The 53,879-nt window shown below is 67.4% G+C and carries 56 protein-coding genes, 5 tRNA genes and 1 other RNA gene (1 of these 62 only partly in view); 21 read left to right on the top strand and 41 right to left on the bottom strand.

The window, feature by feature from the left end:
• Positions 1-621 carry the 5' portion of a PilT/PilU family type 4a pilus ATPase gene (locus ACX9OW_RS19715; protein WP_074900446.1) on the bottom strand. Its footprint begins 522 nt before the window's first position, so only the first 621 of its 1,143 coding nucleotides appear in the window; it begins with the start codon at positions 619-621; its stop codon lies off the left edge, out of view.
• Between the two features lie 99 nt (positions 622-720).
• Positions 721-1,758, bottom strand: coding sequence for a type IV pilus twitching motility protein PilT (locus tag ACX9OW_RS19710; RefSeq protein WP_053519259.1), 1,038 nt, complete (start codon positions 1,756-1,758; stop codon positions 721-723).
• A gap of 87 nt (positions 1,759-1,845) precedes the next feature.
• Between ACX9OW_RS19710 and ACX9OW_RS19705 the strand changes: the two genes are divergently transcribed.
• Positions 1,846-2,523: a YggS family pyridoxal phosphate-dependent enzyme gene (locus tag ACX9OW_RS19705; protein WP_459062720.1), complete on the top strand. Its 678-nt coding sequence runs from the start codon at positions 1,846-1,848 to the stop codon at positions 2,521-2,523.
• A gap of 18 nt (positions 2,524-2,541) precedes the next feature.
• The gene (gene proC, locus ACX9OW_RS19700; protein WP_340044522.1) at positions 2,542-3,363 is read left to right on the top strand and encodes a pyrroline-5-carboxylate reductase; all 822 of its coding nucleotides are present in this window, start codon (positions 2,542-2,544) and stop codon (positions 3,361-3,363) included.
• 60 nt (positions 3,364-3,423) lie between these two features.
• On the opposite strand, the gene ACX9OW_RS19695 is transcribed toward proC, so the two are convergent.
• Complete coding sequence (locus ACX9OW_RS19695; protein ID WP_111187135.1) at positions 3,424-4,299, bottom strand: LysR family transcriptional regulator; 876 nt, start codon at positions 4,297-4,299, stop codon at positions 3,424-3,426.
• Positions 4,300-4,308: 9 nt separating this feature from the next.
• On the opposite strand from ACX9OW_RS19695, the gene ACX9OW_RS19690 reads away from it, so the two are divergent.
• Positions 4,309-5,001 (top strand): short chain dehydrogenase, encoded by a 693-nt coding sequence (locus ACX9OW_RS19690; protein WP_459062765.1) that lies wholly within the window; start codon positions 4,309-4,311, stop codon positions 4,999-5,001.
• 41 nt (positions 5,002-5,042) lie between these two features.
• Here ACX9OW_RS19690 and soxR read toward each other — a convergent pair whose 3' ends face one another.
• Positions 5,043-5,477, bottom strand: a complete 435-nt coding sequence (gene soxR, locus ACX9OW_RS19685) for a redox-sensitive transcriptional activator SoxR (RefSeq protein WP_053519250.1) — start codon at positions 5,475-5,477, stop codon at positions 5,043-5,045.
• 81 nt (positions 5,478-5,558) lie between these two features.
• On the opposite strand from soxR, the gene ACX9OW_RS19680 reads away from it, so the two are divergent.
• On the top strand, positions 5,559-6,926 hold the full coding sequence (locus ACX9OW_RS19680) for an MFS transporter (RefSeq protein WP_459062719.1): 1,368 nt from the start codon (positions 5,559-5,561) through the stop codon (positions 6,924-6,926).
• A 45-nt stretch (positions 6,927-6,971) separates the two neighbouring features.
• Here ACX9OW_RS19680 and ACX9OW_RS19675 read toward each other — a convergent pair whose 3' ends face one another.
• Together ACX9OW_RS19675 and ACX9OW_RS19670 are read right to left on the bottom strand one after the other, a co-directional pair.
• Entirely contained in the window at positions 6,972-8,996 is a 2,025-nt protein-coding gene (locus ACX9OW_RS19675; RefSeq protein ID WP_346475771.1) for an esterase/lipase family protein, read from the bottom strand.
• Positions 8,996-9,970 (bottom strand): Lnb N-terminal periplasmic domain-containing protein, encoded by a 975-nt coding sequence (locus ACX9OW_RS19670; protein WP_053519243.1) that lies wholly within the window; start codon positions 9,968-9,970, stop codon positions 8,996-8,998. Before ACX9OW_RS19670 ends, ACX9OW_RS19675 begins: the two co-directional genes overlap by 1 nt.
• Positions 9,971-10,144: 174 nt before the next feature.
• Between ACX9OW_RS19670 and ACX9OW_RS19665 the strand changes: the two genes are divergently transcribed.
• From ACX9OW_RS19665 to ACX9OW_RS19650, 4 genes are all read left to right on the top strand, one after another.
• Positions 10,145-10,549 carry a GFA family protein gene (locus ACX9OW_RS19665; protein WP_053519241.1) on the top strand — a complete coding sequence of 135 codons (405 nt, stop codon included), beginning with the start codon at positions 10,145-10,147 and terminating at the stop codon, positions 10,547-10,549.
• Between the two features lie 367 nt (positions 10,550-10,916).
• Entirely contained in the window at positions 10,917-11,591 is a 675-nt protein-coding gene (locus tag ACX9OW_RS19660; RefSeq protein ID WP_459062718.1) for a methyltransferase domain-containing protein, read from the top strand.
• A gap of 140 nt (positions 11,592-11,731) precedes the next feature.
• Entirely contained in the window at positions 11,732-12,508 is a 777-nt protein-coding gene (locus tag ACX9OW_RS19655; protein ID WP_065175969.1) for a DeoR/GlpR family DNA-binding transcription regulator, read from the top strand.
• Positions 12,509-12,519: 11 nt separating this feature from the next.
• Complete coding sequence (locus ACX9OW_RS19650; RefSeq protein ID WP_197572159.1) at positions 12,520-13,653, top strand: MFS transporter; 1,134 nt, start codon at positions 12,520-12,522, stop codon at positions 13,651-13,653.
• A 9-nt stretch (positions 13,654-13,662) separates the two neighbouring features.
• On the opposite strand, the gene ACX9OW_RS19645 is transcribed toward ACX9OW_RS19650, so the two are convergent.
• From ACX9OW_RS19645 to ACX9OW_RS19630, 4 genes are all read right to left on the bottom strand, one after another.
• The gene (locus ACX9OW_RS19645) at positions 13,663-15,168 is read right to left on the bottom strand and encodes a PepSY domain-containing protein (protein WP_459062717.1); all 1,506 of its coding nucleotides are present in this window, start codon (positions 15,166-15,168) and stop codon (positions 13,663-13,665) included.
• A gap of 11 nt (positions 15,169-15,179) precedes the next feature.
• On the bottom strand, positions 15,180-17,315 hold the full coding sequence (locus ACX9OW_RS19640) for a TonB-dependent receptor (RefSeq protein WP_459062716.1): 2,136 nt from the start codon (positions 17,313-17,315) through the stop codon (positions 15,180-15,182).
• A gap of 120 nt (positions 17,316-17,435) precedes the next feature.
• Positions 17,436-17,822 (bottom strand): DUF2946 family protein, encoded by a 387-nt coding sequence (locus ACX9OW_RS19635; protein WP_459062764.1) that lies wholly within the window; start codon positions 17,820-17,822, stop codon positions 17,436-17,438.
• 130 nt (positions 17,823-17,952) lie between these two features.
• Positions 17,953-18,333: a tautomerase family protein gene (locus ACX9OW_RS19630; protein ID WP_053519221.1), complete on the bottom strand. Its 381-nt coding sequence runs from the start codon at positions 18,331-18,333 to the stop codon at positions 17,953-17,955.
• 561 nt (positions 18,334-18,894) lie between these two features.
• On the opposite strand from ACX9OW_RS19630, the gene ACX9OW_RS19625 reads away from it, so the two are divergent.
• Entirely contained in the window at positions 18,895-19,299 is a 405-nt protein-coding gene (locus ACX9OW_RS19625; RefSeq protein WP_065182452.1) for a hypothetical protein, read from the top strand.
• 52 nt (positions 19,300-19,351) lie between these two features.
• Positions 19,352-19,915 carry a hypothetical protein gene (locus tag ACX9OW_RS19620; RefSeq protein ID WP_459062715.1) on the top strand — a complete coding sequence of 188 codons (564 nt, stop codon included), beginning with the start codon at positions 19,352-19,354 and terminating at the stop codon, positions 19,913-19,915.
• An 84-nt stretch (positions 19,916-19,999) separates the two neighbouring features.
• On the opposite strand, the gene ACX9OW_RS19615 is transcribed toward ACX9OW_RS19620, so the two are convergent.
• From ACX9OW_RS19615 to ACX9OW_RS19550, 14 genes are all read right to left on the bottom strand, one after another.
• Positions 20,000-20,074: transfer RNA gene (locus tag ACX9OW_RS19615), tRNA-Val, on the bottom strand.
• Between the two features lie 113 nt (positions 20,075-20,187).
• On the bottom strand, positions 20,188-20,541 hold the full coding sequence (locus tag ACX9OW_RS19610; RefSeq protein ID WP_053520428.1) for a PilZ domain-containing protein: 354 nt from the start codon (positions 20,539-20,541) through the stop codon (positions 20,188-20,190).
• On the bottom strand, positions 20,538-21,494 hold the full coding sequence (locus ACX9OW_RS19605) for a DNA polymerase III subunit delta' (RefSeq protein ID WP_074900379.1): 957 nt from the start codon (positions 21,492-21,494) through the stop codon (positions 20,538-20,540). Before ACX9OW_RS19605 ends, ACX9OW_RS19610 begins: the two co-directional genes overlap by 4 nt.
• Positions 21,491-22,156 carry a dTMP kinase gene (gene tmk / locus ACX9OW_RS19600; protein ID WP_065182455.1) on the bottom strand — a complete coding sequence of 222 codons (666 nt, stop codon included), beginning with the start codon at positions 22,154-22,156 and terminating at the stop codon, positions 21,491-21,493. Before tmk ends, ACX9OW_RS19605 begins: the two co-directional genes overlap by 4 nt.
• Positions 22,153-23,214 carry an endolytic transglycosylase MltG gene (mltG, locus tag ACX9OW_RS19595; RefSeq protein WP_065175958.1) on the bottom strand — a complete coding sequence of 354 codons (1,062 nt, stop codon included), beginning with the start codon at positions 23,212-23,214 and terminating at the stop codon, positions 22,153-22,155. The genes tmk and mltG overlap by 4 nt, the downstream gene beginning before the upstream one ends.
• 154 nt (positions 23,215-23,368) lie before the next feature.
• Positions 23,369-24,733 carry an aminodeoxychorismate synthase component I gene (locus ACX9OW_RS19590; protein ID WP_459062714.1) on the bottom strand — a complete coding sequence of 455 codons (1,365 nt, stop codon included), beginning with the start codon at positions 24,731-24,733 and terminating at the stop codon, positions 23,369-23,371.
• 101 nt (positions 24,734-24,834) lie between these two features.
• The gene (gene fabF, locus ACX9OW_RS19585) at positions 24,835-26,097 is read right to left on the bottom strand and encodes a beta-ketoacyl-ACP synthase II (protein WP_053519103.1); all 1,263 of its coding nucleotides are present in this window, start codon (positions 26,095-26,097) and stop codon (positions 24,835-24,837) included.
• Between the two features lie 142 nt (positions 26,098-26,239).
• The gene (gene acpP, locus ACX9OW_RS19580) at positions 26,240-26,479 is read right to left on the bottom strand and encodes an acyl carrier protein (RefSeq protein ID WP_053519101.1); all 240 of its coding nucleotides are present in this window, start codon (positions 26,477-26,479) and stop codon (positions 26,240-26,242) included.
• 152 nt (positions 26,480-26,631) lie between these two features.
• Positions 26,632-27,375: a 3-oxoacyl-ACP reductase FabG gene (fabG, locus tag ACX9OW_RS19575; RefSeq protein WP_053519099.1), complete on the bottom strand. Its 744-nt coding sequence runs from the start codon at positions 27,373-27,375 to the stop codon at positions 26,632-26,634.
• A gap of 82 nt (positions 27,376-27,457) precedes the next feature.
• Entirely contained in the window at positions 27,458-28,402 is a 945-nt protein-coding gene (gene fabD, locus ACX9OW_RS19570) for an ACP S-malonyltransferase (RefSeq protein WP_459062713.1), read from the bottom strand.
• Positions 28,403-28,590: 188 nt separating this feature from the next.
• Positions 28,591-29,373 carry a BUD32 family EKC/KEOPS complex subunit gene (locus ACX9OW_RS19565; protein ID WP_053519095.1) on the bottom strand — a complete coding sequence of 261 codons (783 nt, stop codon included), beginning with the start codon at positions 29,371-29,373 and terminating at the stop codon, positions 28,591-28,593.
• 75 nt (positions 29,374-29,448) lie between these two features.
• Entirely contained in the window at positions 29,449-30,426 is a 978-nt protein-coding gene (locus ACX9OW_RS19560; protein WP_459062712.1) for a beta-ketoacyl-ACP synthase III, read from the bottom strand.
• A gap of 93 nt (positions 30,427-30,519) precedes the next feature.
• Complete coding sequence (gene rpmF / locus ACX9OW_RS19555) at positions 30,520-30,714, bottom strand: 50S ribosomal protein L32 (RefSeq protein ID WP_005408308.1); 195 nt, start codon at positions 30,712-30,714, stop codon at positions 30,520-30,522.
• A gap of 107 nt (positions 30,715-30,821) precedes the next feature.
• Positions 30,822-31,331, bottom strand: a complete 510-nt coding sequence (locus ACX9OW_RS19550; RefSeq protein WP_049404889.1) for a YceD family protein — start codon at positions 31,329-31,331, stop codon at positions 30,822-30,824.
• Between the two features lie 113 nt (positions 31,332-31,444).
• On the opposite strand from ACX9OW_RS19550, the gene ACX9OW_RS19545 reads away from it, so the two are divergent.
• Positions 31,445-32,014, top strand: a complete 570-nt coding sequence (locus ACX9OW_RS19545; protein ID WP_053519091.1) for a Maf family protein — start codon at positions 31,445-31,447, stop codon at positions 32,012-32,014.
• A 17-nt stretch (positions 32,015-32,031) separates the two neighbouring features.
• On the opposite strand, the gene ACX9OW_RS19540 is transcribed toward ACX9OW_RS19545, so the two are convergent.
• Complete coding sequence (locus tag ACX9OW_RS19540; protein WP_053519089.1) at positions 32,032-33,873, bottom strand: glycosyltransferase family 39 protein; 1,842 nt, start codon at positions 33,871-33,873, stop codon at positions 32,032-32,034.
• A 42-nt stretch (positions 33,874-33,915) separates the two neighbouring features.
• On the opposite strand from ACX9OW_RS19540, the gene ACX9OW_RS19535 reads away from it, so the two are divergent.
• From ACX9OW_RS19535 to ACX9OW_RS19520, 4 genes are read left to right on the top strand one after another with little or no spacing between them, the layout of a single operon-like run.
• On the top strand, positions 33,916-34,869 hold the full coding sequence (locus tag ACX9OW_RS19535; protein WP_459062711.1) for an AAA family ATPase: 954 nt from the start codon (positions 33,916-33,918) through the stop codon (positions 34,867-34,869).
• A gap of 2 nt (positions 34,870-34,871) precedes the next feature.
• Entirely contained in the window at positions 34,872-35,816 is a 945-nt protein-coding gene (locus ACX9OW_RS19530; protein WP_459062710.1) for a DUF58 domain-containing protein, read from the top strand.
• Positions 35,809-37,758 (top strand): transglutaminase family protein, encoded by a 1,950-nt coding sequence (locus ACX9OW_RS19525; RefSeq protein WP_459062709.1) that lies wholly within the window; start codon positions 35,809-35,811, stop codon positions 37,756-37,758. Before ACX9OW_RS19530 ends, ACX9OW_RS19525 begins: the two co-directional genes overlap by 8 nt.
• Entirely contained in the window at positions 37,755-38,279 is a 525-nt protein-coding gene (locus ACX9OW_RS19520) for a Slp family lipoprotein (RefSeq protein WP_065175952.1), read from the top strand. Before ACX9OW_RS19525 ends, ACX9OW_RS19520 begins: the two co-directional genes overlap by 4 nt.
• 78 nt (positions 38,280-38,357) lie before the next feature.
• Here ACX9OW_RS19520 and ACX9OW_RS19515 read toward each other — a convergent pair whose 3' ends face one another.
• The 4 genes from ACX9OW_RS19515 to dnaX form a co-directional block, all read right to left on the bottom strand.
• Entirely contained in the window at positions 38,358-38,717 is a 360-nt protein-coding gene (locus tag ACX9OW_RS19515) for a histidine triad nucleotide-binding protein (protein ID WP_128989833.1), read from the bottom strand.
• 64 nt (positions 38,718-38,781) lie between these two features.
• On the bottom strand, positions 38,782-39,381 hold the full coding sequence (recR, locus tag ACX9OW_RS19510; protein WP_053519077.1) for a recombination mediator RecR: 600 nt from the start codon (positions 39,379-39,381) through the stop codon (positions 38,782-38,784).
• Between the two features lie 60 nt (positions 39,382-39,441).
• The gene (locus ACX9OW_RS19505) at positions 39,442-39,762 is read right to left on the bottom strand and encodes a YbaB/EbfC family nucleoid-associated protein (RefSeq protein ID WP_010483846.1); all 321 of its coding nucleotides are present in this window, start codon (positions 39,760-39,762) and stop codon (positions 39,442-39,444) included.
• 6 nt (positions 39,763-39,768) lie between these two features.
• Positions 39,769-41,784, bottom strand: a complete 2,016-nt coding sequence (gene dnaX / locus ACX9OW_RS19500) for a DNA polymerase III subunit gamma/tau (protein ID WP_459062708.1) — start codon at positions 41,782-41,784, stop codon at positions 39,769-39,771.
• 132 nt (positions 41,785-41,916) lie between these two features.
• On the opposite strand from dnaX, the gene ACX9OW_RS19495 reads away from it, so the two are divergent.
• Positions 41,917-42,009 (top strand) — tRNA-Ser (locus ACX9OW_RS19495).
• A 272-nt stretch (positions 42,010-42,281) separates the two neighbouring features.
• Here ACX9OW_RS19495 and ACX9OW_RS19490 read toward each other — a convergent pair.
• Entirely contained in the window at positions 42,282-42,599 is a 318-nt protein-coding gene (locus ACX9OW_RS19490) for a DMT family transporter (protein WP_053519073.1), read from the bottom strand.
• A 300-nt stretch (positions 42,600-42,899) separates the two neighbouring features.
• On the opposite strand from ACX9OW_RS19490, the gene ffs reads away from it, so the two are divergent.
• Positions 42,900-42,996, top strand: an RNA gene (ffs, locus tag ACX9OW_RS19485) — signal recognition particle sRNA small type.
• 65 nt (positions 42,997-43,061) lie between these two features.
• Here the strand turns inward: ffs and ACX9OW_RS19480 are convergent.
• Genes ACX9OW_RS19480 through ACX9OW_RS19470 form a run of 3 tightly spaced genes read right to left on the bottom strand, consistent with a single transcriptional unit; the run spans position 43,062 to position 44,964 of the window.
• Entirely contained in the window at positions 43,062-43,451 is a 390-nt protein-coding gene (locus ACX9OW_RS19480) for a nuclear transport factor 2 family protein (protein WP_053519070.1), read from the bottom strand.
• The gene (locus ACX9OW_RS19475) at positions 43,448-44,215 is read right to left on the bottom strand and encodes an MBL fold metallo-hydrolase (RefSeq protein WP_459062707.1); all 768 of its coding nucleotides are present in this window, start codon (positions 44,213-44,215) and stop codon (positions 43,448-43,450) included. The genes ACX9OW_RS19480 and ACX9OW_RS19475 overlap by 4 nt, the downstream gene beginning before the upstream one ends.
• Complete coding sequence (locus ACX9OW_RS19470) at positions 44,215-44,964, bottom strand: 3-deoxy-D-manno-octulosonic acid kinase (protein ID WP_053519066.1); 750 nt, start codon at positions 44,962-44,964, stop codon at positions 44,215-44,217. The genes ACX9OW_RS19475 and ACX9OW_RS19470 overlap by 1 nt, the downstream gene beginning before the upstream one ends.
• A 20-nt stretch (positions 44,965-44,984) precedes the next feature.
• Between ACX9OW_RS19470 and ACX9OW_RS19465 the strand changes: the two genes are divergently transcribed.
• A complete protein-coding gene (locus ACX9OW_RS19465; protein ID WP_459062706.1) occupies positions 44,985-46,031 on the top strand; it encodes a glycosyltransferase family 9 protein in 1,047 nt (348 codons plus the stop codon).
• 44 nt (positions 46,032-46,075) lie between these two features.
• On the opposite strand, the gene ACX9OW_RS19460 is transcribed toward ACX9OW_RS19465, so the two are convergent.
• Together ACX9OW_RS19460 and ACX9OW_RS19455 are read right to left on the bottom strand one after the other, a co-directional pair.
• Positions 46,076-46,480: a DUF6165 family protein gene (locus ACX9OW_RS19460; RefSeq protein ID WP_053519062.1), complete on the bottom strand. Its 405-nt coding sequence runs from the start codon at positions 46,478-46,480 to the stop codon at positions 46,076-46,078.
• A gap of 132 nt (positions 46,481-46,612) precedes the next feature.
• A tRNA-Ser gene (locus ACX9OW_RS19455) sits at positions 46,613-46,703 on the bottom strand.
• A gap of 161 nt (positions 46,704-46,864) precedes the next feature.
• On the opposite strand from ACX9OW_RS19455, the gene ACX9OW_RS19450 reads away from it, so the two are divergent.
• The gene (locus tag ACX9OW_RS19450) at positions 46,865-47,569 is read left to right on the top strand and encodes a PP2C family protein-serine/threonine phosphatase (protein ID WP_053519060.1); all 705 of its coding nucleotides are present in this window, start codon (positions 46,865-46,867) and stop codon (positions 47,567-47,569) included.
• 35 nt (positions 47,570-47,604) lie between these two features.
• Here ACX9OW_RS19450 and dnaQ read toward each other — a convergent pair whose 3' ends face one another.
• The 3 genes from dnaQ to ACX9OW_RS19435 are packed head-to-tail and all read right to left on the bottom strand — an operon-like array spanning position 47,605 to position 49,451.
• Positions 47,605-48,336: a DNA polymerase III subunit epsilon gene (dnaQ, locus tag ACX9OW_RS19445; RefSeq protein ID WP_053519058.1), complete on the bottom strand. Its 732-nt coding sequence runs from the start codon at positions 48,334-48,336 to the stop codon at positions 47,605-47,607.
• A gap of 4 nt (positions 48,337-48,340) precedes the next feature.
• Positions 48,341-48,793 (bottom strand): ribonuclease HI, encoded by a 453-nt coding sequence (gene rnhA / locus ACX9OW_RS19440; protein WP_053519056.1) that lies wholly within the window; start codon positions 48,791-48,793, stop codon positions 48,341-48,343.
• Between the two features lie 13 nt (positions 48,794-48,806).
• Complete coding sequence (locus tag ACX9OW_RS19435; RefSeq protein ID WP_053519054.1) at positions 48,807-49,451, bottom strand: methyltransferase domain-containing protein; 645 nt, start codon at positions 49,449-49,451, stop codon at positions 48,807-48,809.
• 11 nt (positions 49,452-49,462) lie between these two features.
• Between ACX9OW_RS19435 and gloB the strand changes: the two genes are divergently transcribed.
• Together gloB and ACX9OW_RS19425 are read left to right on the top strand one after the other, a co-directional pair.
• Entirely contained in the window at positions 49,463-50,227 is a 765-nt protein-coding gene (gene gloB / locus ACX9OW_RS19430) for a hydroxyacylglutathione hydrolase (RefSeq protein WP_053519052.1), read from the top strand.
• Positions 50,224-51,429, top strand: a complete 1,206-nt coding sequence (locus ACX9OW_RS19425) for a lytic transglycosylase domain-containing protein (protein ID WP_459062705.1) — start codon at positions 50,224-50,226, stop codon at positions 51,427-51,429. Before gloB ends, ACX9OW_RS19425 begins: the two co-directional genes overlap by 4 nt.
• A gap of 99 nt (positions 51,430-51,528) precedes the next feature.
• Here ACX9OW_RS19425 and ACX9OW_RS19420 read toward each other — a convergent pair whose 3' ends face one another.
• From ACX9OW_RS19420 to ACX9OW_RS19410, 3 genes are all read right to left on the bottom strand, one after another.
• A complete protein-coding gene (locus ACX9OW_RS19420; RefSeq protein WP_263177705.1) occupies positions 51,529-53,484 on the bottom strand; it encodes a peptidyl-prolyl cis-trans isomerase in 1,956 nt (651 codons plus the stop codon).
• 130 nt (positions 53,485-53,614) lie between these two features.
• Positions 53,615-53,691, bottom strand: a tRNA-Asp gene (locus ACX9OW_RS19415).
• Between the two features lie 107 nt (positions 53,692-53,798).
• Positions 53,799-53,875, bottom strand: a tRNA-Asp gene (locus ACX9OW_RS19410).
• Positions 53,876-53,879 lie beyond the last annotated feature (4 nt).

Genomic DNA, 53,879 nt, shown 5'->3' with positions numbered 1-53,879 from the left:
GATCACGTCCGGCGCCTGGCGCAGCGTGTTCTTCAGCGCGGCCTCCCAGCTGTCGGTATCGATGCCCACTTCGCGCTGGGTGATGATGCAGCCCTCGTGCTTGTGCACGAACTCGATCGGATCCTCGATGGTGATGATGTGGCCGGTGGAATTCTGGTTGCGATAACCGATCATCGCTGCCAGCGACGTCGACTTGCCGGTGCCGGTCGCACCGACGAACAGGATGATGCCGCGCTTGGTCATCGCCAGCGTCTTGATGATCGGCGGCAGGCTCAGTTCTTCCACGGTCGGGATGCGCGTCTCGATGCGACGCAGCACCATGCCCACCTGGTTGCGCTGATAGAAGCAGCTCACGCGGAAACGGCCGACACCGGACAGGCCGATGGCGAAGTTGCATTCGTGGGTCTTCTCGAACTCTTCGCGCTGTGCCGGCGTCATCACGTTCAGCACCAGGTCGCGGCTCTGCTGCGGCGTCAGGGGTGTCTGCGTGATCGGCGCGATCTTGCCATTGACCTTCATCGCCGGCGGCATGCCCGCGGTGATGAACAGGTCCGAGGCGCGCTGGTGCGCCATCAGCTTGAGGAAGGAGGTGAAATCGATGGTGGTGGCGGTGGTGTTCACGGCAGGCTCCCAGGAGGCATGTGCCAGGCTTCAGTCGATGGTCGGAACATCGCGGAGTCGCCGGCGCGGTCGCGCGCCGGGGCCCGCTTCTGCCTTGCCTTACTCGAACAGTCGCTTGTCCTTGGCGTACTCGCGCGCCTGGTTGCGGGTGATCAGGCTGCGCTTGACCAGGTCCTGCAGGTGCTGGTCGAGCGTCATCATGCCCTGCTGCTGACCGGTCTGGATCGCCGAGTACATCTGCGCCACCTTGTCTTCGCGGATCAGATTGCGGATGGCCGGCGTGCCCACCATGATCTCCCACGCTGCGGTACGGCCGCCGCCCACCTTCTTCAACAGTGCCTGCGAGATCACCGCGCGCAGCGACTCGGACAGCATCGAGCGCACCATCGGCTTCTCGCCGGCCGGGAACACGTCGATGATGCGGTCGATGGTCTTGGCCGCCGAACTGGTGTGCAGGGTGCCGAACACCAGGTGGCCGGTCTCCGCGGCGGTCAGTGCCAGGCGGATGGTTTCCAGGTCGCGCAGTTCGCCGACCAGGATGATGTCCGGGTCTTCTCGCAGTGCCGAGCGCAGTGCCTCGTTGAAGCCATGCGTATCACGGTGTACTTCGCGCTGGTTGATCAGGCACTTCTGCGAGGTGTGCACGAACTCGATCGGATCCTCGACAGTGAGGATGTGGCCGTATTCGCTCTTGTTGATGTAGTCGATCATCGCGGCCAGCGTGGTCGACTTGCCCGAACCGGTCGGGCCGGTCACCAGGATCAGGCCCTGCGGCTGCTGGATCAGTTCGCGGAAGATCGGCGGGCAGGCCAGATCCTCCAGCGTCAGAACCTCCGACGGAATGGTACGGAACACCGCGCCCGCACCCCGGTTCTGGTTGAACGCATTCACGCGGAAACGTGCCAGCGACGGGATCTCGAACGAGAAGTCCACTTCGAGGAATTCCTCGTAGTCGCGGCGCTGCTTGTCGGACATGATGTCGTACACCAGCGCATGGACCTGCTTGTGGTCCAGTGCCGGGATGTTGATGCGGCGAACGTCGCCGTCCACGCGGATCATCGGCGGCAGGCCTGCGGACAGGTGCAGGTCGGACGCTTTGTTCTTTACGGAAAACGCCAACAGCTCGGCGATATCCATGAGCGGCTACTCCCCAATAACGGCTTCGACTGGAAGGATCTTTCCCCGGGCGGCAGTATAGCCTCCTGATCGATTGGAACGCGTTACGTGGCCACTGCCCTGCCCCAGATCCTGAGCACCCTGCACGCTGCGGCGGAGGCCGCCGGACGTGCGCCGCCGCGCCTGCTGGCGGTCTCCAAGACCCAACCGGCCGAGGCCGTGGCCGCCCTTGCTGCACAGGGCCAGCGCGCCTTCGGCGAAAACTACGTGCAGGAGGCGCTGGCCAAGATGCAGGCGCTGCAGCACCTGGACCTGGAATGGCACCTGATCGGCCATCTTCAGTCCAACAAGGCCGAAGCGGTGGCCACGCATTTCGACTGGGTGCAGAGCGTGGACCGTCCCAAGCTGGTGACTGCGCTGGCCCGCCATCGACCGGCGGCGCGCGGAGCGCTGAACGTGCTGATCCAGGTCAACATCGATGATGAATCGAGCAAGCACGGCTGCTCGCCAGAGGACGTCCAGGCCCTGGCCGAGGCCATCGCCGCCGAGCCTGGCCTGCGGTTGCGGGGTCTGATGGCGATCCCGGCGCCGTGGCCGGAGGCGGAACGCCGCCGCGACGCATTCGTGCGCATGCGCACACTTTTCCAGACACTGGCCGACCGCTTCCCGCAGGTCGATACCCTTTCGATGGGCATGAGCAGCGACTACACCGAGGCCATCGCCGAAGGCGCCACCCTGGTGCGCATCGGCACCGCCCTGTTCGGCGCCCGTCCGCGGCCGGCCTGACATTCCGAGGAGACTTCCATGGCAGCAGATTCCATCACCTTCATCGGCGGCGGCAACATGGCGCGCAGCCTGATCGCCGGCCTGATCCGCCAGGGCGTGCCTGCCACGCGCATCCACGTGGCCGAGCCGGTCGCCGCCGTGCGCGATGCGCTTGCCAGCGACTTCGGCGTGCATACCCACGACAGCGCCAGCGCGGCCGCCGCGCAGGGCCAGACCTGGCTGCTGGCGGTCAAGCCACAGGTACTGCGCGACGTCTGCCAGTCGCTGCAGCCGCTGGCGCAGGACAACCGACCGCTGGTGGTCTCGATCGCCGCCGGCATCACCAGCACGCAGCTGCAGCGCTGGCTGGGCGGCACGTTGCCGGTGGTGCGCGCGATGCCCAACACGCCCGCGCTGCTCGGTGCCGGCGTCACCGGCCTGTACGCAACACCGGCAGTGGATGCACCGCAGCGGGCCCAGGCCGAGCACCTGCTGGCCAGTGCCGGACGCACGGTATGGATCGACAGCGAGCCGTTGATGGATTCGGTCACCGCTGTCTCCGGCAGCGGTCCGGCCTATGTGTTCCTGCTCGCCGAAGCGATGGAAGCGGCAGGCATCGCCCAGGGTCTGCCCGCCGACGCCGCACGCACGCTGGTGGTGCAGACGCTGCTGGGCGCCTCGCGCATGCTCGATGAAGCGGGCGAAAGTCCCGCCGAGCTGCGCCGCCGCGTGACCTCGCCCAACGGCACCACCCAGGCTGCGATCGAAAGCTTCCAGGCCGGCGGCTTCGAGGCACTGGTGGATGCCGCGCTGCGCGCCGCACAGGTGCGCGGCCAGGCACTGTCAGCGGCAAACGACTGATTCCTTGGGGTCAGATCCCTCTGCCGGGGCAAAGGGATCTGACCCCATCTCCCCCGATGCTCATTGCCCCAACGTGGTCATGACGAAGTCGACGAAGCACTGCAGGCGCGGGCGCGGGCGACGGTCCGGCAGATAGATCAGGTGCATCGGCCGCGGCGCCGGCAGATGGTCGCGCAGCAGCGGTTTCAGCCGGCCCGCAGCGATCTCCGTGGCCAGCAGCGCCGTCGGTTGCAGAATCAATCCGGCACCCGCTACGGCGGCCTCGCGCAGCGCGAAGCCGTCATTGCTGGTGAGCCGTGCCTCCCAGTCCACATGCTCGCCACTGGCCAGCTGCCAACCGTGCCCGCCACGCCACGCCAGGTGGCTCAGGCAATCGTGCCCCTGCAGATCCGCGGGCGTCCGCGGCGTGCCTCGACGGCGAAGGTACGACGGCGCTGCGCACAGGCTCATCGCATAGGGAGGCAGCGGACGCGCCACGATGTCCGCCGAGGGCAGCGGACCGACCCGGATCGCCGCGTCGAAGCCGTCTTCGATCAGGTCCACCCGCCGATTGCTCAGATCCAGTTCGATGTTCAGCAGCGGCTGTGCACGCAGCAGTTCGGCCAACCGGGGCGCCAGCACGCAGCTGCCCCAGGTGGTGGGAGCACTGACCCGCAACACACCGCGCGGCTGCAGCTGCAGGCCGGCCACGTCCGCCTCGGCCTGCTGCACCTGTTCCAGCACCTGCCGGCAACCGGCCAGATAGGCGCTACCCGCTTCGGTCAGGCGCTGCCGCCGCGTGTTCCGCTGCAACAGCGCGGTGCCGAGGTGGCTTTCCAGCTGCTGGATGTACTTGCCCACCATCACCGCAGACACCTGCAGGTGCTCGGCGGCAGCGGCGAAACTCCCGCGCTCGGCCACGGCGACGAAGGCCTGCATGCAGCGCAGCATGTCCATTGCTAAGTCCTGATTAGTAATCAGCGAATCATACGCGGCTTACCAAACCGCGTCGTCACGGCGCAGACTGCGCTTCGTCTCCCCAAGCAAGGAACCGTCATGAAGATTCTTCTCGTGGGCGCCACCGGCACGCTCGGCCAGGCCGTAGCGCGCCAGCTCGGCCAGCAGCACCAGATCCTGGACGCAGGGCGCAGCAGCGGCACGCTGCGCGTCGATCTGACCGACGATGCCAGCGTCAACGAACTGTTTGCCCGCACCGGCGCGGTCGATGCGGTGATTTCCACAACAGGCAAACTGCATTTTGGTCCCCTGCGTGACATGACGCCCGAACGGTTCAACGTCGGCCTGCAGGACAAGCTGCTCGGGCAGGTACGGCTGGCACTGGCCGCCCAGCATCACCTCACCGCCGGTGGCTCGATCACCCTGACCAGCGGCATCGTCAGTGCCCAGCCGATCCGCGACGGCGTCAATGCAACCTCGGTGAACGCCGCGCTGGAAGGATTCGTGCGCGCAGCGGCCCTGGAGCTGCTGCCCCGCGGGCTGCGCATCAATGTCGTCAGCCCGAATGTGCTGGTCGAATCAATGGATGCCTACGCGCCCTACTTCCCCGGCTTTGAAGCGGTCACCGCCCAGCGCGCGGCACTGGCGTACCAGCGCGCGGTGGAAGGCATCCTGAGCGGTGAAACGATCACCGTCTGGTGATGCATGATCCAGCCTGGCGTGCCCTCCGATGTGCCGGGGCCTCAGCCCCAGCGCATCGGACCGTCACCCCGTTCCCCGAGGACATCCTCGGGGTTGGCCAGCCGGCAGCGCTTCAGTGACAGGCAGCCGCAACCGATGCACCCGGTCAGCTCGTCACGCAGCAGCTGCAACATGTGGATGCGCTCATCCAGCTCGGTCCGCCAGCGTGCAGACAGCGTGGCCCAGTCGGCCTTGGTCGGTGCCCTGCCCTGCGGCAGGCTTTCGAAAGCACGCGCCACCGCCTCCAGCGGCATGCCCACGCGCTGTGCAACGCGTATCACCGCCAGCCGGCGCAGCACGTCGCGGCTGAAGCGGCGCTGGTTTCCCGAGGTGCGCAGGCTGCTGATCAGGCCCTTGCGCTCATAGAAGTGCAGTGCGGATACGGCCACGCCGCTGCGCTGCGACACCTCACCCACACTCAGTTCCTGCGACACCATTGCTTGACCTCAACTATAGTTCAGGTGTCATGCTGCGGTCTTCGCCGCCGGATGACAAGCGCGGCCTCCCAGACTTTCCGCATGACCCCGACTCCATCCGCTGCCGACGCCGCCCCTCCTGCCGAAACCTCCATCCTTTCCGCGCGCTATCGTGCGACCACCCTGGGCATGGTCGCCCTGGTCTCGCTGCATGCCTTCGAGGCACTGGCGGTTGCCGCGGCCATGCCCACCGTCGCCGCCGCGCTCGACGGGCTTCGCCTGTACGCGTTGGCCTTCGGCGGCACCCTCGCCACCAGCGTCATCGGCATGACACTCGCTGGCCACTGGGCCGACCGGCACGGACCCGCGCGGCCGCTGTGGTGGGGCCTGGCGTGCTTCGTACTGGGCCTGCTGCTGGCCGGCCTGGCCACGCACATGGGGATACTGGTGGCCGGGCGGCTGCTGCAGGGCCTGGGCGCGGGCGCGATCTCGGTCTCGCTGTACGTGATGGTCGGCCGTACCTACCCCGAACCGCTGCGGCCGAAGGTGTTCGCAGCATTCTCCGCTGGCTGGGTGGTGCCGTCGATGATCGGCCCGGCTGCGAGCGGGCTCATCGTGCAGCACCTGGGCTGGCGGTGGGTGTTCCTGGCCGTGCCGCTGCTGGCGCTACCCGCTGCATTGCTGCTGCGACCTGCACTGTCACGCCTGCAGCCCTCGCCTGCGGGCGACAGCGGCAATCGCAGCCGGGTGGTGCGCTGGGCCAGCGGCGCGTCGCTGGCAGCGCTGCTGCTGTATCTCGGCGGGCAGCAGCAAGGGATGGCGGCAGTGCTGTGCATCGCTGTGGCGATGCTTGCGCTGCTGTTCTGCGTGCAGCGGCTGCTGCCCGCCGGCACCTTGCGCGTGCATCGCGGGCTGCCCAGTGTGATCGCCCTGCGCGGCATCGCCGCTGCGGCATTCTTCGCCTGCGAGGCCTACCTGCCACTGCTGCTGCAGCGCGAGCGCGGGCTGTCACCCAGCGGGGCCGGCGCGGTGTTGAGCCTGGGGGCATTGGGCTGGTTCGCCGGGTCGTGGCTGCAGGGCCACCAGCGCAATGGCTGGTCACGCCAGCAGCTGCTGCGCGCGGGAACGCCGCTGATGGCGATCGGTATCGCGGCCACGCTGGCGGTGCTGTTCCGCACGGTACCGCTGCCGGTGGCTCTGATCGGCTGGACGCTGACCGGCTTCGGCATGGGCATGATCTACGCCAGTCTTTCGGTACTGACCCTGTCCCTTTCGGCACCGCACGAACAGGGAGCCAACACCTCGGCGCTGCAGTTGAGCGAGGCGCTGGCGGTCACCACCGCACTGGCCGTCTCCGGCGCGCTGTTTGCCCTGTTCGTGGACGACAGGCCGCACACCGGCTACGTGCTGTGCCTGGCGATCACCCTGGGCCTGGCTCTGCTGTCCACGCTGATTGCACGCCGGGTGTAACGCCACCGGTTGATTCGGCCGTGCGTGGCCCGGCGATCAGTGCGGTCATGGCGTGGCCGCCGCGTCCACATCATCGATGTCCCGATGCAGGATGCGGCGCACCTCCAGCACGGCCTGCGGCGATTCCTGCACGCTGTGTCCGGAGATGATGACCTTCTCCGACAGCGCCCCCGGCAGGTGCGCGCTCCAATACGGCACCAGCCCATCGTCGGATTTCTCCAACGGCAGTTCCGGTTTGCGCTGGGCGATGATCGAGTGGTACTTCAGGCCCGCTTCGATCGGCAGCTGTGCGGCCGCCTTCACGAACGGATCGCTGGCCTTGAGGTTGTCGATGCTGTTGGGAATCTTCGGCTTGGCGGTGCCGTCAACCTGCTGCTCGGCCTGCGCCAGCGCCAGGAACACATCCTCGAACTTGCCCAGGATGGTCAGCGGCAGGCGCACCAGGCGGCCGATCAGGCGGCCGACCCTGTTGCCGGCGATGTCGGTGCCCTGATGCGGGGCGGCGATGAAGATCGCCCGTTCCACATTCGGCTGCGCCTTGAAGTGCAGCAGCGGGCCCAGCTTGTTCTGCACCCGCTTCAGTCGTTCACCCTTCAGGTCATAGTTGGCCAGCAGGTCGTTCCACAGCACATCGCCCGAGTCGCTCACCAGCAGGCGGGCCAGCACGCCGCCCATGCTGTGACCGATGTAGACCATGTCCTTCGATGCGCGCGTGCTGCCATCCGGGTCGAAATGCTTCAGCGTGTCGTTGAATGCAGTAGCGATCTCATAGCGGTTCAGCGCGATCGGCGCGTTGGTCGGGTAATACACCTGCCACACCTGGAACTGCCGGCGCAGCTCGGGATCGCCCATGATCTCGTTGGCCAGGTTCACCCACGCTTCCGGGCTGCTGGCCAGGCCATGCAGCATGAAGATGATGCGGCGGTTCGGATCCCACGGCTGCATCAGGTAGATGTGCGGCTCACCGATACCCTCGCTCATGCCGAACAGCGTGCGCAGCGATTGCCGGGCGAAGCCACTCTGCGCCAGCCACAGGCCGTAGGCGGCAGTGAAGTTGCCGGCCAGCGGCACCTGCTCGCCGTGCAGGGTGATGCGCTCGGTCGCTTCGGGCGAATAGGCGTCCAGCTCGACCCGGCGGGTACGCATCACGTCCTCCAGCGTGCTGCCCTCGAAGCGCAGCAGCGCGGTGACGTTGATCGAGGACATCTCGCTGAACTCCGGCACCGCATCATCATGGCGATGGCGGCGACCACGACGCGCATCGCTGTCGTCGTCCTGCCCGCCGTCCGCCTTCGGGCCATCTGCGGAGACCGCCGGAGCAACCAGCTTCGGCGGGTCCATCACCATCACCAGCTCCGCACCGAAACCGTCGCGTCGATAGGTACTGCGCAGGCCGACGAAGCTGACCGTGCCAGCGGGTACCAGCTGCGCCGGAATGCTCTTCAGGGCCAGCTGCTGGTAGTTGGAGGCCAGCGACCAGCTGCCGACCGTGATCGGCTTCGTATAGTCCTCGCCGGCGAGCGCGGCGGCGCGCGCCCGCACGAACAGAACCACCGCGGCCTTCTCGGCTGCATAGTTGTAGTAGTCGCGCACCTGCGTCTGCCGGTCCTCGAACGCCCGATCGGACGGCGAACGGCCGCTGTAGAACAGGTAGGCGTAGGCATAGCGCGCCGCTTCCAGCCATGCGTCCAGTGCGGCATCGCTCATCGGTGGATCGCCCGCCGCCGTCTTCTTCGGGGTCAGCGCCAGCGCTGCCTTCACCCACAGCTCCGACAACGCGGACAGCCGCTGTTCGACGTTGAGATCGTCGGTCATCAACAGCGTGCTGCGACAGACCACGAAGTCCTTCTCGCACTGCGACTCATCCAGCCCGGCTGCACTCAGCGTTTCCCGGGCCGCCGGGCTGAGCTTGCCGGTGTTGAGCACATCGGCACGCTTGTTGACCAGCGAGTCACTGGATTTCACCTGCTTGACGGTGACCATCGCGCAGCCGCTGCCGGCCAGCAGCATGAAGATCGCCAGCGACGCCGGCAGCACGCGCTGCCAGCGGGAAAGTATGGACATGAGCATCACTGCGGGTCCTGCTCGGTGCCGGGCACGCCCTGGCGGATCACGGTGGAAAAGTTGCCGCCGTCACCCAGGTCCAGCGCGCGCTGGGTGATCCGGCCCTTGGCATGCAGCACTGCGTACGGCACCCCCGGCGTCAATGCCCCGACCTCCTGCGCGTACTCGGCCAGATAGCCGGACAGCAGCAGGCGGTAGTCCAGCGGCAACCGCGGCGCGATATGCCTGGCCAGATCGAAGACGATGGTGGTGCAGTTGCTGGTCAGCGTGTTGTAGAAGCCGGGCTTTGCATCCAGTTCGCGTGCCTGCGCGATGTAGGCAGCGAACAGTTCCTTCAACTGTGCGCGGTCCATGCCATGCAGGCGGTACAGATAGACATCCTCGCCACGCGCGTTGGTACGCGTGCGGATGATGTCGGTCTCTTCGGAGGCCACCAGGGTCATCTCGAACTTGCGGAAGAATCCCCCCAGTGCCGAGAACGATTCCCCGCGTTCCTTGCGGATCTCCAGCGAGAACACGACATGGCGGCCATCGTCGAAGCCGAACGAGATCAGCGTGTGGGCGATCGCCGGCCCCATCCAGTACGAAAGCACCAGGTCGGCCGAACGCAGCTGGTCCAGGTCGTACGTGCGGCGCACCCAGCGCGCGTCATAGTCGGTTTCGCTGCGCCAGGTGAAATCGCGCACGTTGTCCAGCACCACATGCCGCCCATCGAAGGAGACCACGTGCAGGCGTTGCGCTACATCATCGGCCCAGACGCGATCCTGGCGCGGGGTCAGCAGCATCCACCACCCCAGCGCCAGGGCCAGCGCCACGCCGAAGGCCATGCCGAGCCGTCGCGTGCCATGGCCACGGGCAACCCGCCAGGACGCCCACAGGGCGGACAGCACCCACAGTACCGCCACGGCCGACGCCAGCCAGCCCGGCCCCGGCAGCTGATAGAGCAGCAGGCCAGCCACCCACAGTGCCAGCAGTGCCATCACACTTCCTGTCATCCAACGTCCTGCGGCTTTCACTGGCGTCCTGTCGTGGTCCCGGGGGCGCATAGTTAGCCACAAGCGGGTTCGCCCTGGCATCTACGGCCCGTTCAGGCTGCTGGGTGCACCGTCTGCAACGCGGTTTTCCACATACCGTTCCCTCTTCCAGGAGCATCGATGGGCATTACCTCCGTGGCCGGTGTTGCGGTCCAACCCCAGCACAGCGCCCGCTGTCATTGCGGTACGGTCGAACTGCTGCTGGACCTGCCGGACGGCATCGTCGACCCGCGCCGCTGCGACTGTTCGATGTGCCGCCGCCGCGGCGCCATCGCCGCCAGCGTCGCCCTCGCAGGGCTGCAGGTGGTACGAGGGCGGGACCATCTGCGGCTGTACCAGTTCAACACGCATGTGGCCGAGCACTACTTCTGCGATGTGTGCGGCATCTACACCCACCACCGTCGGCGTTCGAACCCCGACCAGTACGGCTACAACGTCGCCTGCCTGGAGGGCATCGATCCCTTCGCGCTGGGCGTGATTCCGGTCAGCGATGGCGTGAACCATCCGGCCGACCGCCCGGCCTAGTGCCGGGTACGGCGTGTCGGCGCAGTGACCTTCTGCCAGGGCGCCATGCCGCTGCGGCCGGCCCGCGCGGGGCGTTTGCGCCAGGGCCGGCGTGGCGCGGGCTCCGCTTGAACGGGGCGCGGCGGAGGCGCGGGCCGGCGTGCAGTCCAGAGATGATCAAGCAGCCACATGGTCGGTCTCCGTGGGGGCGGGGACGATCAAGCGTGGACGCTGGCCTGCATAGCCGGCGTGAGGCATCGACGACACCACGATGACAGGCGGCGAAGCCCTGCGCGCGCACCACGCCGCAGCCGCATCGCGGACTGGGCGGCACCTCTTGACGCCTGCGCTACAGTGATAATTCCCCTCCTGCTGCAGGTGCCCCCGGATGCCTTCGTTCTCCGATGCCCAGGCTGCGGCCCGCTATCACGAGGGACCGCTGCGGCAGGTACCTGGATTCCTCGGTCTGCAACAGATGGCCCACCTGCTGCTGGCCGAGCACGTGCCCGAGCACGGCCACGTGCTGGTGCTCGGCGCCGGTGGCGGCCTCGAGCTGAAGGCCTTCGCTGACGCCCACCCATACTGGCGCATGCTCGGAGTCGATCCGGCCGGCCCGATGCTGGCGCTGGCCCGCGAAACGCTCGGCACACGGATGAACCACGTGGAGCTGCTGGAGGGCTACATCGAGGATGCCCCGGCCACGATCTTCGATGGCGCCAGCTGCCTGCTGACCCTGCACTTCCTCGATATCGACCAGCGCCGGCATACCCTGCGCGAACTGCGCAGGCGGCTGCGTCCGGGCGCGCCATTGGTGGTGGCCCACCACAGCATCCCGCAGGAGCCGGAGGCGAAGCTGCGCTGGTTGAGGCGCTATGCGGCCTTCGGCGAGGCTTCCGGCATTGCCCGTGCGGATGCACAGCGCGCGATCACCGCCATCGCCGAGCGCCTGCCGCTGCTGTCACCGGAGCAGGAGGTGGAGGTGCTGCAGGAGGCAGGCTTCAAGGACATCGAGCTGTTCTACGCCGGATTCACCTTCAAGGGCTGGGTCGCCTACGCGGCCTGATGAACCTGCAGAGCCGGCGCTCGCCCGGCCAAGCCCCGCACCTCGCACTTTTCCAGGGCCGCCCGGGAGAAGGGGCTCCCGTGCGTCGACCCGGAATGCACGTTATTGCATGTTCATGCACGAATATGCACACTTATCCCATGAACGCCGATTCCAGCCCCCTCCCCGCCGAACGTACCCGGCAGATCCTCGAGGAACTGCGCCAGCAGGGCCGCGTGATCGCTGCGGAACTGGCGCGTCGTTATGCGGTTTCCGAAGATTCGATCCGCCGCGACCTGCGTGAACTGGCCGCCCAAGGCCTGTGCCAGCGCGTGTACGGCGGCGCCGTGCTGCCGCCGCCGAAGGAGCGCCCGCTGCGCGAGCGCCTGACCCGCGATCGTGGCGACAAGGCCGAACTGGCCGCGCGCGTCTGTGCCCTGCTGCAACCTGGGCAGGTGGTGCTGCTCGATGCCGGTTCGACCAACCTGGCCATCGCCCAGCAGTTGCCGCCCGAACTGGCACTGACGGTGATTACCAACGCGCCGCAGATCGCCACCGCCGCCAGTGTGCATGAAGGCACTTCCGTGCAGCTGATCGGCGGCCGCCTGGCCAGCGGCGGCGGCGCGGTCGGTGCCGAAGCACTGGCCCAGGTGCAGCGCCTGCGCGCCGACGTGTACCTGCCCGGCCCGTGCGCGGTGGATGGCGACACTGGTGTGTGGGCGATGGATGCCGAAGAAGCCACCTTGAAGCGCGCCATGGTGGCCTGCAGCAGCCGCGTCATTGTCGCCGCCACCACCGAAAAACTCGGTGCCCGTGGCCACTGGCAGATCGCCGGCCTCGACGAGATCGACGACCTGGTGCTGACCACATCAGCCCCGCCCGCACTGGCAGCGCGCTTCCTCGCTGCCGGTATTGCGGTGCACCCCACCCCGCCCTGACCGAACCGCCCATGTCCGTTGCCTACCGCGCGCGTGCCGAACAGCACGCGACCCGCGCTGCATTCTTCATTCCCGGTTTCGCCACGGCACTGTGGGCGACGCTGGTACCGTTCGCCAAGGCACGCGCGGACCTCAACGACGCCACGCTCGGCGTGGTGCTGCTCTGCCTGGGTGCCGGTTCGCTGCTGGCGATGCCAGTGGCGGGCGTTCTGGCCGCGCGGCTGGGCTGCCGCCGGGTGATGGTGGCCAGTACGCTGTTGATCTGCCTCACCGTGCCGGGCCTGGCCCTGGCCGGTTCAGCGTGGCTGCTGGGCCTGGTGCTGTTCGTGTTCGGTGCCGCGGTAGGCGCGATGGACTGCACGATGAACGTGCAGGCCGTGGTGGTCGAGCGCGAAGCGCGACGTGTAATGATGTCCGGCTTCCACGCCTTCTTCAGCATCGGCGGCTTCCTGGGCGCGGCAATGATGACCGTGCTGCTGTCCCTGCAGCTGCCACCGCTGGCATCGGTGCTGATCGGCGTGGCCGCGATGCTGCTGGCGATGCTGCTGTCGGCGTCGTACTGGCACCGCGAGCGCATGCCGCACGACACCCCGATGCTGGCCATGCCGCACGGCATCGTGCTGTTCATCGGCGTGCTGGCCTTCGTCGCGTTCCTCGGCGAAGGCGCGATGCTGGACTGGAGCGCGGTCTTTCTCAGTGACGTGCGCAGCGTCGATGCGCGCATGGCTGGCATCGGCTATGTGATCTTCACCCTGACCATGACCGTGGCCCGCCTGCTCGGCGATGCACTGGTGGCGCGGGTGGGACGCGAACGCGCCATCGTGTTCGGTGGCCTGCTCGCGGCCAGTGGCGTGCTGGTGCTGACGCTTGTCACGCCCTGGCAGGTCTCACTGGCCGGTTATGTGCTGGTCGGCCTCGGCTGCGCCAACATCGCGCCGGCGCTGTTCTCGCTGGCCGGCCACCAGACCCGCATGCCCGGCGCGCTGGCGATCACCGCCGTGTCCACGCTGGGCTTTGCCGGCATTCTTGCCGGCCCGGCACTCATCGGCTTCGCCGCCAATCATTTCGGCCTGATCGCTGCATTCATCGGTGTGGCCATCGCGCTGCTGCTGGTGGCGGTGTCCACGCGCTGGCTGCGGGTGTAGCGCGCGGGATCAACGGCGCCGACGCTGGACCTTCATCCGCAATCGTCGATAACCGATCACCGTAGCCGTCGCGCACAGCGCGGTGCCGGCGGTGCTCAACAGCAGCAGCACGCCCAGCCGGGCCGTCTCCTGCCGCAGCATTGCCGGCAGGTCCCAGCTGTGCAGGAAGTAGAACAGCCAGCGCCCGACGCGCTCACGATGCCCCAGGGTCAGCAGTGGATCGCCGCTGCCCAGATCGAAGTAGACGCGCGTCGCCTCGGCATCACCGAAGTCCGCCACCGCCACCGGGAAGCGGCGCACCGCCGCACCGTTCATCGCCTCCGGCGCACGTGGATAGAAATAGGCATCCGCTGCATGCAGTAGTGCGAACCGATGCATCGGCGCGGCAGACATCGCCTGCGCCTTCTGCTGCAGCCATGCCACCGGCAGCAGCTGCATCATCCGGAGATGCCCTTCGTCTGCGGATACGATGCGCGTATCGCCCTGCCCGTCCAGCAACAGCGCGAACAGCTCACCGCCGATGCGCCGCCACTGGATCTCCACCGGCATGAACAGCCCATCATGGGCCGCAGCCAGCAGCGCTGCTGGTTCGCCCAGTGCACCATTCACTGCCACCGCATCGCCGCGATACTGCGCCGTGTCGATCGCCGCGCGCGCACTGCTGAACACGCCCAACGGATTCATCGACATCAGCCCGCTGAAGATCCAGGTGAACACGAACGCCGCAGCCGCCAGACCGATCAGATGATGCCAGCGCATCCACGGCTCGACGTACGGCGTCTTCGCACCGGAACGATAGTGGCCAGCGAAGCGCCAGCGCCACACCCCCACCACGATGCCGCTCACCGCCGCCACCGTGCACAGTGCTGACAGCACGATCACCACCCACGTCCACACCGGGTCCACCGACTGCATGCGCAGGAAGTACAGCCAGTGCAGCCAAGCGCCCACATAGTTCCAGCGCTGCTGCACATGCGGTGCATCCAGCACCACCTCGCCAGTGCGCGAAGACACATACAGGTCACCCGGCCGCGCACCGCCCACCTCGACCCGGTACAGCGGCCGATGCGCATCCAGCGCACGCGAATGCGTCCAGCGGTCCTCATCCACGCGCATCGCACCCACGAATGCCGGGCCGCCGGCAAACTGCGCCGCCGAAGCTTCGGCGCGCTGTGCCGATACCGGCAGCAGGACCTGCCCGGTACGCGCCGACCAGGCTCCCACGTGGCTGCCACTACGCACCACATAGGCGGGCTCGCCGCGCAGCGTGGTCAGCGCCACGCTTTCCGGCTCAGCCTGCACGGCCGCTGGCAACGCCGACAGTCCCAGCAGCCCATGCGCGTCTCCCAGCACCGGCAACGCCGCCAGCCGCTCGCCGGGCGTCAGCTTCGGGTAGCCGACGAACAGCATCACCATGCCGCTGACAAACCACAGCAGCATCAGCAGGCATCCGCCGATGCCCAGCCAGCGGTGCACCAGGTAGGTCCAGCGCTTGGCGGTGGATCGCAGCGACATGGTGTGCGTCCTCAGAAGCGATGGTCGAGCGTGAACTCGACGCGGCGGTCCGCACCCAGCAGCCACTGCGTGCTGGTGTAATACGCCGTCGCGTAGTACGCCTTGTCGAACACGTTGAACACACGGGCTGTCACCCGCGTGCGCGGTGCCGCCTGCCAGGTCAGCGCCAGATCGGTGGTGCTGTAGCCCGGCAGCTCCAGGGTGCTGGCGTTGTCGGCGTAACGCTTGCCGACGTAACGCGCACCGCCGGCCACGGTCCAGTCCGGCAGGAACTGCCAGCTCAGCCACACATTGGCCAGCCGCTCTGCCACGTTCGGCGGCACATTGCCATCGCGCGAGACCAGCACAGCCGGCGAACCGGTGGCTTCCAGGAAGTCCTCGAACTCGGCCTTCAGCACCGTCGCGTTGGCATCGAGCGTCCATTGCGGCGCGAAATTCCAGTTCAAGGACGCCTCGATTCCGCGCGAAGTCTGCGCGCCCACCTGCACCCGACGATCCGGGAGCAGCGGATCACGGCTGAGCAGCCCGGTCTTGCGGATCCGGTACGCCGCCAGCGTCCACTCGCCACCGTCGAAGGCCTGCTTCAGGCCGACTTCGACCTGACGCCCCTTGGCCAGGTCGAAGGCACCGTTGGCCGGGCTGATCATCAACAGGCCGCTGACCGGGTCGGCCGCCTGCGAATACTGCGCGTACAGGCTCAGCGTCGGCTGCAGCGCGACTACCGTGCCTGCTCGCCAGCCGGTGCTGCTGTAGGTCTTCGAGAATGCCTTCTGGCCGCTGATCAGATCGGTACGATCGATGCGCGCGCGGTCGTGGCGCAGCCCGCCCAGTACCGACCAGCGCTCGCTCAGGGCCAGCCGGTCTTCCACGAACAGTGCGTACTGCTCGGCACCGTTGCGGTAGCGCGGCAGATTCGGCGCATCGCTGGCGAACTGGCCCGGCACCGGATGGAACGGATCGACCGGACCGGAACTGCCGGCATAGGTATTGTTGGTGTGCTTGAAATGCGCACGGTTGGCATCCATCCCCAGCGCGAAACTGTTGGCAAGACCGCCCACCTCACCCTGCACGCGCAGCGTCGAGGTCAGCCCGGTCTGGTCCTGGTTGTGGGTGATCTCGGTATTGCCCGAGCGATCAATCAAGCCGGTAGCGCGGTTGTAGACATAGGCCTCGGCATTGCGCCAATCGCGCTGGCTGTCGATCTGGTAGAGGCGCGTGCGCCATTCCACGTTCGCATTCGGTGTCCACAGCGCATCAAGCTGGGTCCAGCGGTCGCGGTAGCGGATCTCGCTGTCGTCCACGTTGTAGTTGCGGTGGCGCAGCGCTTCCAGCTGGCGGCCCTCGACCAGCGGCGTGCCGAAGTAGCGCATCGGCTGCTGGTAGCCCTGCGCATGGGTGAGCGTCAGCTGCAGGTCGGTACGCGGCTGCCACAGCAATGCCCCGGAGAAAGTCGCGTCACTGTTGCGACCACGGTCCACCCAGCCGCCGCTGTAGTTGCCGCTCACATCCAGCCGGTAGGCCAGCTCGGGCGTCAGCGCGCCACCGCTGCCGAAGCCCAGGCGCGCGGTGTCCTCGCTGCCCACCGTCACACTGATCTCGTTCTCGACGGCACCGCGCGAAGGCTTCTTCGGCACGATGTTGATCACACCGCCGATCGCACCGTCGCCGTGGATCACCGAGGCCGGCCCGCGCAGCACTTCGATGCGCTCGATGGACCAGGTATCGAACGGGAACGTGATGCCGACGCCCCCGTACTGGCGCAGCCCGTCGTACAGGCGCATCACCGACGCCCCATCGGTGAAACCCCGGCTGGACAGTGCGCTGAGGCCATTGCCCGGATGCGGCATCGCGCTGATCGCACCCGCGCGGCTGATCGCATCGTTGAGGTTGGAGTCACCGCGCTGCTCCAGCTGGTCGCGGTCGATCACAGTGAGCGCCGCAGGTGTCTGCAGCACGTTCAGGCCCAGCGCGGAACCTGCGCCGGGGGTGGCCGACAGCGCACCGTGCCGGGTATCGACTACGCGTACGGTGTCCAGGGTGGTCGGGCCCGCCGCTTCGGCACGGGCAGGTGCAACAGGCAGGGCGCAGGCGCACAGCGCCGGCAGCGTCGCCCAACGCAGGGCAACGCGCTTCGGATGTCTTTTCATTTTTTCACGGCATGCAATGCCACCCCGCACTGCGGGGCAGCAGGAAGGAAAGCGCACGCGGTAGCGCCAGGCCATGCCTGGCGGCTTCTATCAGATTGAATGCACGGCCGCGTGCGCGGCTCAGCCCGCCAATGCCGCCGGTGGTCCCCGCGCCCCGAGGGTTCCCGGCAGGCGCGCGGGCACTGCCAGCACAGCGCCCAGCCGCGCCCGGCAGATCGGCGCCAAGGGCACCAGCAGCAGGAACGCCGCCACCAGCAGGGTGATCAACCGCGCCGCGATCAGGCAGTAATCGCAATCCACGCCCATTTCATGATCGGCGTGCGGATCGGCGGGCGGATTCTTCGCGGCCTCACCGTGCGGCGTCGCCATCGCATGATGGTCGTGATGGCCTTCCATCGTGTGCTGCGCATGCAGCGAATGATCCAACGCCGCCACCGGCGCCGCCGCTGCCACGCGGCCATGCGCCACCCAGCGGCTCACCAGCGGGGCAAGCAGCACCAGCAGCAGGGCGAGCCATGCCAGGGCCTGGAACCGGCGGTGGAATCGGGGGCGGTGCACCCGGGCATTCTACGGCGCGGCGCCGCAACCTTGGACCACGTTCAGGGTTTTGCCCCTGCGACAGGGTGACGCAGGTGCCTCACGTCGCGTACTGGGCAACGCCATGCCCGAACGACCAGTTCTCCTTCTTCACTTCCACCAGATTGATGAACACGTCCTCGCGGCGGATGCCCACTGCCGCATGCAGGCCGTCAGCGATGCCCGCGTACAGCGCCTTCTTCTGCTCCAGGGTACGGCCCTCGTTCCAGGTGATCTGGATGCAGATGAAATCGTCGGAGCGCTGCACACCCAGGTAGCTGGGGTCGTAGACCAGGGTGGCGGCGTCGTGCTCCTGGAAGATCTGGAAGCGGTCGTTCTCCGGCACGCCGACAGCGCGCATGGCCTGGTAGATGGCCTCGCCGACGCGCTGCAGGTAGTCGGCGGATTGGCCTTTGCGGAGATCGATGCGGGCGAGCGGCATGGTGGGGCTCCCGGGTGGAGGGGTCATTGTGCTGAGACTACGCCTGCCCGGGGCGGTGGGACGGCGCAGGGATGTAACCCTCTGCCTTCATCCATGACATGGTCACTCGCCTACTGCGCGGGTTGACGTAATTGCCGTGGCGGCGCCTCGCCAGAGTCGTCATGTCCACGGTCGAAGGGGGCGGCGGATTGCGCCATTAGAGACGAGCTTCGCAGCGAGTGGGTGCTGCAGGGCACAGAACTGGAAACGCTTGGTGCGCCTGCGTGCAGTTGAGAACTTTCCTTACGGACCGCTGTGATTGTGGGCCGGATGATCTCCATGCCGAGGCGCGTTGCCCTGGCCGGGATTGGCGTCTCGAATAAACGAACGAACTTCCACCGCTGCGGTTCACGCCTCAGCAGAGAGAATCCACCGATTGCCTTCAATGGCGGCCGGTGCGTGGGGATCGACAGATCCGCCAGGCCTTCCTCTCGGTGGAAGTTCGTTTGCCTTGGTACGCCAACCCGCACCGTCCGCCACCTTCGCTTCGGAAGGTGGCCCCACGCCAGTGAGGGTTTCGCCATGACCAACCGCACCGCTGTCCATCCCCGCCTGCACGCCCTGATCGGCGACATCGCCGCCGACGTGCCCGAGGACCTCGCACGCGAGATCGAGTGCGCCTTGCACGAACAGAGTCTGCCCGTGCAGTCGCCTGCCTTCTTCACGTACCTCAATGCCATCAGCCGCGCCGACGGCGATGACGGGCAACCGTGCAGCAGCCTCACTCTGGGCGCCAGCAATCACGCCTCGCTGCGCCGCTCGCTGTCCGGACTCAGTGCATTGCTCGATCTGCTGCAGGCGGGCGATCGAGCGCGCGCCGAGGGTGGCCCGGACCAGCAGTTGGGTGCCTTCCACACTGATGGACTTATCGTGGCCGCACGACAGCTGGTGCGCGAGGCGAATCATTGCCTCTCCGGCGCTGACTGACCGGCCCGGATGCCCTCCCGCTACAATCGCGCAGGGAACGCAGGAGGCCGCAATGGACGCCGAACACTTGGAGTACTTCAAGGCCGCACTGGAAGGCCGCGCAACCGTGGGTTGGAACGTATGGTTTGCCGCCAACCAGCACGCGCTGGCCCAACAGCTGAGCCGCCCTGCACTGCTGCGGTTGAAGTTCAGAAAACTGGATGAAGCCGAGTGCCTGCTCGCCGACGCCGGCATCGTACCTCGCAGTACGGCGGGCAAACGCTACGAAATGTACTGCGCCCAGTTCTCGGCGGACGTGGTGGACGCGAACGGTCGCCCGCTGCCGGCCATCTGGCGCGCAGCGCACGGCGGTGCCATCGGCCTGCTGGCCGAGGGTGAGCAGGAGGCCGGCCAGGCGAAGTTGCTGGCGGAGTTTCGCCGCACCCGCAAGCGCGGGCTTCAACAGGCCCACGAATGGCTGGCCGATCTGTGCTTTGAAGGCGAGATGGAACTGACCAGCGGCAATGCCGAGGTCGGCCGCAATCTGCTGGCGGTTGTAGTGCAGGCCGGCAGCGGCCACGACCTGTTGGATGCGACGGCGATGATCGCGCGGGAGCTGCTGGACCAGCACGGCTGATGGCAGCCGCAGCAGCGACGCTAGCACGCATCATCAGACAACAAAAAAGCCCCCATTGCTGGAGGCTTTTTTCGTTCTGCAACATGGTGGGCGGTACAGGGATCGAACCTGTGACCCTTGCCGTGTGAAGGCAATGCTCTACCGCTGAGCTAACCGCCCGGTGTGTTGCTGAGCCGCTCATTATAGGAACTTTTCAGAGGCCGTCAACAGTTTTCACATCCGTCTTCACGTGCGTTTTCGAGGCGTGCCGCCGGGCGTGGCCCGGCGCTGCCTCACATCGTGTGGGTGGGCTTGTCCGAGCTGGTCAGGCCGGCCAGCTGGGTCTCGATCTTGTGCCGCACGCCCTCGCCTTCGGCGCCGTCGGCCAGCTGCACGCCGATGCCCGCGGTACGGTTGCCCTGCGCCCCTGCCGGGGTCACCCAGATCACCTTGCCGGCCACCGGCAGGCGCTCGCTGGAATCGGGCAGGGTCAGCAGCAGGAACACCTCGTCGCCGAGGAAGTAGCGCTTGGGCGTGGGCACGAAGATGCCGCCATTCTTCACGAACGGCATGTACGCGCTGTACAGCGCGGCTTTGTCCTTCACGGCCAGGGACAGGATGCCCTGGCGGGCGTTGCTGGCACTCATCGATTTCCCCTTGCGGCAGGCCGCTCGTTCACCTTGTTCCAGGCCAGCAGCAACTCGACCACCGCAAGGTCTGCACGCACCGTGGTGCGCAGCAGGTCGCGGGTGCGGTTGGCAGCGTCGAACCAGGCTGCCAGCTTGTGCAATCGCTCCGGCGCGGTCAAGGCGTCCGTGCTGGCCTGGGCCAGCGCCAGGTCGGCGGCGAAGCGCAGGCGCAGCGCCGCGTTGTCATCACCGCACCATTTCTGCGCCAGCTCCACCGCGCCGGTCCTGCCGGTGGCCAGCTGCTCCAGGTCGCGGGCCACCTCACGGCGCAGGCTCAGCCCGTCCTCGCGCAGCCAGTTGTCGGCCTGGCCGGGATGGCCGCGCGCGGCGTCCAGCGCTTCGCGTGCGGAGGCGTCGCTGTGGCCCTGCTGCTGCAACCAGGCCAGCGCTTCCTCGTGCGGCGGCAGCTTGAACTCCAGGCGCTGGCACCGGCTGCGGATGGTCTGCGGCAGGCGTGCCGGGTCGCTGCTGATCAGCCACAGGTAGCGGCCGGGCTGCGGTTCTTCCAGCGTCTTGAGCAGTGCATTGGCCGCGGAGCGGTTGATCGCATCGGCCGGATCGACGATCACCACCTGGGCCACACCGTACTGCGGGGTCAATGCCAGTTTGTCGGTGATCTCGCGCACCTGCTCGATGACGATCTCGGTACGCAGCTTGTCGCCGCTCTTGTTCGGAATGAAGCTCACCAGCTGCAGGTCCGGGTGGGTACCGGCAGCGATCAGGTGGCGGGTGCGCGTGGCGTGCGCGGCATCGCCCTGCGCCAGCACGTGGTCGGCCAGCGCCAGTGCAACATCGCGCTTGCCCAGCCCGGCCGGGCCGCAGATCAACAGGCCATGCCCCAGCCGGCCCGCGTCGAGCGCGGCCACGGTCTGATCGAATGCGCGCTGCTGCCAGGGCGAGAAGGTGCTCATGCGCCCTTTCCTTCCTGCAGCCAGCGCTCGACCTGCGCGATCACGTCGGCGGCCACGCGTTCCTGCACCTGGCCCGCGTCGATCACGGCGAAGCGCTGTGGGTCCTGCTGGGCGCGGCTGCGGAACACTTCACGCACGCGCTGGAAGAAATCGTCCTGCTCGCTCTCGATGCGGTCCGGCCACAGGTCGCGGCCATTGGCGCGCGCACGACCGACCGCCACGTCCACATCCAGCAGCAGGGTCAGGCCCGGCAACAAGCCAACGGCACGGCGCTCCAGCTCGGCAATCCACTGCGGGTCCAGGCCACGGCCCCCTCCCTGGTAGGCGTAGCTGGAATCGGTGAAGCGATCACTCAGCACGTAGGCACCGCGCTGCAGGGCCGGCTGGATCACCTCCCGCACGTGCTGCGCGCGGGCGGCGAACACCAGCAGCAGTTCGGCCTCGGCACTGAGCGGCTCGGCGGCGATCTCGGCATCGGGCTTCAGTATCAGGCTGCGGATGCGCTCGGCCAGCGGCGTGCCGCCCGGTTCACGCGTCAACACGACCTCATGGCCATGCTGGCGCAGGCACGCGCGGATGGCATTGATCGCAGTGGTCTTGCCGGCGCCTTCGCCGCCTTCCAGGCTGACGAAACGCGGGTGGCGTAGCAGCGCGGGACTCATTGCGCCGGGGTCTCCTGGGTGCGTTGCTGGCGCAGCTGCTGCAGGTAGCGCGCTACCGCAGCGTTGTGCTGGTCCAGGCTGGACGAGAACACGTGCGCGCCACTGCCATCGCCAACGGCGACGAAATACAGTGCATCCCCCGCTGCCGGCTGTGCCGCGGCCATCAGCGCGTCGCGGCTGGGCATGGCGATGGGGGTCGGGGTCAGGCCCGCACGGGTATAGGTGTTGTAAGGCGTATCGGTGGTCAGGTCGCGGCGGCGGATGTTGCCGTCATAGGCCGCGCCGATGCCATAGATCACGGTGGGATCGGTCTGCAGGCGCATGCCGATCTGCAGGCGGCGCATGAACACGCCGGCAATCTGCGGGCGCTCGCTGGCCAGCGCGGTTTCCTTCTCGATGATCGATGCCAGCGTCAGCAGCTCGTACGGCGTGTTGATCGGGAGGTCCGGTGCACGGCTCTGCCAGGCCTCGTCCAGCGCCTTTTCCATCGCCGCATGCGCACGCTTGAGCACATCCACGTCGCTGTCACCGCGCTGGTAGATGTAGGTCTCCGGCAGGAACCGGCCTTCCGGATGCTGGCCGCCGAAGCCCAGGCGCTGCATCAGTGCCGCATCATCAAGATCATCGGTGGTGTGCAGCAGTGGATCGGCACGCTTCAGCGCCGCGCGCAGCTGGCGGATGTTCCAGCCTTCGATGATGGTGACGCGGTGCTGCAGCACCTTGCCGGCGCGCATGCGCAGCAGCAGCTCGCGCGGGGTCAGCTGGCTGTCCAGCGCGTACTCACCCACCTTCAGCTTGCCGGCAGCGTCGAGCTGGCGTGCCAGCAGCTGCCACTGTGCGTCCTGGCCTTCGTCCACGCCCGCCTCGCGCAGCTTGCGCAGCACGGTGTTCAGGCCATCGCCGCTGGCGATCACCACGGTCTCTGCGGAGGGGGAGATCCGGGCATCGGCGAACTGGGTCTGCTTGTAGAAGAACCACGCACCCGCGCCGGCCACGACCGCGACCAGCACCACCAGCAGCGTTACCACGAACAGACACCCGCGCTTGGCTCCCGCCATGGATTACCTCAGAACTCGATTCCGTCGTGCAGGATACCGTGCCGGTGGTGTGGGGTCATGGCCGGGGTGGCACTCAACCCCGCTTCGCTCGCCGGGCATGGCCCGGCGGTGATGCATCGGTAGCGCCGGGCCATGCCCGGCGGGGGTCGATCGCCTACCCTTGCTGGCCCAGGGCGCGCAGCAGGCCACGCGCTTTGGCGCGGGTCTCGTCCAGCTCCTTGTCCGGGTCCGAATCGACCACGATGCCGGCACCGGTGCGGAAACTGACCTCGTGGCCGTCCACCTCGGCGGTACGGATCAGGATGTTCAGGTCCAGGTCGCCATCGCGGTTCAGCCAGCCGAACGCCCCGGTATAGGCACCGCGCGGCACCTGCTCCAGCTCGCTGATGATCTGCATGCAGCGCACCTTCGGGCAGCCGGTGATGGTGCCGCCGGGGAACGTTGCGGCGATCACTTCGCCGGGGGTGACCTCCGGGCGCAGATGGCCGCTGACGTTGCTGACGATGTGGTGCACATGGGCGTAGCTCTCCACCGTCATCAGTTCATCAACCACCACGGTGCCGGGCAGGCAGATGCGGCCCAGATCGTTGCGTTCGAGGTCGATCAGCATCACGTGCTCGGCGCGCTCCTTCGGGTGCCCGACCAGCTCCTGGATGCGCGCGGCATCATCGTCACCCTCGAAACGCGGGCGCGTGCCCGCGATCGGCCGGGTCTGCGCGTGGCCGGCATGCACCGATACCAGCCGCTCCGGCGAGGAGCTGACCACGTGCCGCCCAAACGCACTGAACAGGCCGGCAAACGGTGCGGGGTTGGCGCGGCGCAGCTGTGCGTACAGGGCCTGCGGGCTGACCGGCGTGGCGAACTGCGCGCTCCAGCGCCGCGACAGGTTCACCTGGAACACATCGCCGGCGCGCAGGTAGTCGATCACCCGGCGCACGCCGTCGGTGAAGCGCTGCGGCGCGTCTTCGCCGACCGACTGCGGCGGCTGCCAGCCCTGCCCCGCCTCCGGCAGCGCCTGCGCGGCCAGCGCCACCAGCGAGTCCAGCAGCGCCTGCTCGCCCGCTTCGGCGATGACGAAGCTGGCGTGGTTCTGGTGATCGTGCAGCACGGCCGCCGGGCAGCGCAGCGCCAGTGCCGTCGGCCGGCCATCATCGCGCGCACGCGCCGGCAGCACCGGCTCGATCTGGCTGGCCACTTCGTAGTCGAGCATCAAGGCCCAGCCGCCGCGGAACGGCAGGCTGTGACTGCCATCGTGCGGCAGCCGTGCCTGCTGCCAGGCGCGGTCCAGCGCCTGCAGGAAACTGCCGGGCTGCACCGCATCCTGCTGGTCGCGCACGCAACCATCGGCATCCAGGCGCAGCGTGTCGCCCTGTGCGGCCAACAGCAGGCTCCAGCGCCCCTGCGCGGTGCCGGAAGCGGTGGACTCCATCAGCAGCGGGAAACGTTCCGGCGCCTGCTGCTGCAGGGCCAGCAGATCGATCGGATGCGGCAGCGGGTGGATCAGCGGGGCGTGGGTCATGGTGGCCTGCAGGGGAATTCAGATACACGGAAGCCGCCTTGCGGCGGCTTCCTCGTGCGTGGAGCACGTCCGGTCGAGCACGGCCCGACGCGACAACCCGGTCAGACGCGCTTGAAGATCAGCGTGCCGTTGGTGCCGCCGAAGCCGAAGCCATTGGACATCACCACGTCGACCTTGGCCTGGCGCGCTTCATTGGGGACGTAGTCCAGGTCACAGCCTTCGCCCGGCTCCTGCAGGTTGATGGTCGGCGGGATGACGTTGTCCTGCAGCGCCATCACCGAGAAGATCGCCTCCACACCGCCGGCAGCGCCGAGCAGGTGGCCGGTCATCGACTTGGTGGAGCTGACCATCATCTTGTAGGCGTGGTCGCCGAAGGCCGTCTTCATCGCCATGGTTTCGCCCAGGTCGCCCAGCGGCGTGGAGGTGCCATGTGCGTTGAGGTAACCCACCTGTTCCGGATTCAGGCCAGCGTCCTTCAACGCCATGGTCATGCAGCGGGCAGCGCCTTCGCCGTTCTCGCTCGGCGCGGTCATGTGGTACGCGTCGGAGCTGGCGCCGAAGCCGGCCAGCTCGCAATAGATCTTCGCGCCACGGGCCTTGGCGTGCTCGTACTCTTCCAGGATCAGGATGCCGGCACCGTCGCCCAGCACGAAGCCGTCGCGATCCTTGTCCCAGGGGCGCGAGGCCTGTTCCGGTGCGTCGTTGCGGGTGGACATGGCCTTCATCGCGCAGAAGCCGCCCACGGCGGTCGGCGAGGAGCCGCGCTCGGCGCCGCCCACCACCATCACGTCCGCATCGCCGTACTGGATCATGCGCATGGCGGTGCCGATCGAGTGGTTCGAGGTGGCGCAGGCCGAAACCGCCGAGAACGACGGGCCCTTCAGGCCGGTGATGATGCTCAGCTGGCCCGGCAGCATGTTGATGATGGTCTTGGGCACGTAGAAGGGCGAGATCTTCTTGCCCTCGTGGAATTCGATGGTCTGCTCTTCGATGCCGAGCAGGCCGCCGATGCCGGCGCCGACGATGGCGCCGATGCGCTCGGCATTGGCGTCGGTGATCTCCAGGCCCGAATCATGCAGGGCCATGAACGAGGCACCGAGGCCGTAATGGATGAACGGGTCCATCTTCTTGGCATCCTTGCCGCTGACCCGGTACTTGCCGAACAGTGCATTGTCGGCGGTGATGTCGAAGCCCTTGACCTCACCTGCAATCTTGGTGGTGAACCGTTCCAGGTAGGAATCGGCGACGTTGGTCAGCGGACCGATGCCCGAACGACCATGGGTGATGCCTTCCCAGCTGCTGGCCAGATCATTGCCCAACGGCGAGACGATACCCAGGCCGGTTACGACGACGCGACGCTTCATTGCTGATTCTCCTGACCCGAAGATGCTTTCGGGCAACGCGGTTTGCTTCGGTGTGATGCGCAAACACACGGGGCCGCAACAGCGGCCCCATGGGGTGCGGTGCGCGCCGGGCGGATGCCCGCACGCGCACTGCCGTCTGACATCAGGCCTTGACGTGGGCCTTGATGTAGTCGATGGCGGCCTGCACGGTGCTGATCTTCTCGGCTTCTTCGTCCGGGATTTCGCACTCGAATTCTTCTTCCAGCGCCATCACCAGCTCGACGGTGTCCAGCGAGTCAGCGCCCAGGTCATCGACGAACGATGCGCTGGTGGTGACTTCTTCTTCCTTGACGCCAAGCTGTTCGACGACGATTTTCTTGACGCGTTCTTCGATGGTGCTCATGGGATCTCGCTCCAGATGGAGTTGTGGTTCAAAAGTGGTCGCCATCAAGGGCGATGGCCGTGGGATAGTGTAGTGGAAACCGGCGCGCCCTTGCATTGCAGCAAAAATCCACGCAGATCAACCACTTGCGGCGCAATCCGTGCGCCCCTTGCTTACGGCATGTACATGCCGCCGTTCACATGGAGGGTTTCGCCGGTGATGTAGCCGGCAGCCGGGCTGGCCAGGAAGGCCACCGCATGGGCGATGTCTTCCGGCGAACCCAGGCGTTCGAGGGCGATGTCGTTGATCAGCGCGGTGCGCGCTTCTTCCGGCAGTGCCTTGGTCATGTCGGTGTCGATGAAGCCCGGCGCGACCACGTTGACGGTGACGCCACGCGAGCCGATCTCCTTGGCCAACGACTTGCTGAAGCCGATGATGCCGGCCTTGGCGGCCGCGTAGTTGGCCTGGCCGGCATTGCCGGTCACGCCCACCACCGAGGCGATGTTGATGATGCGGCCCTTGCGTGCCTTCATCATGCCGCGCATGACCGCCTTGCTGGTGCGGAACACGCTGGTCAGGTTGGTGTCGATGATCGAGGCCCAGTCATCGTCCTTCATGCGCATCAGCAGATTGTCGCGGGTGATGCCGGCGTTGTTGACCAGGATCGAGATCGGGCCGAATTCCTTGGCGATGCCATCCAGCACGCTGTCCAGTGCGGCGGCATCGGTGACGTTCAGCGCGCGGCCGTGACCACCGTGGGCCGCCAGGCGCTCGCCGATCGCAGCAGCGCCGGACTCGGTGGTGGCGGTGCCGATGACGGTGGCGCCCTGGGCGGCCAGCAGATCGGCAATGGCGGCACCGATGCCACGGCTGGCGCCGGTGACCAGTGCGATTTCACCCTGCAGGGGCTTGCTCATGATGGTTTCCTCAGACGGGGGCAGCCGCCCCACCCGCGCCGCGTGCAGCGGCCACTGGCAGAGTCGGCAGGAACAGGGGCGATCAGGCCGACCATGCCTCGCGGGCGCTTTCAAAGTCGCCCGGGGTGGCCAGCGAACGGCCGTCGATGGCCTTGTCGATGCGCTTGACCAGGCCGGTCAGCACCTTGCCCGGGCCACATTCGGCAACCTGGGTGATGCCACGGGCGGCCAGGGCCTGCACGCAACCGGTCCACTGCACCGGCTGGTACAGCTGCTGGACCAGCGCGGTGCGGATGGCATCCACGCCCTCGTGCACCTGGGCATCGACGTTCTGTACCACCGGCAGCTGCGGAGCCTGCCAGGACAGCCCGGCCATCACTTCGGCCAGACGGTTGGCGGCCTCGCGCATCAACGGGGTATGCGAGGGCACGCTGACGGCCAGCTTCACTGCCTTGCGCACGCCCTTTTCGGCCAGCAACGCCAGCGCGCGGTCGACTGCTGCCGCATCGCCACCGATCACGATCTGGCCGGGCGAGTTGAAGTTGGCCGGTACCACCACCTGGCTGCCCGCTGCTTCGGCGCAGACGTCCAGCACCAGCTGGTCTTCGGCGCCGAGCACGGCGGCCATGGCGCCCACGCCGGCCGGAGCCGCGTCCTGCATCAGCTGGCCGCGCAGGCGCACCAGGTGCGCACCGTCATGCAGGCTCAGCGCGCCAGCGGCGACCAGCGCCGTGTACTCGCCCAGGCTGTGGCCGGCCAGCACCGACGGGCGCGGACCACCCACGGCGTTCCAGGCGCGCCACACGCCGATGCTCGCCGCCAGCAGGGCCGGCTGCGTGTATTCGGTACGGTTGAGCATTTCCTCCGGGCCACCCTGGGACAGCGCCCACAGGTCGACGCCGGCACCATCGGATGCCTCGGTGAAGGCCTCACGCACCTGCGGGTGCAGCTCGGCCAGCTCGGCCACCATGCCCACAGACTGCGAGCCCTGGCCGGGGAAGACAAAAGCGAGGGTGGATACGGTCACGCGGTCATCCGCTTGTTGCAATCGAAGCGGGCCATGATAAGGGTGAATCCGCCGTGTCGTCTGTACGTGCGCGTATGCAGGGCGTATGGAGCGCGCCGGCAATGCCGGGCCGGCGAACGGTTGCGGCAGCGCCAAGCCATGCCCGGTGAACGGCTCCGGTAGCGCCGGGCCATGCCCGGCGGATGCAATCAGCAGAACAACTGCAGAATGTCCAGCTCGCCATCGGCAAAGAAGTCCATGCACAGCCCGACCACCATCAGCACCCCCATGGTGGTGGCGCCGTGCGCGATGAAGATCGAATGGGCCAGCGTGCGCGCCGAGCGTCCGAGCTTCATGCAGACCCGGGCCAGGCGCTGCAGGCGGCCGCTCACAGCGTGCACGTGCTCGCGTACCGGCGCCTGCACGGTGCCGATCGCCTCGGCCATCATCGCCTGCAGGCAGTCGGGCCGGTCGGCGTAGTACTTGGCCACGCCATAGCCGAACATCAGCCAGTCGCGCGCCTGGGCTTCGGCCAGATCCATCACTTCCAGCGGATCTTCCTCGAAGTCGATGAAACCGACCCGCTCACCATCCCAGGTGAGGTTGCGCGGCAGCGGCTGGCCGAAATAGGCGCCACGGCTGTGTGCTTCGGCAAGTGCCCGCATTGCGGCCATCACCAGCCGGTCCCGCCCGGCGTCATCGGCCTCGCGCAGGCAGGTGTTGAACGAGCTGCCGTTGTCACCGATCACCAGCGCGGCATGGCCGCTGCCGATCACGTCGGGCACGTTCACCCCTTGTGCCTGCAGTTCACCCAGGCGGCGGGCCTCGACCTCGCGTGCGGCGTCACCGCCCCGGTGCGGTGGCGGACGCAGCGCGTCCAGCTGGAACCGGTGGGCGACGAAGTTGAGCAGACCCAGGGCCATGGCCCGGCTTCCCTTGCCGTACTGCTTCAGCCAGGCGCGCTGCCCGTCGATGACGATGGGCTCAACCATGACAGGACCTCCTTAAACGCGTTACGGCCCCGGAGGGCCGCAACGACAGACTTCACGTTGTCGTAACTTGCACTATCAATAGCGCAACAGGGCCGAACCCCACGTGAAGCCGCCACCAAAGGCCTCCAGCAGCAACAGCTGACCGCGCTCGACGCGGCCCGAGCGGACCGCGGCGTCCAGCGCCAGCGGCACCGAGCCGGACGAGGTGTTGCCATGCTGATCGACGGTGACTACGACCTGGTCCATCGACATTTCCAGCCGCTTGGCGGTGGCTTCGATGATGCGCAGGTTGGCCTGGTGCGGGATCAGCCAGTCCAGGTCCGACTTGTCCAGGCCATTGGCAGCCAGGGTCTCGTCCACGACCGAGTCCAGCGCCTTGACGGCGTACTTGAACACGTCGTTGCCCTTCATGTTGATGGTGCCGCCGCCATTGGCGCCGTCCTTGAAACCGGCCGAAACGCCGACCGGATTCCACAGCAGTTCCTTCTTGCTGCCATCAGAGTGCAGATGCGTGCTGAGGATGCCGGTTTCCTCGTCGGCCTTGAGCACGACGGCGCCAGCACCATCACCGAACAGCACGCAGGTGGTGCGGTCGTTCCAGTCGACGATGCGGGTCAGGGTTTCCGCGCCGATCACCAGCACGTGCCTGCAGTCGCCGGAACGGATGAACTTGTCGGCCACGCTCAGCGCGAACACGAAGCCCGAGCAGGCCGCGTTGACGTCGAAGGCGGGGCAACCGGCCACACCGAGCTTGGCCTGGATGAGGCACGCGGTGGACGGGAAAATCAGATCAGGCGTGGTCGTGCCGACCACGATCATGTCGAGCTGGGAAGCGTCGATGCCCGCCGCTTCAAGCGCACGCAGCGCAGCCTCGTAGCCGAGATCGCTGGTGGTCTCGCCTTCGGCCGCAATGTGCCGCTCACGAATACCGGTGCGCGTCTGGATCCACTCGTCCGAGGTTTCGACCATTTTTTCCAGGTCGGCGTTGGTCAGGACTTTTTCCGGCAAATAGCTGCCGGTGCCCGCGATCCTCGAGTAGATCCGCTTGCTCATCATGTTTCCTGTTGCGCGGGCCGCCGATCACCGGCACGCCCGGGGAAAGAAGGCAAAGGCCGCTGCCCGTCGGGCAGCGGCCTTCCCGGCACATCAATCTTCTTCGACGGCCGAGGTCTTGGTCTGGATGACCTTCTTGCCACGGTAGAAACCGTCGGCAGTGATGTGGTGACGCAGATGCACTTCACCGGTGGTCGGGTCGGTCGACAGCTGCTTGGCGCTCAGGGCGTCATGCGAACGACGCTGGCCGCGACGGGACGGGGTAACACGGGATTTCTGGACAGCCATGGGATTGCTCCAAACTCGGTTCGTTTTGCTTCGTCGTTTCGTCGCACAGGACGCCAGCGCCCAGCACACTTTTCGCTTTCGCCGCAGCCGCCGACGACAACCGGCTGCTATTGTTTCTTCAACGCCGCCAACGCCGCGAACGGGTTGGCCTTCTTCGTTTCTTCTTCGCTCGGTGCCCAGTCCTTGTCGACTGCTTCACCGTCGGGTGACAGCGGTACCACCGGCACCGCCAGCACCAGTTCGTCCTCGACCAGGTCCAGCGGACGCAGCTGGCCATCTTCCGGCACCAGCAACGCCTCGTACTCCTCCGGCAGGGACGATTCCTCGTCCTCGTCGCGGATCAGGCCAAGCCTCTGGGTCACCTTCACCGGCAACAGGAATCGCTGCATGCTGCGCTGACAGGTCAGCGGCAGCGCGGTGTCGATGGTCAGTTCCACATAGGATACCCGCAAGACGTCGTCGCGACCGAACTCAAGCGAGTACACGCACTCGCCGTCGGTATCTGCGACCAACCCCTGCAGGCGGGTCAATTCAGCCAGGGACACCTGACCGTCGAAGCGCCTTCGCGCTACAACCATCCGCCAGGCATCCAGCGTTTCGGGCACGTTCGCGGACATAAGCCGCTGAATACTAAGGATCCGGGCGGCGGCTGTCAAATGCCCGCCACATGAGGCTTGCCGCTGGCAGTCAGGCCGGGCCAGACTGCCGCACCCTGCCCCGGTATTGTTGCATGACCCTGGTCCTGGCCTCCACCTCCCGTTACCGCCGCGAACTGCTGCAGCGGCTGGCCCTGCCGTTCGAGTGCGCGCGCCCGGAGGTGGATGAAACGCCGTTGAGCGGTGAAGCCCCGCTGGATCTGGCGGTACGCCTGGCCGCGGCCAAGGCGGCCGATGTGGCCGCCCGCCACCCGGGCGCCTGGGTGATCGGCTCGGACCAGGTCGCCGATCTGGAAGGCCGGCCACTGGGCAAGCCAGGCACGGTCGATGCCGCTTGTGCGCAGTTGGCGGCCATGGCCGGACGCACCGTACGCTTCCACACCGCCCTCAATCTCACACGGGACGGAGAATCTTTCGCAGCGCTGGATCTGACCGAAGTGCGCTTCCGTCATCTTGATGCCGCGGAAATCGCCCGTTATGTCGCTGCCGAGCAGCCCCTTGACTGTGCCGGCAGCTTCAAATGCGAAGGACTGGGCATCAGCCTGTTCGAAGCCATCGACAGCCGCGATCCCACTGCGCTGGTCGGCCTGCCCCTGATCGCCCTGTGCGGCGTGCTGCGCAGGGCCGGATTCCGGGTGCCCTGAGCCCCGGGGTAGCGCCTTCAGCGCTTCTCCACCACGAACGGCTGCTCCTGCCATGCTTCCACGCTGCCGTCGTGGCCGTACAGGCGCAGGCCCAGCCAGTGCTTGCCCGGTGCCAGCACGGAGGTATCGAGGCTGGCATCGAAGCCCACGGCCGGATGCTGCGGATCGGTGCTGTCCGGCCAGGCCGGGCGCAGGTCGAACTCGCGACCGTAGCGTGCATCGCCGATCGAGCGGCCATCGACCAGCACCTCCACGCGCGCCAGGCCGACGCCGTCCTTGAAGGCCCAGCCCCGGATCGCCAGCGTGCCGGACACCTTCTCGCCATTGGACGGCGCATCCAGCCACGCCATCGCCGGCGTCACGCAGGGCCCCGGCGCGCGCTGCGCCGGCAGGCGGAACAGCAGGAAGCGCTGGAAGCCGTGGTCACTGCTGACAATCCGTGGTGCCGGCAGCGGCCCCACCTGTTCGCAGACCGCGTGATAGCGGTCCAGCAGCTCGCGGTACCGCTGGTCGCTGGGTGACAGCACCAGCAGCATGGGCGCGGTGCGCTCACCGGCATGCACCAAGTTCCACTGCGCCAGCTGCGCCGTGCGGCCATGCTTGTCGTTGAGCGGGTGCGGCAACACTTCGATATCGCCATCGCCCAGCTGGAAGCCCAGCTCGGCCCCCACCTTGAAGTTGCCGGCCAGGACACGCGTGCCTTCCGGCATCTGCTGCAGTTCCTCGCGGACCGCCGTGGCCAACGGCTCCCAGCCGGCGAAATTGCGCGGGTAGTACTTGCTGCCGGCCATCTGCTCGCGCAGTGCCGGCGTGGATGCCATCAGGTAGTAGCCGAACGCCAGCACCATGCCCAGCCCTGCCAGCCACCACCCTGTCCTGCGCAGCCAGCGCGGCCATCCATTGAGCACCACCGGTACCGCGACCAGCAGCGCCAGGTAGCCCGGCAGCGGCCAGTGGAAACTGATGCGCTCGACATCGGTGAAGAACCCCAGCAGGAAGATGCCCAGCGTCGATACGCCGCCCACCAGCCCGAAGTAGCGCCACTGCACGCGCGCACCACCACCGCTGCGCGTGCCGGCCAGCGCCACCTTCCACATCGCGATGCACAGGATAGGGGTGACCAGCATCGGCTGGATCACCAGGAACCACAGCCCACCCCACTCGAACGCCCAGGGATGGCGCTCGACCACCTGGAACTTCAGCCCGGCATCGTGGTTGTCCGCATTCCACGCCAGCAACGGCAACCAGGCCAGTACACCGATGGCCAGCGCGACCCAGACCCGCGGATCGGCCAGCATGCGCCGGCCCTGCGGCAACGCCAGCAACGCGATGAAGCCGACGCCGATCACGCCGATGAAGCGATAGTGGCTGAGCGCACCGATCAGCAGGCCCAACGCCAGCTTCATCGCCGATGATGCGTCCACGTTGTGCAGCAGGCGCGCACCCGCGTGCAGGCACAGCACGGCCGCCAGCGCCATGGGTACGTCCGGCACCGCCAGCAGCCCCAGCGTGGCCGACAGTGGCATCAGCAGAGTAAGGCTGCCTGCCTGCCAACCGGCCACGGCACCGAACCAGCGCGTGGCGATGCGCGAAACCAGCCAGGGCAGCAACGCACCTATCGCCAGGAACGGCAGGCGCAGGGCCAGCACGTGATGACCGCCGATCTCCACGCCCAGCCGGGCCATCCACGCGGTCAGGCCCGGCAGATCGGAATAGGCCGCCGCCAGGTGCTGGCCTTCCTGCCAGTAGAACGCTTCATCGACGAACAGTGGCAGGCGCGCGGCCACCACCAGCTTGGCCGCTGTGACCAGCGTCCATAACCAGAGAAAAATCGTCCGTGCGCGCTGTTCGCCCTGCATTGCTCTATGGATAATCGAGGAGATTCCAGATCAGAGACGATCATGCCAGCTTCGTCCCCCAGTCCCAGCATGCTAACCGATCAACTGCGCCAGTCCCTGCGGGAGGCCCAGGATCAGGTCAACGCGCTGGTGCTGGGCAAGGTTCCGGAAGTGCGGCTCGCCTTCGTCGCGCTGCTGTCCGGTGGACATCTGCTGATCGAGGACCTGCCCGGCCTCGGCAAGACCACGCTGGCCCACGCGCTGGCCAGCAGTCTGGGCCTGGGCTTCCAGCGCGTGCAGTTCACCTCGGACCTGTTGCCGGCCGATGTGCTTGGCGTATCGGTGTATGAGGCAGGCAGTCGCCAGTTCCAGTTCCATCCCGGCCCGGTGTTCACCCATGTGCTGCTGGCCGATGAAATCAACCGCGCGCCACCACGCACGCAGAGCGCGCTGCTGGAGGCCATGGCCGAACAGCAGGTGACACTGGATGGACAGACGCATGCGCTGCCGGCCCCCTTCTTCGTGATCGCCACCCAGAATCCGGTGGACCTGTCGGGCACGTTCCCCTTGCCCGACTCGCAGCTGGACCGTTTCCTGCTGCGGCTGGCGATGGGCTATCCCAGCCCGCAGGCCGAGCGCGAGCTGCTGCGCGGCACCGATCGCCGCGACCTGATCGCACGTGCGATGCCGAAACTGGACGAAGTGCAGGTGCGGGCATTGCGTGAGGCCGTAGGCCAGGTCCACGCCAGCGACGCGCTGGTCGACTACGTGCAGGCCCTGCTGACCCGCAGCCGCCAGCATGCAGGCGTGCGCGTAGGGCTGTCGCCTCGTGCCGGACTGGCGCTGCTGCGTGCAGCCCGGGCGCATGCGCTGCTGCTCGGCCGCAGCCATGTCATTCCCGAAGACGTGCAGACGCTGTTCGTGGCGGTGGCGGGGCATCGACTGGTGGCCGAAGCCGAGTCCAGCTCCGGGCCTGCGCTGGCACGCGCGATCCTGCAGACCGTCACGGTGGACTGAGCGTGGTCTCGCGCTGGGCGCGGCTGCAGCTGCTGGCACGCCCGCGTGCGCCGGAAGCACTGCCGCAGCGGTTGAACCGCCACCGCATCTACGTGCTGCCTACACGCTTCGGCCTGTTCGTCGCCACGCTGCTGTCGGCGATGCTGCTGGGTGCGCTGAACTACAACAACAACCCCGCGTTGCTGCTGGCGTTGCTGCTGGCGGCGGCGGCAATCGCCAGCGCCATTGCCGCGCACCTGCAGTTGTCGGGCGTGCAGATCGATGCGATATCCGCCGAGCCGGTGCCTGCCGGCCAGCCGCTGCGGCTGCGCGTGGACCTGTCGCTGCGTGATCCGCGGCCACGACAGGGGCTGCACCTGCAACTGGGCGACAGCCAGGCCTGGACCTCGCTGCCGGCACAGGGGCGCGGCGAAGTGGAGCTGGACGTCCCCAGCGAACGTCGCGGCTGGCGGGAGCTGTCGCGCATCCGCCTGTCCACCACGCAACCGCTGGGCCTGGTCCGTGCGTGGTCGTGGGTGTGGCCGGAACAGCCATTGCTGGTGTATCCCCAGGCCGAAGCGTTGGCCCCCGCGCTGCCGGAGCGCGGCAACGATCCATTGCACACCCGCGCCCACGCCAGCGGCGAAGAGCTGCACCAGCTGCGCCCCTACCGCGCCGGAGACGCGCCACGCAGCATTGCCTGGAAGCACTCCGCGCGCCGCGACAGCCTGCTGGTCCGTGAGTACGAGAAGCCGGTCGGCATCGAGGTCGTGCTGGACTGGCACACGCTGGCGCCACTGCCGACCGAAGCGCGCATCGCACGCCTGGCGCGCTGGATCGACATGGCCGAACGCGGCGGTCGCCGCTACACCCTGCTGCTGCCCTCGCATCCGCCACTGGGGCCGGGACAGGGCGCCAGCCATCACCATCTCTGCCTGCGCGCGCTGGCGCTGATGCCGCATGACTGACGCCGCGCCCACGCTCGACCGCAACGCCCGCACCTGGACCCTGGCCAGCGCTGCGCTTGCGCTGCTGCCACTGCTGCTGCAGTTGCCGCCGATGCTGGCCACGGTGATCGCGCTGGCTGCGCTGCTGACGGCCGCGCTGTCGTGGCGACGCGTGTTGCCGATGCCGGTGCGCCTGCTGCTCGTGCTGGGCATGCTGGCCGCCATCGTCTGGCAGATGGGCCTGGTCCGTCCCGGACGCGATACCGGCTGCGCACTGCTCGCCGCGATGCTTGCAATCAAGTCCAGCGAGCTGCGCAGCCTGCGCGATGCACGCAGCCTGCTGGGCTTTGCGCTGTTCTCGCCATTCGCCGCCTTCCTGCTGGACCAGGGCCCGCTGACCACGCTGCTGGCGGCGCTGGCCGGCCTTTGTGCACTGCTGGCCCTGCAGCGCCTGGCACAGGGCGAGGGCCACGCCGACGCCTTGCCGTTGCGCGGCCAGCTGAAGGGCGTCGGCCGGCTGCTGGCGCTGGGCCTGCCACTGGCGCTGGCGTCGTTCTGGCTGTTTCCGCGTCTGTCCACGCCGCTGTGGGGCGTACCCGAACGCGCGGTCAGTACGCCGGGCCTGTCCGACAGCATGGAGCCGGGGCAGTGGCTGGACCTGATGGCCGACGACACACCTGCGCTGCGGGTGCAGTTCTTCGGCGCCGTACCCGATCCGGACCAGCGCTACTGGCGAGGACCGGTGTTGACCGACTTCGATGGCCGACGCTGGACCCGTGACCGTGCCCGCACGCAGCGCCCACCCGCGATCGTCGATGCCGGTGCGCGCGGCTGGGACTACCAGATCGACTACGAGCCGACCGACCGCCGCCAGCTGGTGGCACTGGATCTGCCCACCCGTGCGCCGGAAGGCAGCACGCTGGATGCGGACATGAGCCTGCTCAGCGACCGCACGCTGTCGGCGCTGAGCCGGTGGCGCCTGCACTCGGCGCCGCCGCAGCACTTCGACAGCGCGCTCCCCCCCTACCTGCGACGCGCAGCGCTGCAGTTGCCGGCCGGCTTCAATCCACGCACCGCCACCCTCGCCCGGCAGTGGCGGCAGGAGGCGGGCAGCAACGATGAGGCCGTGGTACGTCGCGCCCTGCAGTGGATCACCACCGATTTCTCCTACACGCTGGACACGCCCGTGGCCGGCCGCGACCCCATCGATGAATTCCTGTTCGGCTACAAGGCAGGCTTCTGCGAGCACTTCAGTTCGGCCTTCGTGGTGCTGATGCGCAATGCAGGCATTCCGGCCCGCGTGGTGACCGGCTTCGCCGGCGGCACGCGCAATCGGGTGGGCGACTACTGGGTTGTGCGGCGGATGGATGCCCACGCCTGGGCCGAGGTCTGGCTGCCGCAACGGGGCTGGGTGCGGGTCGATCCCACGGCCGCCGTCGCCCCCGAACGCATCCTGGACACCCTCGACGATCGCCTGCTGGCAGACGCCGGCAATCCGCTGCAACAGCGCTGGCTGCAGCTGGGTCAGATGGGCGACTGGCTGCGCCGTGGCTGGAACGACCTGGTGCTGTCCTTCGATGCGCGCCGCCAGCAGCAGCTGTTCAGGCCCCTGGGCCTGGACGACATCAAGCCGGGACAGTTGCTGTCAGGCTTCGTGATGGCCGCGTTGGCAGCCGTGCTGTGGATGGCATGGCTGCTGGCCCGGGGCGAGCGCGAACGCGACCCGCTGCTGCGCGCCTGGCACCGCCTGGGCCGGCGCTACGCCCGGCTCGGCCTGGCCCGCGAACCGCACGAGCCGGCACTGCTCTGGGCCCGTCGCGTCCATGCGTGCCGGCCCGATCCGGCCCTGCTGGCACTCAGCCAGCGTTTCGCCGACGCGCGCTACGCTGGAACTTGCACCGACCTCGCTTCATTATTGCGGGACCTGCGCAGGCATCGCCCGACTTCCGGAGCCTCCCCATGAACACCAAGTTCCTTCTCACCGCTGTGGCCACGCTGGCCCTGTCGGCCTGCGCCACGGCCCCAAAGCCGCTGCAGGGACAGTTCAGCCTGGTCTCCCCGCGCGATTCAGTCGCCACCCAGCAGGTCGGCACGCCCGTGCGCTGGGGCGGCCGCATCATCGAAACCAAGCCCGGCCAGGGCGAGACCTGCTTCCAGATGATCTCGCGCCCGCTCAACGCCTCCGGCCGGCCGAACACCACCTCGTCCGATGCCAGCGACGGCCGCTTCATCGCCTGCCGCTCCGGCTTCTACGATCCGGCGGTGTTTGAACCCGGCCGTGACGTGACCTTCATCGGCAAGATCGATGGCTACCAGAACACCCGCATCGGCGAGTACGACTATCGCCTGCCGAAGCTGTCGGCCGATGTGATCTACCTGTGGCCGGAGCAGCGACAGGTCGACGTCGTGCCCTACCCCTATGGCCCCTGGGGCCCGGGCCCGTATGGCCCGTACTGGGGCTACGGCCGCTGGGGCTGGTGGTAACCCCCCTCCGGTACGCATGACGCAGAAGGCCGCCCACCGGGCGGCCTTCTGCTTGCACGGCATCGCGCCGGCCGGCGCTTACTTCCCGGGCGCGCCGAAATGGCCCAGCGGCGCGCCGGCCAGCAGATGCATGTGGATGTGGAACACGGTCTGCCCTGCATCCTCGCGGCAGTTCATCACGATGCGGTAGCCCTGCTCGGCAAATCCCTCGCGGCGCGCATACTCGGCCGCCGCCAGGGCCAGCTTGCCGATCAGGTGCGCCTGCGAAGGCTGCAGGTCGTCCAGGGTCGGAATGATTTCATTCTTCGGAATGAACAGCACGTGCACCGGCGCCTGCGGCGCGATGTCCTTGAAGCCCAGCACGTCCTCGTCTTCATAGACGATGGTGGCCGGAATCTCGCGACGGATGATCCTGCTGAAAAGGGTTTCGTTGCTCATGGTCGGCCTCGGTGAAATGTCGCCTGCATTGTAGGCAACCCCCGCCCTTCAAAGGGCCAGGCCGTCAATCGCGGAATTCGCTGCGGGTGCCGAACGCGTGCGACAGCGTGCCGCGATCCACGTATTCCAGTTCGCCCCCCAGCGGCAGCCCCTGCGCCAACCGGCTCGGCCGGACCTGGCGGGCCCGCGCCAGCTGCGCCAGATAATGCGCGGTGGCCTCTCCCTCGACGGTGGCGCTGGTGGCGATGATCAGCTCCTGCACTTCGCCTTCGCCAAGGCGCTGCTCCAGCTGCTCCAGGCCCAGGTCGCGCGGACCGATGCCGTCGAGCGGCGACAGACGCCCCTGCAGCACGAAGTAGACACCCCGGAAGCCGGTGGCATTCTCGATGGCAAGGCGGTCGGCGGGCGATTCCACCACGCACAGCTGGCTGCGCTCGCGGCTACCGTTGGCGCAGGTCGGGCACAGTTCGGTTTCACTGAAATCGCGGCACTGCGCGCAGTGGCCGATGCGCTCTACGGCCAGCGCCAACACCTCGGCCAGGCGCTGGCCGCCGTCGCGTTCGCGTTCCAGCAGGTGGTAGGCCATGCGCTGCGCGGTCTTCTGGCCCACGCCAGGCAGCACCCGCAGCGCATCGATCAATTGTTCAAGCAGGGGTGCGGACACGGCAGCTTCTGGCTTTATGGGTGTGCGCGGCACCCGGCAACGCGGGCACCGCGCTGACGATCAGAACGGCAGCTTCATGCCCGGCGGAAGCTGCATGCCGGCGGTAGCCGAGCCCATCTTCGACTTCGATTCGGCATCGATCTTGTTGGAGGCATCGTTGAACGCCGCGGCGATCAGGTCTTCCAGCATCTCCGGGTCACTGGCCAGCGACGGGTCGATGCGCACCTTGCGGCACTCCTTGGCACCGGTCAGCGTCACGCTGACCATGCCACCGCCGGCACTGCCGGTCACTTCGATCCTGGCGATTTCTTCCTGGGCCTTCTGCAGGTTCTCCTGCATCTTCTGGGCCTGCTGCATCAGTTGGGCGATGTTGCCGCGCATAGTGTCTTACTCGTCAAAAGAACGGATGGAATCGGAAACGACCCGGGCGCCGTGTTGCTGGATCAGCACCTGCACTTCCGGATCGTCCATGAAAACAGCCTCTGCCACCTGTTGCCGCTCGCCGCGCTGGCGATCGGCGCGCTGGTGCAGGGTCTCGGCCGGAACGTGTTCGGTTTCCACGGTCTCGACCACGATCTTCAGCGCGTGCCCCAAGGCCTTTTCCAGCATTTCGCCAAGAGCGGCCAGCGCGCGTTCCGAGCGCAGGTACTCAAATCCGGGCGAAAGCCCCAGTTTCAAGGTCCCCTGCCGGCAGGAGATGAAGGCGGCATTGGCCGCAAGCTGCCGTGAAGGCCCGCTCAGGCCGCTGTTGGCGACCAGGTCCAGCCAGTCTTCCGCCGTCGCCAGCTCGCCGATGTCAGCCCGCGCGCCCGTCTCCGCCGACGCGACGGGCGCAGGTGGAGCGATGACGATGCCCTCGGAACGGAACGGACGCTCGGGCGCGGCTGATGCAGCGACCGGAGGCGACGGCTCATGCCAGGGCGCGACCATGGCCGCGTCCGGCGTGGCGACATCCGCAGCCAGTGCCTGGTCGCGGGCCTCGGCCTCGTCCGTGGCCCACGGCGGAAGATCATCGACGGCCACCGGCACCGGGATGCCGTCGGCCTTGACCGGCGGCGGCGACACCGGTTCTTCGACCGGAACCGGCTTCGGCTCAGGCGCCGGATCAGGTTCGGGTTCGGGCGCCGGCTCTGGCTCCGGGTCGGGTTCGCGTGGGGCGGCCTGCGCAGGCACGCGGGCCGGGATCGCGGCAGCGGCGGCCACCGGGGCCGTTTCCTGGCTGCCAGCACCCGCCCCACCACCGGGCATCGCCCCCCCGGCGGCACCGCCGGCGGCATCCACCGAACGCGGCACCGGCGGCACCGACGCTGCCGGGCGGAACGCCAGCATGCGCAGCACGGCCATTTCAAAGCCCGCGCGCGGGCTCGGCGCCAGCGACAGGTCGCGACGGCCGTTCAGGGCCATCTGATACCAGAGCTGCACCACCTCCGGACGCAGCCGCCCGGCGAACGCTGCCGCGTCCAGGCCTTCAGCCGCAGCGGCAACACCCGGTACCAGCTGCTGCACCTGGATGCGATGCAGGCCTTCGGCCAAGGCCTCCAGCACGCCACTCCAGTCCGGCGAGAATTCCGCCAGTGCCGCCACCACCTGCAACAGGCGCGAACCGTCACCTTCGGCGAGGGCATCGAGCACCGCTGCCACCTGGGTGCGATCGACGGTCCCCAGCATGGTGCGCACCACATCGTCGCGCAGCGCACCACCGGCGTAGGCGATGGCCTGGTCCAGCAGCGACAGACCGTCGCGCAAACTGCCGTCGGCGGCCTTGGCCAGCTGCACGATGGCACTGCCGTCGGCTTCGATTTCCTCGGCCGCCAGGATGCGGGTCATCTGGCCCTGGATCTGGTCCTCATCCAGGCGCTTGAGGTTGAACTGCAGGCAGCGGCTGAGCACGGTGACCGGCAGCTTCTGCGGATCGGTGGTGGCCAGCAGGAACTTGACGTGCTCCGGCGGCTCTTCCAGCGTCTTCAGCAGCGCGTTGAACGCCGCCTTCGAGAGCATGTGCACTTCGTCGATCAGGTAGACCTTGTACTTGCCGCGCGAGGGCATGTACTGCGCGTTCTCGATCACCTCGCGGACGTCATCCACGCCGGTGTTGGACGCGGCGTCGATCTCCAGCAGGTCGATGTAGCGACCGGCATCGATGTCCAGGCACGCCGGGCACTGGCCGCACGGATCGGCACTGGTGCCCTGCTCGCAGTTCAGCGACTTGGCGAAGATGCGCGCGATGGTGGTCTTGCCCACACCGCGGGTACCGGTGAACAGGAACGCGTGGTGGACCCGGCCACTGTCCAGCGCATTGCTGAGCGCACGGACCACGTGTTCCTGGCCCACCAGCTCTGCAAAACGCTTCGGACGCCACTTGCGGGCAAGGACGAGATAGGACATCAGGCCACCGTCTTCCATCGGATGCTCCATTGTGCCACGCCTGTCCATCCCCCTCCGCCTGCGACGCGCCCTGAATGGGTGCTTGTGTCCTGCCGCGCCGCCCGCTAGAATCTGCGCCCCTGCTGAGGCGTTTGCCGATGGCAGGGATCCGGAGAGGTGTCCGAGTGGTTGAAGGAGCACGCCTGGAAAGTGTGTAAGCGTCTAAACCGCGCTTCGGGGGTTCGAATCCCCCTCTCTCCGCCAGATGAATGAAAAAGCCGCCCAACGGGCGGCTTTTTTATTTGTCTGGTGGAGAGCATCGGGGTGAGAAGCCTCGCCGGGGTTCGACGGATCTGCAGGAGCAGATCCGGACCGCCGAAGGCGGGTCCCGAAGCGCAGTGCGCGCAGGGATCGGGTGCAGGGATGCACCCGACAATCCCCCTCTCTCCGCCAGACAAATGAAAAAGCCGCCCGATGGGCGGCTTTTTCATTTGTCTGGCAGCCGGGGTCGGTTGTCCAGGAAACTGCCCCCAGCCTCAACTGCTGGACAGCTTCATCAGCACCAGCCCCGACACGATCAACACCGCCGCGCCGATCCGCATCGGGCTGACCTGTTCACCCAGGAACACGATGCCGACCACGAAGGCACCGACCGCGCCGATGCCTGTCCAGATCGTGTAAGCCGTTCCCAGCGGCAAGCTGCGCATGGCCACGGCCAGCAGCCAGAAACTGGCGATCATGCCGGCGAGAGTAACCAGGGTGGGAGTGAGCCTGGTGAAGCCTTCCGATTGCTTCATCGACACGGCCCAGACGATTTCCAGCAGGCCAGCGAACAACAGATAGATCCAGGCCATGACGGCCCTCCTCTTGGCAGGGCCAGGCCGTCCTGGTCATTGATTCCCGATGTGGGGGAGGTCGTTCCTCCTGGCCCGGGATTCTAGCAACGCCCGCGCCGCCCGGCCGCGAATACGCGCCGCGGGTTACAGCAGATTCAGCGCACGGCGCTGGCGTCGATACGCATGCCTGCGCTAGAATGCGCGCCTGCCATCGGCCAGCCGATGTGCAGTCCGGCTGTGGTCTCCGGCGCACCCTGCGCTGCTTCCCCTGATCCGTGAACAGGCCGCCTCCGGGCGGCCAACGTCTCTATGGTGGCCCCGTCGGCCCCTCGCGACGCTAGGTCGAAAACCCCGCCAGGGCCGGAAGGCAGCAACGGTATCGATCGACGCGGGCGCCGAGGTCAGCCGGCGGGGCCATCGCCTTTCTGGCAGTGCCGCGCTCTGGTAAGAGGTCAACCCTGGTTGGCCCCCTCGCCGGCGCTACCGTGCTTCGGGCGTCCCTTGATGGAATACCACCCGCCATCCCTGCCCATGCCTGCGCCACAACGAACTGCGCAGCACCCAGCGCTGCGGCTGGCCATCCAGGTGGTAGCGGCTGCGATAACGCACCTGGGCCAGGTCTGGTGCCAGCAACGAGACCGCGTACTGCTCCGATTCGATCTGCACCTGCGCCCGCTCCAGCGGAATCTCCGCCAGCGCAGCCGCACGGCCATAGCACTGGCCGGAGCTGCCGATCTCGCTGAAATCCTCATCCAGCAGTTCCGACAGCCGCGCGCGATCACCGCGCACCTGCGGGGTGTGCAGCGCGCGTTCCAGATGTTCCAGCTCGGCCGCCAGCGCCGCGTCGGCAGGCTGGCCAGAGGTATTCACGGCGGATCCTGCGCCAGCACGTGCGGCGCGGTCGGGGTCGCCAGCGGCACGCACTGGCCCGGCTGTGCCACGCGGTGTCCGCGCGCGGCCAGCGCAGCACCATCGGCCACGCTGGCGTAGTGGTACAGCATCATCCGCGCCTGCAGCTCAGCGCTGTACTCGCGCTCCAGATCATCGACCCCGGTATGCGATGGATTGCCGTGCAGGCCGCAGTCGTGGGCGATCAGCTCGTTGTCACTGGCGTACCGCGCCAGCATCTCCGGGATCGGCCGGGTATCACCGCTCCAGGTCAGCGCGCCCTGCAGGCGCAACCCATAGGCGGTCTCCGGCCAGTGGTGGCGTGCCGGGAATACTTCCAGGCGCACGCCTTCATGCCAGAACGCGTCGCCGACCACGACCAACTGGAACGCATCCCAGAAATTGGCACCGCCCTCGGCCAGCACATTGGGGTAATCGCCGATGCGCCTGTGCAGCAGCGGCACCACGGTGGCCGGCACATACAGGCGCACCTTCCCACGCTGCTGCGCGTTGAAGTAGGTATCCACGAACAGCCGCTCGAAACCGGCCACATGGTCCAGGTGGACATGCGTGATGAACAGCGCCTGCGGCATGTGGCCGTAGTGCGCCTTGAAGGCGGTCAGGCCTTCCCCGCCACAGTCGATCGTCAACCACGGCCGACCTTCGCGCTCGATCACCGACATCGGTGATCCCAACTCGACCGCCGACGCATTGCCGACGCCGAGGAAACGCAACGACCAGTCCATCAGGTGCCCCGGTTCCAGGCCATGTCATAGGCGCGGCGCAGCCGCGCGTAGTCCTTCTGCACGTCCTCTACGCTGCGCTCGCCGCGCAGCTTGATCAACGAGCGCAGCAGGCGCTTGAGGTTGCGCTCCCGCCAGGCGGTGGCCGGAATGCGGATGACGCCACGATCGAAGTCGATCAGCCAGCCATGGCCGTTGCTGTCGAACAGGATGTTGTGCGCGTTGAGGTCGGCATGGTCCAGGCCGGCACGGTGGAAGCGGGCGATCAGCCGACCGGTCTCTTCCCACGGCGCGCCACGTCCGGCAACCAGCGCGCGGTCGGCCAGCGAACGCACCCCTTCGATCCGTTCCATCAGGATCGCCGCCCGGTAGCGCATGCCCTGCCGCATGTAGAAAGCCGCCACCGGCCGGGGAACCGGCAGCTTCAGCGCGCGCAGGGCCCGCATCAGCCGGAACTCGGCAAAACTGCGGGTCCGGTCGGCGCCCCGCCACAGGTACTGGTCGTGGCTGATCCTGGCCACCAGGCCACCGCGCAGGTAATGGCGCAGCACGCTGGGGCCGAACGGCGCGTCGACGAACCAGGCGCTGCCACGTCCCCCTTCGCCCACCGGCCGGGCCCGGCTGCCCCAGTGCTGGGGAGAGAACAGGCCGATGTCGGCTTGCCGCAGGCGCTCGCGGTCGAACAGAATGGCCCCGATGCCGCGACCCTCGCGGCATGGCGTCAGCGCTTCATTGGCGTCGAATGCGACCATTTCTTTGAGTCTAACAACACATGGCATCAGCGTCCTCATCCTTGTGCCTTCTGCGCCTGTCCGCACTTGGCGATGTCACCCACGTGGTGCCCCTGGTGCGTACGCTGCAGGCCGCACGCCCGGACACGCCGATCCACTGGATCATCGACAAGGCCGGGCAGAAGCTGCTCGAGGGTCTGCCGGGCGTGACCTTCCATGCCTACGACAAGAAGAGCGGCATGGCCGGCGTCAAGGAGCTGCGCAAGCAGCTGCCACCGGGGCGCTTCGAGGCGCTGCTGCAGATGCAGGTGGCCTTCCGCGCGAACCTGCTGTCAGCGTTCATCCCGGCCGAACGCCGCATCGGATACGACCGCAGCCGCTCGAAGGACCTGCATGGGTTGTTCATCAACGAACGCATTCCGGACCGCCCCGGCATCCACGTGCTGGATGCGATCGGCAGCTTCTGCGAGCCGCTGGGCCTGCACCAGACCGACGTGAGCTGGGACCTGGCCGTGCCGCCGTCCGCCTTCGAGTGGGCCGCGGCGCAGTGGCAGGACGATGGCCGGCCGGTACTGATGATTTCGCCCTGCTCCAGCCACGTCCGCCGCAACTGGTACGCCGACCGCTACGCGGCCGTCGCCAACCATGCCACGCAGCGCGGCTGGCAGGTGGTGCTGTGCGGTGGGCGCAGTGAACTGGAACGCAGCATGGCCGACGCGATCCAGGCCCAGCTGCACACGCCGGCACTGGACCTGGTCGGCAAGGACACGCTCAAGCAACTGCCTGCGCTGCTGGCACGCGCCAATCTGGTGATGACACCCGATTCGGGACCGATGCATATCGCCAATGCCATGGGAGCGAAGGTGCTGGGCCTGCACGCGGCCAGCAACCCGCACCGCAGCGGCCCTTATTCGGATCGCCGCTACTGCGTGGACCGCTATGACGACGCCGCACGCAAGTATCTCGGCAAGCAGGCCGCCGACCTCAAGTGGGGCACCAAGATCGAGTTCGATGATGTGATGGAACTGATCACGGTCGAGGACGGCATCGCCGCCTTCGAACGTTACGTGACCGACCACCTCACCTGAGTCGATGGATCATCGGTAGCCGGGCCACGCCCGGCGGATCCATCTCACCCGCGCTGTGCGTAATCCTGGTACGACTTCTCTTCCACGTAGGCAGAGCCCAGTGCCAGGTTGATCGCCTTCTTGATGCGCGCACGCTCGTCGTTGCGCAGATACACACTGCGTGCAAGGTCGATGAAGCCCTGGTCGAACGCCTGCGCCTTCTCCTTCAGGCGGATGTCGTCCTCGATGTCCCACAACTGCTCGTTGACGGCCTTGAGTTCACCGCGCAGCTTGGCGATGTCCTTAACCGCGGCCGGGTGCGCCATCCAGGTCTGCTCCAGCGCCGACAGCTCCTTGCGCACGTTGGCCAGCTTGCCCTCGTCGCTGATCCGCTCGGACTTGATCTGCAGGATCGAAATCTTGTCGAGCAGTTCGCCAAAGGACACGGGAACGAGGATTTCAGCAGTCATGGGGGAGCTCCAGCAGGTGATGCGTACATGTTAACCCGCAGCACCCCGAGGGGAGATCCATTGCCGCCCCGCAACGCGCGCGGCCAGCCGGACAACGAAAAAAGCCGCCCGGGGGCGGCTTTCTTCTTCATCTGGCGGAGAGGGGGGGATTCGAACCCCCGAGGCGCTATAAACGCCTGCCTGATTTCGAGTCAGGTACATTCAACCACTCTGCCACCTCTCCGGGTGGCCCCGGCGAACCGGGGACGCGCATCATACGAGGAAGTGAGGCTGCCGACAAGTCTCCTGGGCCCTGCGGCGCAATTTTCCTGCCGCCATGCCTTGCCGGATGCCGGTCACGCCGTGATGATGCCCTCTCCCCCGCGCTACTCCGCCCCGCACACCATGATCGAATTCGGACATCTCACCCATCCCGGCCTGCGCCGCGAGCTCAACGAGGACACCTATTACGGTGACAGCGAGCTGGGCGTGTGGCTGGTGGCCGATGGCATGGGCGGGCACGCCTGCGGCGAGGTCGCCAGCGCGCTGGCGCGCGAAGCCATCGTCCGCGAGATCCGCCGCGGCGCGTCGCTGGAGCAGGCCATCCGCACGGCCGACGAAGAGATCATCCGCGCTTCGCGGCGACGCAACGATACGCTGCCGATGGGCACCACCGTGGTTGCCGCGCGCGTGCAGGGCAATCGCTACGAAGTGGCCTGGGTCGGTGACAGCCGGGCCTACCTGTGGCGCGACGGCCAGCTGGCCCAGCTCAGCCAGGATCACAGCGTGGTGCAGGAACTGGTCACGCAGGGCAACCTGACCGCGGAGCAGGCGCGCGCGCATCCGCACCGCAATGTGGTCACCCAGGCGCTGGGCGTGACCGATCCGGCGCACCTGAACGTGGCCACCACCCGTGGCGAACTTCGTCCCGGCATGCAGCTGCTGCTGTGCAGCGATGGCCTGACCGAGGAGGTCGATGATCGTGGCATCGCCCGCACGCTGGCCTTCGACGACGCCAGCGCACAGGAATGCGTGGATACGCTCGTCGCCGCCGCGCTTGATGGCGGCGGCCGCGACAACATCAGCGTGATCCTGGTCCGCTGCCACTGAGCCAGCGGACCGCACGCGCGCCCTGCGCCGAGGGTCTACGCGCTGGCAGGCTCTTCCACTTTCGGGCCGTCCCACAGCGCGTGACCGGCCTTCTTGCGCAGGCGTTCCAGTCGCGCGGCGTGCGCTTCACGTTCCGATGCGGTGGCGACCACGCGCGGACGCGGCAGCAGCTTGGCAGCATCGAACGCCTGCAGCACCGCGCCACCCGCGCCGGCCTCGTCCTCGCCCAGGCCGAAGCCGATCTCTTCCTGCCCTGACGTCAGCGCGATGTAGACATCGCCCAGGATCTGCGCATCGAGCAGGCCGCCGTGCAGTGCACGGTGCGAATTATCCACGCCCAGCCGCTTGCACAGCGCATCGAGCGAGTTGCGCTGGCCCGGGAAACGCTCTCGCGCCATCGCCAGGGTGTCGATCACGGTGCAGCGATCGGTGATCTTCCCGTACTGCGGCCCCAGCAGGGACAGCTCGTTGTCGAGGAAGCCCAGGTCGAATGCCGCGTTGTGGATGATCAGCTCAGCACCGTCGATGAACGCCAGGAACTCATCGGCGATCTGCGCGAACTCGGGCTTGTCGGCCAGGAAGTCCAGGGTCAGGCCGGTGACTTCCTGCGCGCCCTGTTCGAACTCACAGTCCGGCTTGATGTACTGGTGATAGTTGTTACCGGTGGGGCGACGCTTGAACAGCTCCACGCAGCCGATTTCGACGATGCGGTTGCCCTTCTTCCACTCCAGGCCGGTGGTTTCGGTATCGAGAATGATCTGACGCATGGGCTCAGTTTACCGGGCTGGCATCGCGGATCTGGATGGCGGCATTGCGCGCCAGCGTATCGACGCGTTCATTGTCCGGATCGCCGGAATGCCCCTTCACCCAGCGCCAGTCGATCTGGTGCCGCAGCGTGGCCGCATGCAGCCGCTCCCACAGCTCGCGGTTCTTCACCGGATCACCGCCGGCGGTCTTCCAGTTCTTGCGGATCCAGCCCGGCATCCATTGGGTCAGGCCCTGCCGCACATACTGGGAGTCGGTGAACAGCACGATGTTGCAGGGCTCGGTCAGCGCCTCCAGGCCGGAAATGGCCGCCATCAGTTCCATCCGGTTGTTGGTGGTATGCGCTTCGCCGCCGCTCAGTTCACGCTCGTGGTCCTTGTAGCGCAGCAACGCGGCCCAGCCGCCGGGACCGGGATTGCCGAGGCAGGATCCGTCGGTATGGATTTCGATGGTTTTCAATACAGCTCCAGAATCAGGTAGCAACGGTGCCATGCCAGCGCACCGGCAGCGGTGTCGGCCCGGGCAGGGCCAACGTACGTTTTTCGGCATGGAACAGGCAGGCCGCGCGCAGCGGGGCCCAACCCCCGCGGCCACGACTGCCGGCGCCCTGCCAGAGCGGGCCCAGGTAGCGCATGTCGTCGCAGTCCAGCCCGTGACGACCCAGCAGCTGGCGGATCCGCTGCGGCGTACGCACCGTCAGGCCATGCTGGCGCCAGTGGGTGCGGAACGGACTGAACGGATTAAGGCTGCTCAACCACAGATGGCCGCCGGGCATCAGCACCCGCTCGCACTCGTCAAGCAGCTGGTCGGCATCAGCGGCCGTCACGTGCTGCAGCACGATGGCATTGACGCTTTCGGTGGCCAGCGGCAGCGGCAGACCGCAGCACGCATCGCCGGCATAGCGGCCGCCATTGCGGTACAGGCGCAGGCCGCGCCCGCCCGGCTGCGCATCTTCCAGCCAGGCAGCGCTCGGCGCGATCCACATCCAGGGCTGTGCGGGCAGCACCGACAGCTGTGGCAACAGCAGTTGCCGCTCCAGCACGCGCAGGGCCGCCGCCGGCTCGCTGTCGAACCACGGGGCCAGGCTCGCTTGACGGGTGCTCTGCAGCGCGGGCATGGTCCAATTCTATGCGACTGACTGCCCTGCCCGCATTTGCGGACAATTACATCTGGGTGCTGATCGATGATGAAGGCGCTGCCATCGTCGTCGATCCCGGTGATGCCGCGCCGGTGCTGGCGCTGGCCGAACAGGGCCTGCGCGTGGATACCATCCTGCTGACCCACCATCACGACGACCACATCGGTGGCGTGCCGGCCCTGCGTGCCCGTTTTCCCGGCGCGCGGGTGGTCGCACCGGTGGAGGAACGCATCACCACCGCCACCGAACGCGTCGGCGAAGGTGAACGCGTTCAGGCACTGGGCCGGACGTTCCACGTACTATCCGTGCCCGGGCATACCCGCAGCCACATCGCGTTTCACACTGCTGAACATCTTTTCAGCGGAGATTCGTTGTTCAGCCTGGGCTGTGGACGCCTGTTCGAAGGTACGCCGTCCCAGCTGCTGGCATCGATGCGCACGCTGGGTACCTTGCCTGCACGACTGCTGCTTTGTTGTGCCCATGAGTACACCGTGTCAAATGCCGTCTTCGCGCGGCATGTCGACCCCGCCAACGCTGCCCTGCGGCAGCGCCAAGAGGAGGCTTTGGCCATGCGCCGCGATGACCGTTCCACCCTGCCGGTAACCCTGGCCAACGAACTGGACTGCAATCCGTTCCTGCGTGTGCACACCGCGCCGATCCGCGCGGCGGTGTCGGCGCACCTGGGGCGCGACGTCGTTGACGATGTCGATGTCATGGCCGGTCTCCGGCATTGGAAAGACGGCTTCCGCGCATGATGCGCCGAAGTCTGCCGCTGGCCCTGGGCATCGCTCTGGGGCTGGCTGGAACCGCAGGCGCGCAGTCGCTGAGCGCTGGCATCGGCCAGAATCTCACCGCCGCTGCTGCGTTGCCCCTGGACGCCTCTTCGCTGCCACCTGCATCGGTGCGCAATGGCCAGGAGATCTTCTCCAGCTTCCGCGATGGCCTGGCTGAACCCACCTGCGACGCCGAGGCCACCAGCCCGCGCTGGCAGAAGCAGTTCGCGCACGCCCCTTCGCGCCTGGCCAACCAGGATGACGATGCACTGGTCCTGTTCGGCTATGTGGTCGAAGAACTGCGCAAGGCCAACCTGCCGACCGAATTCGCATTGATTCCCTTCGTGGAAAGCGGCTACCGGCCCAATGCCCGCAATGGCAGCGGACCGACCGGGCTGTGGCAGTTCATCGCCACCACCGCCCGCAACCATCGCGTGCCGATGGCCAACGGCTACGACGGCCGCCTGTCGGCGGTGGATTCGACCCAGGCCGCGGTGCGCTACCTGAAAACCCTGCACGGCATGTTCGGCGGCGACTGGCGGCTGGCCACCATGGCCTACAACGCTGGCGAATATCGCGTGCTGCAGGCGCTGCGCAAGGCAGGCATGAATGCGCAGAACGCCACGCCCTCAGCCCTGCCCGGACTGTCGCCGGTCACCTATGCCTACGTCGAGAAGCTTCACGCCCTGGCCTGCGTGCTGGAAGACGTGGAAGAACAGCCGGGCGTCATGGCCTCGCTGGACCGCACCGTGCCGGTGCTGAAGGATCATGCCCTGCCGGCCGGCACCAGCGTCCAGCAGTGGGCCGCCCAGCGCTCACTGGACCCGGCACGCATCGCCCGCCTGAATCCCGCCCTGGCCGCCGGTGGCCGCCCCACGGGCACCACCCGGGTGCTGGCCCCTGTCGCAGCGGCGACCGCCGACGTGGTGGACAGCAAGACGGCGCTGGCGGCCTCGGTTTCGCCCGCCTCTGCCCCCGCTGCCTCGCCAGCGCCGCAGGTTGCCCGCACCGTCGCCGCCGCCGTCGACCGTCCGCGCAGCCGTCGGCATACGGTGCGCAACGGCGAGTCGGCCTGGACCATTGCCCGTCGCTACGGCATGCCGGTCAAGGCGCTGCTGTCGCTGAATGGCCTGAGTGGCAGCAGCGTGCTCAAGCCGGGCGCGGTGCTTCGCCTGGAAGACTGACCGGCGCACAGCAGCGCCGCGCGATCCTCCTGCTACCGGGCACCCGCCCACGAAAAAGGCCCGGCAATGCCGGGCCTTTCCGTTCTGCCCGCCGTGGGCTTACAGATTCGCTTCGGTGGTCTGCACCACGAACTTCTTGCGCATCGCGTCGATGTAGGCCTTGGCTGCGGCCATGCCGTCGATCTGGCTCAACTGTTCCTTCAGCTGCTTCTGCTGCTCGGCGGTCACGTCCTTGATGTCGCCCGGATTGACCTTGTTCACCGCGAACACCAGCGCACGGCCGTTGACGTCGACCTTGCCGTAGGTCGGCTTGCCTGCGGTGGGTACCGGCGCGCTGAAGATCGCGCTGTTGATTTCCGGGGTCGGCACCGGCTGGCCACGCGGCAGGCCCGGCATCGGGCTCAGCTGCAGCTTTTCGCTGGCAGCCAGCGACTGCAGGGTGGCACCGCCCTTCAACTTGGCCAGCAGCGCTTCGGCCGCCTTGTCGCTGGCCTGGCGCTGGCGGTCGGCACGAATCGCGGCGATCACCTGCTCGCGGGCCTTCTCCAGCGGCAGCGCCTGCTCCGGCGTGTGGGCCGCGACGCGGATCACGACGCTGTGGTTGGTGGCGCCTCCCAGGGCGATCGGATCGCTGGCGGTCCCGTCCTGCACCAGCACGTCCGAGAACGCGGCGCGCAGCACGGCCGGGTCGCTGGCGATGCCGCTGGCGGTAGCGCGGGTGATCGGTCCCAGGGTCTGCAGCGGCAGCCCCACTTCCTTGGCTGCGGCAGCCAGGTCGCTCGGGCTCTTGTTGATGGCATCGACCAGACGGCCGGCCAGCTCGTTGAAACCGCGCTCACCGTCGGCCTTGAGCTGTTCGGCGGCCAGCGTATCGCGCACGTCCTCGAACGACTTGCCTTCGCCGCCGCGTACCGCGGCCACCTTGATGATGTGGTATCCGTATTCGGTCTTGACCGGACCGATCACGTCGCCGGCCTTGGCCGCGAACAGGGCGTCTTCAAACGGCTTGACCATCGCGCCACGCTCCACCCAGCCCAGGTCACCGCCCTGGTCCTTGGAGCCTGGATCCTCGGAGTTGGCCTTGGCCAGGGCTGCGAAGTCGGCACCGGCCGCCTTTGCCTCGGCCGCCAGCTTGTTCGCCTTGGCCTCAGCACCGTCGCCGGTAATCAGGATGTGGGCGGCCTGGCGCTGCTCGGGAGAGGTGAACTTGGCCTTTTCTTCCTCGTAGCGCTTGCGCAGGGTGGCTTCGTCGGCCGGCGTCGGCGCCGGCAGGTTGGCACCGTTGACCTCGACATACTCCAGCGAAACGGTTTCGGCCTGGCGGAAATCCTTGCCATGGCTGTCGTACCACTGCTTGATCTGCGCATCGGTCACCGGGGCCGTGTCAGCCGGCACCGGCGGCAGCGCAGCCAGCTCGACATCACGGGTTTCGCCCAGCAGCTTCAACAGGCGTTCGGTCTCGGCCTGGGTGACAAAACCGGAGTTCTGCAGTCCGGCCGGAATCACCGACTGCTGCAGGCTCTCGCGCACCAGTTCCTGGAACTGGGTCGGGGTACGCGGAGGATTGCCGCCGGCCAGCGCCAGGCGGTAGCTGTTTTCGTTGAACTTGCCATCCGGCCCCTGGAACGCCGGCATGGACGTGATGTACTCGCGCACGGCGCCATCGCCAATCACCACACCCGCCTGCTCGCCGACCAGGCGCACGACCTGCTCGTCGATCAGCTGATCCAGGACCGCCAGCTTGTTCTCGGTGCTTTCGAACGCGCGCGGGTCGAAGTTGTCGCCCTGCTGCTGGCGCTCACGCATGCGCTCCTGCTCGAAACGGGTGCGGAAATCCTGCGCGCTGATCTCATGGTGCTGCCACAGCATGCGTACCGGCCACCACGACGGCGCGGAACGCCACCAGGTCGGCGGTGCGGAAACCTTGGCCACGTTCTGTGCGCCAACGCCACCCAGGTAGCTGTTGTCGATCACGAACAGGAACGGAATCATCAGCAGCCCCAGGATCACGGTGACGATCCAGCCTGAGGTCTTGTCGCGGAGTTTCTGCAGCATGGTGAGGAATCACAAGGCCTGATTGGCGAGCCCGGCAGTGTAACCCGCTTCGTCGCAGGGACCAAAAACGCCAAGGGCGACATGCGCGCAAAGAAAAAGCCCCCGGCATTCGCCGAGGGCTTTTGAAAGTTGGCGGAGCGGACGGGACTCGAACCCGCGACCTCCGGCGTGACAGGCCAGCATTCTAACCAGCTGAACTACCGCTCCGCGCTTGAAACTTTGCAGGCGCCCAGTATATCCGAAGACACCCTGGAAACCCAGCCCAATGAACACTTTTTTCAAAGTTTTTTCACAGGGACTTAAGAACTTCGCAATGGCGGAGCGGACGGGACTCGAACCCGCGACCTCCGGCGTGACAGGCCAGCATTCTAACCAGCTGAACTACCGCTCCGTGC

It is taken from the genome of Stenotrophomonas genospecies 5 (genome assembly GCF_054473825.1).
Note: the sequence above shows the minus strand (reverse complement) of the source record. Positions and strands in the feature narration are given on the sequence as shown.

Bases quoted from the DNA above. Each gene is read 5' to 3' on its own strand.
- ACX9OW_RS19645 (WP_459062717.1), bottom strand. From the start codon at position 15,168: ATGTCGCTGCGATCCACCGCCAAGCGCTGGACCTACCTGGTGCACCGC.
- ACX9OW_RS19515 (WP_128989833.1), bottom strand. From the start codon at position 38,717: ATGAGCAACGAAACCCTTTTCAGCAGGATCATCCGTCGCGAGATTCCG.
- ACX9OW_RS19630 (WP_053519221.1), bottom strand. From the start codon at position 18,333: ATGCCGCTCGCCCGCATCGATCTCCGCAAAGGCCAATCCGCCGACTAC.
- soxR (WP_053519250.1), bottom strand. From the start codon at position 5,477: ATGGTGTCGCAGGAACTGAGTGTGGGTGAGGTGTCGCAGCGCAGCGGC.
- ACX9OW_RS19605 (WP_074900379.1), bottom strand. From the start codon at position 21,494: ATGAGCACCTTCTCGCCCTGGCAGCAGCGCGCATTCGATCAGACCGTG.
- ACX9OW_RS19450 (WP_053519060.1), top strand. From the start codon at position 46,865: ATGATCGAATTCGGACATCTCACCCATCCCGGCCTGCGCCGCGAGCTC.
- ACX9OW_RS19550 (WP_049404889.1), bottom strand. From the start codon at position 31,331: ATGTCCGCGAACGTGCCCGAAACGCTGGATGCCTGGCGGATGGTTGTA.
- ACX9OW_RS19420 (WP_263177705.1), bottom strand. From the start codon at position 53,484: ATGCTGCAGAAACTCCGCGACAAGACCTCAGGCTGGATCGTCACCGTG.
- ACX9OW_RS19655 (WP_065175969.1), top strand. From the start codon at position 11,732: ATGAACGCCGATTCCAGCCCCCTCCCCGCCGAACGTACCCGGCAGATC.
- ACX9OW_RS19665 (WP_053519241.1), top strand. From the start codon at position 10,145: ATGGGCATTACCTCCGTGGCCGGTGTTGCGGTCCAACCCCAGCACAGC.
- ACX9OW_RS19460 (WP_053519062.1), bottom strand. From the start codon at position 46,480: ATGACTGCTGAAATCCTCGTTCCCGTGTCCTTTGGCGAACTGCTCGAC.
- ACX9OW_RS19560 (WP_459062712.1), bottom strand. From the start codon at position 30,426: ATGAGCAAGCGGATCTACTCGAGGATCGCGGGCACCGGCAGCTATTTG.
- ACX9OW_RS19680 (WP_459062719.1), top strand. From the start codon at position 5,559: ATGACCCCGACTCCATCCGCTGCCGACGCCGCCCCTCCTGCCGAAACC.
- ACX9OW_RS19695 (WP_111187135.1), bottom strand. From the start codon at position 4,299: ATGGACATGCTGCGCTGCATGCAGGCCTTCGTCGCCGTGGCCGAGCGC.
- ACX9OW_RS19435 (WP_053519054.1), bottom strand. From the start codon at position 49,451: ATGCCCGCGCTGCAGAGCACCCGTCAAGCGAGCCTGGCCCCGTGGTTC.
- ACX9OW_RS19625 (WP_065182452.1), top strand. From the start codon at position 18,895: ATGACCAACCGCACCGCTGTCCATCCCCGCCTGCACGCCCTGATCGGC.
- rpmF (WP_005408308.1), bottom strand. From the start codon at position 30,714: ATGGCTGTCCAGAAATCCCGTGTTACCCCGTCCCGTCGCGGCCAGCGT.
- ACX9OW_RS19540 (WP_053519089.1), bottom strand. From the start codon at position 33,873: ATGCAGGGCGAACAGCGCGCACGGACGATTTTTCTCTGGTTATGGACG.
- ACX9OW_RS19490 (WP_053519073.1), bottom strand. From the start codon at position 42,599: ATGGCCTGGATCTATCTGTTGTTCGCTGGCCTGCTGGAAATCGTCTGG.
- ACX9OW_RS19475 (WP_459062707.1), bottom strand. From the start codon at position 44,215: ATGGACTGGTCGTTGCGTTTCCTCGGCGTCGGCAATGCGTCGGCGGTC.
- ACX9OW_RS19675 (WP_346475771.1), bottom strand. From the start codon at position 8,996: ATGCTCATGTCCATACTTTCCCGCTGGCAGCGCGTGCTGCCGGCGTCG.
- dnaX (WP_459062708.1), bottom strand. From the start codon at position 41,784: ATGGAAGACGGTGGCCTGATGTCCTATCTCGTCCTTGCCCGCAAGTGG.
- ACX9OW_RS19470 (WP_053519066.1), bottom strand. From the start codon at position 44,964: ATGGTCGCATTCGACGCCAATGAAGCGCTGACGCCATGCCGCGAGGGT.
- ACX9OW_RS19525 (WP_459062709.1), top strand. From the start codon at position 35,809: ATGACTGACGCCGCGCCCACGCTCGACCGCAACGCCCGCACCTGGACC.
- acpP (WP_053519101.1), bottom strand. From the start codon at position 26,479: ATGAGCACCATCGAAGAACGCGTCAAGAAAATCGTCGTCGAACAGCTT.
- gloB (WP_053519052.1), top strand. From the start codon at position 49,463: ATGCGACTGACTGCCCTGCCCGCATTTGCGGACAATTACATCTGGGTG.
- proC (WP_340044522.1), top strand. From the start codon at position 2,542: ATGGCAGCAGATTCCATCACCTTCATCGGCGGCGGCAACATGGCGCGC.
- ACX9OW_RS19670 (WP_053519243.1), bottom strand. From the start codon at position 9,970: ATGGCACTGCTGGCACTGTGGGTGGCTGGCCTGCTGCTCTATCAGCTG.
- ACX9OW_RS19535 (WP_459062711.1), top strand. From the start codon at position 33,916: ATGCCAGCTTCGTCCCCCAGTCCCAGCATGCTAACCGATCAACTGCGC.
- tmk (WP_065182455.1), bottom strand. From the start codon at position 22,156: ATGAGTCCCGCGCTGCTACGCCACCCGCGTTTCGTCAGCCTGGAAGGC.
- ACX9OW_RS19710 (WP_053519259.1), bottom strand. From the start codon at position 1,758: ATGGATATCGCCGAGCTGTTGGCGTTTTCCGTAAAGAACAAAGCGTCC.
- fabF (WP_053519103.1), bottom strand. From the start codon at position 26,097: ATGAAGCGTCGCGTCGTCGTAACCGGCCTGGGTATCGTCTCGCCGTTG.
- ACX9OW_RS19610 (WP_053520428.1), bottom strand. From the start codon at position 20,541: ATGAGTGCCAGCAACGCCCGCCAGGGCATCCTGTCCCTGGCCGTGAAG.
- ACX9OW_RS19545 (WP_053519091.1), top strand. From the start codon at position 31,445: ATGACCCTGGTCCTGGCCTCCACCTCCCGTTACCGCCGCGAACTGCTG.
- ACX9OW_RS19650 (WP_197572159.1), top strand. From the start codon at position 12,520: ATGTCCGTTGCCTACCGCGCGCGTGCCGAACAGCACGCGACCCGCGCT.
- dnaQ (WP_053519058.1), bottom strand. From the start codon at position 48,336: ATGCGTCAGATCATTCTCGATACCGAAACCACCGGCCTGGAGTGGAAG.
- ACX9OW_RS19660 (WP_459062718.1), top strand. From the start codon at position 10,917: ATGCCTTCGTTCTCCGATGCCCAGGCTGCGGCCCGCTATCACGAGGGA.
- ACX9OW_RS19640 (WP_459062716.1), bottom strand. From the start codon at position 17,315: ATGAAAAGACATCCGAAGCGCGTTGCCCTGCGTTGGGCGACGCTGCCG.
- ACX9OW_RS19505 (WP_010483846.1), bottom strand. From the start codon at position 39,762: ATGCGCGGCAACATCGCCCAACTGATGCAGCAGGCCCAGAAGATGCAG.
- mltG (WP_065175958.1), bottom strand. From the start codon at position 23,214: ATGGCGGGAGCCAAGCGCGGGTGTCTGTTCGTGGTAACGCTGCTGGTG.
- ACX9OW_RS19465 (WP_459062706.1), top strand. From the start codon at position 44,985: ATGGCATCAGCGTCCTCATCCTTGTGCCTTCTGCGCCTGTCCGCACTT.
- ACX9OW_RS19590 (WP_459062714.1), bottom strand. From the start codon at position 24,733: ATGACCCACGCCCCGCTGATCCACCCGCTGCCGCATCCGATCGATCTG.
- ACX9OW_RS19520 (WP_065175952.1), top strand. From the start codon at position 37,755: ATGAACACCAAGTTCCTTCTCACCGCTGTGGCCACGCTGGCCCTGTCG.
- ACX9OW_RS19565 (WP_053519095.1), bottom strand. From the start codon at position 29,373: ATGGTTGAGCCCATCGTCATCGACGGGCAGCGCGCCTGGCTGAAGCAG.
- fabG (WP_053519099.1), bottom strand. From the start codon at position 27,375: ATGAGCAAGCCCCTGCAGGGTGAAATCGCACTGGTCACCGGCGCCAGC.
- ACX9OW_RS19620 (WP_459062715.1), top strand. From the start codon at position 19,352: ATGGACGCCGAACACTTGGAGTACTTCAAGGCCGCACTGGAAGGCCGC.
- ACX9OW_RS19425 (WP_459062705.1), top strand. From the start codon at position 50,224: ATGATGCGCCGAAGTCTGCCGCTGGCCCTGGGCATCGCTCTGGGGCTG.